Origin of the sequence: Clostridium sp. AM42-4 (assembly GCF_003480105.1) — a bacterium.
Classification (GTDB): Bacteria; Bacillota; Clostridia; order Lachnospirales; family Lachnospiraceae; genus Brotaphodocola.
Map to the genome: position 1 here is coordinate 13,472 of NZ_QUIK01000014.1, position 57,671 is coordinate 71,142.

Sequence of the window (57,671 nt, forward strand, 5' to 3'; positions counted from 1 at the left end):
ATCAGCTCATAATCCCGGTTTCCCAGACCGATCTTCTCGGCATGTGCCAGGCAGGATTTCCACTCGGATTCAGGCGTGGAGTTGGTGAAATGATCGTGATGATCGTGGAAGTTTGGATCTGCTAAATGCTTTGCCAGCTGGCTTCCAGGCATCGGCTGTGCAGCCATGCAGGCATCAACGCAGGCCTGGTCCAGTGCCAGTGGGTCGAAGGAAGCAAACATGCCGATGTTTGGCAGGATCGGGACGTCGTTCTCGCCGTGGCAGTCACAGTTCGGGGAAACATCTACGATCAGGGAAATATGGAAGTTCGGTCTGCCGTCCACAACTGCTTTGGTGTACTCTGCCATGCGGCAGTTTAACAGCTCGTTCGCATTGTTGTTGCCGAAGATGATCGCGTCGAAGTTGCAGGCGCCCAGACAGCGGCCGCAGCCCACACAGTTATCCTGGTTTACATGCATCTTCTTCGTGGCTTCATCGAATACCAGACCGCCGTTGGCGCATTCCTTCTGGCAGCGGCGGCAGCCACGGCACAGACTCTCATCAATGTGAGGTTTTCCGCTGCAGTGCTGCTCGGTCTTTCCGGCGCGGGAGCCGCAGCCCATACCGATATTTTTGATGGTCCCGCCAAAGCCGGTCATCTCATGTCCTTTGAAATGTGTCAGGCTGATGAAAATATCGGCATCCATCACTGCACGGCCAATCTTGGCGGCTTTCACATACTCACCGCCCTGAACTGGCACCTCGATATCGTCCGTGCCCTTTAAGCCGTCACCGATGATGACCGGGCAGCCGGCGGAAAGCGGGGTAAAGCCGTTCTCCCAGGCACATTCCAGATGCTCAAGCGCATTTTTTCTGCTGCCTGGATACATGGTGTTACAGTCGGTCAGGAAAGGTTTTCCACCCAGCTCCTTCACAACATCGACCACTGCCTTCGCGTAATTCGGACGAAGGTAGCTGATGTTTCCAAGTTCTCCGAAATGCATCTTGATGGCAACAAACTTGCCATCCATGTCAAGGTCGGCAATGCCGGCTTTTTTGATCAGTTTCTTTAATTTTGCCGGAAGGCTGTCACCGAAGGCAATGGTGTGGAAATCGGTAAAATATACTTTGGATTTTTCCATGGTTATGTAGAACCTCCTAATAGAATAAAGTGAGTTGGGTAAAGTGAAGCCTGTAAAAAAGCTTCTGTAAATTTCTGAAACATATTTTATTATAAGTGCAAAAAATTATCAATATCAGAATAGCAGTCACTGATGTACAATTGTGGCAGCAGTAATAAATCCTTAAGAGAAACGTCCACAATAATCAATGGTAATTAAGAAAATTCTTTGCTATACTGTGCTTGTCAAAAGGAAACAGAACTATTCAGTAACCGGAAACGATGCGGCGGGAGAAAACAAGCATCTTCCCTAAAACGCCGGACTAAGATTACAGACAAGGAGATAGATCTTATGAAAAAGAAAAACAACGCAATTACAGCCATTGGTATGGCAGCTCTTATGACAGCAGCAGGTGTTCTGACTGCCATGGCAGCCCAGTCCCCGACCATTGTAGCCGGAAGTGGTATGAGCCAGAATGAAGCAGCAGGACCGGGAACAGTTGGTGAAAATGCAGCAGCTGAGGAGCAGGCACCAATCTGGGGCACCATCATCAGCGCGGATGGCAGCAGCATCGATCTGGACTGCCCGGCAGGCAATGTGTTTGAGGGCGAAGTCATCGTAAATGTTTCCGATGACACGCTGGTGTTAGATGGTGAAAACGGTTATCCGGTGGAATTGAAGGATCTTCAGGCCGGAGAGACGGTATATGTCTACATCGGACCGGCTATGACCATGAGCCTTCCGCCGCAGACAACCGGCGAGGTTGTCATTGGTAAGATCCCGGCAGATGCAAAGGCACCGGAGTACATTACGGTAAAAACCATGACTGCAAATGCAGACGGAAGCTGGAGCCTGGTTTCCACGGCTGGAATCGAATATGCAGTTTCTGCTGACTGCCGCATCCTGCCGTATCTGACCAGACAGATTGTTTCTCTGGAAGATGTAGAGCAGGGCAGCAACCTGCTGGTGTGGAGTGATAGTGAGAACCAGGCGCAGAAGCTGGTGCTGTTTGCGAGATAATCAGGATCATGGGAACACACAGTGCGAAACAATCCGGTATCACAGAAGCCAGAAGAATGTAATAGAATGTAACAACGAAGAAAGCAGTCCTGCCCGCACAAAACGATGTGGCAGGGCTTGCTTTTATTGCATTGCTTATCGAGAAGGCGCCGGTGATTACGGGGAGGGAAAGAATGTGAAGAAAAAGAAATACGAAGCGTTAAAATACACTGCCGCTGCACTTGTGATCGCAGCAGCAGGTCTCACAGGCGGCTGTGCAAAGAAGGCAAGCAGCACAGAACAGATTTCCGGTGTGGAGAATGGCACGCAGCAGGAAATTACCCTGGCTGGCTCAGAAACAGATGCTTCTGATACTGGAGCAGACGCATCTGGAACGGAAAACTCGGATTCGCAGAGTGCCAGTTCTGGTGTGCTGCCGCTGGAGGTTACTACTGAATACAACAATGACTGGGAGGATAACAAGGCACTGCTTTCTGTGAAGACCTCTCAGGTGCATCTTCTGGAAAAAGGGCATGAAGCGTTAGAGAAGGCCCTGGATACATTAAACCAGAAAAATTTAAATGACCAGAACACATTCTTTAAGGAAAACCAGGAGGATGCCAGACAGATGTATCAGGAGGCTCCGGAAATGTTCGAGGATAGTCACTGGGAATCTGAGCTTACTGTGATGGCGCTCCGGGCCGATGAAACGGTGGTGAGCCTACAGCAGAGGGAGTACAGCTGGCTTGGCGGTGCGCATCCAAATACCTACAGCAGAGGCATCTGCTACGATACAAAGACCGGAAAGGAATTGTCACTGCAGGACATTGCAGCGGATTACGACGGAATTTACGACTATGTCTGCCAGAAGCTGGTGGAGGAGAATGATCCGGACATCTTTTTTGAGGGCTATGAGGACACCGTGAAGGCCATGTTTTACGGAGGGGACCCGGATTACGGCAGTGTGCAGTGGTTTTTGATGAATGACCGGGTAGTGGTCCTGTTTAACCAGTACGATATCGCACCTTATGCGGCAGGTCCGATCCGCGTGGAGATTCCGTTTGCAGAACGTGCGGACCTGTTTGAGAAGCAGTATGAGACATCGAAAACATCTTATGTCATGCAGATTCAGGAGTACGAGACGCTGGAAGCTGATGTAAACGGAGATGGAAAGAAAGAGGAGATCTCCTACACCGTGGACCGTGATGAATACGGGATTGGCGGTGCTATTACCGTAACCTGCGACAGCACCTCTCTCAACACAGAAAAGCTGATCGAGCAGGATTACGGCGCTTCTGGCGGTTATTCCTCCGAGGGTTACCTGATCCACACTGAGGATGGAAAAACATATCTGTATCTGCAGCATCAGAGTGACAACGATGCCCATTACATCAACGTGTTTGATTTGAGCAAAGGGACACCAGCTTTTGTGGGTTCCTTAGACAGCAGCTGGTCAGGTTCTCCGATCACCGATCCGGAATGCTTCCCATTGTGGGACCGCATGGATGTGCTCGGAACTTACAGCGCGTATCGGATCTACCATGTCGGAGAGGGTGGACTTCCAAAGACCGATGAGACTGTGTACCGTCTTGGAAATATGTATAAGGAATATCCGGTTATGCTGGTATCGACACGGGAACTGGATGTGACGGTTGGACCGGGAACTTTGGCGGACTCCTGGAAGCAGGAAACACTGCCGTCCGGAACGTCTTACACGATCACCGCTACCGATGGCGAGAGCTTTGTGGAAGCACAGCTTACGGACGGACGCATCTGCCGGATCCCGGTTACGAAAGCAGCAGACGACTGGGAGTGGAAGATCAACGGAGTCAGCGAAAATGACTGTTTTGAGATGGTACCGTATGTAGGATGATGGAAAGACCAAACAAGGAAGGATTTGCGCAGATGAAAATAAGAGGTGATTTTCACACACACACAACGTACTGCGACGGAAAGAGTACACCCCGTGAGATGGTGGAGGCGGCTTACCGCATGGGGCTTACCGATTTTGGAATATCCGGCCATGCAGATTATTCGATGTATGAGCCGGGCTTTGGCATGTCTGATGCGATTCTGGCATCTTATAAGCAGGAGCTGCAGAAACTCAAAGAGGAATATGCCGGGAAACTGAATCTGTATATCGGCATTGAACTGGATGTGCTGGGACCGCGCCAGCAGGCGGATTATGCCATTGGTTCCACCCACAGTGTATTAAAAAACGGGCAGCTTGTATGTGTGGACGATACGGAGGAAAAGCTGGTACAGGGCGTGGAAACACTCTGGAATGGTGACTGGTACGCGTTTGCGAAGGATTATTATGAGCTGGAGGGAACCGTATACGATCGTCTGAAGTGTGACTGGGTGGGACATTTTGACCTGCTTACGAAGTTTAATGAAGGATATAAGCATTTTGATGAGACGAAGGATGCGTATCTGGAACCGGCACTTGCAGCGATGAAAAAGCTTCACGGGCAGGGACTCCCGTTTGAGATCAATACCGGTGCCATGTCACGCGGTTACCGGACAGCTCCGTATCCGAACCGGATCTTATTGAAAGAGCTCCATGCCATGGGCGGCCGGATCATGATCAATTCCGATAGCCACAGTGCCAGTACCATTGCCTATGCCTTCGACATGGCCGGACAGATTGCCTATGAGTGCGGATTCCGGAAGGTGACGGTGTTAAGTCCGGAGGGATTACGGGAAATTCCATTCAATTAAAAAGTAGCTGCCGCACGTTAGTGCGGCAGCTACTTTTTTGACTTATGAAAAATATACAATCTTATGCATTCTTTCCCTCAGTCTCAAAATATTCTTTTGTCAGCTTAAACACGGTGCCAGATAACAGGAAGACACCGATCAGGTTCGGGATTGCCATAAGACCGTTGAAGGTATCTGCGATGTTCCATAACAGTCCCAGATCGACCGTTGCGCCGAGGATGGCAACCAGGGAGTAGGCAACCATGAATGGCTTGATGATCTTTTCATCGAAGATAAACTCAATGCAGCGTGCCCCATACAGTCCCCATCCGATGATGGTGGAGAAAGCAAAACAGCACATGGAAACTGCGGTGAAGATCGATACCCAGCTTCCGTAAGTGGAAGTAAAGCCGGAAATCGTCAGTTCAGCACCTGCAGCTTCTCCGTAAGCGACCGGAACACCGCTGCAGAGGATAACCAAAGCGGTCAGGGTACAGATGACAATCGTATCGGTAAATACTTCAAAGATGCCGAAGAAGCCCTGCTTGACCGGCTTCTTGGTGTCAGCGCAGGCATGGGCAATGGATCCGGTACCAAGACCAGCCTCATTGGAGAAGATGCCGCGGGATACGCCGCGCTTCATGCTGGTAAAGAAGCTTCCGATCACACCGCCGGTCACGGCCTGCGGATGGAACGCGCCTTCAAAGATCATGGTAAATACCAGCGGGATGCGGTTTGCATGAAGCAGAACCACACCAAGTGCCAGAATAATGTAAAGAAGCGCCATGAACGGAACCAGCTTTTCTGCTACATTGCCGATACGTTTGACACCGCCTAAAAGAACCAGGGCAACCAAAGCGGTCAGAATGATACCGATGACCAGGCAGACAAGCGGTTTGCTCTGGTCCGTGATCAGATTGTAGTTTTCCAGTGCAGAGTTGATTGCGGTGGTGATGGTGTTGACCTGAGTCGCATTTCCGGTTCCAAATACGGTCAGTACGCCGAATGTGGAGAACAGGACTGCCAGCCAGCGCCATTTTGGACCAAGTCCATTTTTGATGTAGTACATCGGACCGCCGACCAGCTCTCCGTTTTTGTTTGTTTCACGGAAATGAACGGCCAGGGTTACCTCAGAAAACTTGGTACACATGCCGAGTGCTGCAGAAATCCACATCCAGAAGACTGCTCCCGGGCCGCCGATGGCGATAGCGCCTGCCACACCGGCGATGTTTCCGGTGCCGACAGTAGCAGCCAGTGCCGTGCAGACTGCCTGGAACGGAGTCATGGCACCGTCGGATGCATCGCGCTTGCGGAAGATACGTCCGATGGTTACGCGGATCGCGTAGGGAAATTTACGGATCTGCAGAAAGCGCAGGCCAAAGCTTAAATACAGGCCGACACCGATGATACAGATCATGGCCGGAACTCCCCAGATGAAATTGTTGATCACATTGTTGACCGATTCGATTGTGTTTAACATAGGGATACCTTTCTTTCGTGGTAAAATAGATGGTGCCGCTTCAAAACATGGATATGTTCTCGTGGAAAATTTTGGAGAAGAAAAGATGAAAATTTCCGAAAAACACAAAAAGAAGAGCAGCACAAACCGCCGAAAAGACACAGACAGGAATATGCCCTTGATACACGGACAAACGGAGCTGTGCGGCGGCCGAATAAAAAAATGATAACATAACACAGGAAAAAAGTATAGTAAAAACATGGGATAACATCGGAAAACCTGGAAAAAACATCGAAAAATAAGTACAAAACAGAGTCGCGGAAGCCTTATTGGCATGCCGGACAGAAAAAAGAAAGCACCGGTTCTAGGAGAAGAACAGGTGCCCGGTCAGGATCTTCAGACCGATCAGGATCAGAATGATACCGCCGGTCAGTTCTGCTTTGGATTTATAGCGTGTGCCGAATATAGTACCGGCCATGACTCCGGTCACAGAGATCACAAAGGTGGTGCAGCCGATAAAGGTGATCGCCGGAAGAATGCTTACATCCAGAAAGGCGAAGGTTACGCCGACAGCCAGCGCGTCGATGCTGGTTGCAACGGCCAGGACCAGCATGGTTTTGGCATCCACCGAGGCATCGAAGGATTCCGTCTCCTGGTCCAGTGACTCCTTTATCATGTTAAAGCCGATGATACCAAGCAAAATAAATGCGACCCAGTGGTCGTAGGCTTTGATCGCGTCCTGGAAGCGGATGCCGAGCAGATAGCCGGTCCACGGCATGAGAGCCTGGAACCAGCCGAAATACAGGCCGATGATGAGAGCATGCTTTGGGTGCAGCTTTTGCATGGAAAGTCCCTTGCAGACAGAAACGGCGAAGGCATCCATGGAGAGGCCTATAGCCAGAAGAAATAATTCGGTTAGTGACATGTGTAAATCCTTCACTTTTTCTTAATTTTATGTGGGGCATCGCGAATTCTTGCACCCGGTGGTGATCGGCGGTGTGAGTGCAGTGCTGTTTCTTTTGTTATTCGGTGCTTCACGGTTTATGCTGCCGTTTCTTCTATTAAATAAGCGGGAACTCCCAAAAAGGATCGAATATCTGGGAAATGTGTTTCCTATGGCAATTATGGCGACTCTTGTGGTATACTGTCTGAAGAGCGTGCCGGAAGCTGCCCTGCAGGACAATCTGATCTTGTTTGCGGGCGTGGTGGCCACTGCGGTTATCCATATCTGGAAGAAAAGTTCCATTTTGAGCATTACGGTTGGGACGGCCGTGTATATGGTGCTGGTGCATTTCGTCTAGGAACGAGAAACTGTGGCGTGGAATGCAGCATGAATCGGCTGCCATGACTGGCTGCAGCAAATGAAAGGGAAACATATCAGAAACAGAAACATACAAGAAACAGAAAGGTAGATACGATGTTAAATCAGTTTTCAAGAACAGAATTATTATTTGGAAAAGAAGCGATGGAGCGCCTGGCCCAGTCCAGAGTTGCCGTGTTCGGAGTTGGCGGAGTCGGTGGCTATGCTGTAGAAGCCCTGGTGCGGAGCGGCGTTGGTGCCATTGACCTGATCGACGATGACAAGGTGTGCCTGACGAACTTAAACCGCCAGATCATCGCAACCAGAAAAACAGTAGGAAAGTATAAGGTCGATGTGATGGAAGAGCGCATTCACGACATCAACCCGGATTGTAAGGTAACCACACATAAGTGTTTTTACCTGCCAGAGACAAAAGATGATTTTGACTTTTCCCAGTATTCCTATGTGATCGACGCAGTCGATACCGTAACGGCAAAGCTGCAGCTGGTTATGGAAGCGCAGGAGAAAAAGGTGCCGATCATCAGCAGCATGGGTGCCGGAAATAAGTTAAACCCAGCCATGTTTGAGGTGTCAGACATTTATAAAACCTCCGTCTGCCCGTTAGCAAAGGTCATGCGCCGGGAACTGAAAAAACGTGGCGTGAAGAAGCTGAAGGTGGTTTACTCCAAAGAGCAGCCGACCAGACCGATCGAGGATATGTCCATCAGCTGTCGCAACCACTGCATCTGCCCGCCGGGAGCAGCACACAAATGCACCGAGCGCAGGGATATTCCGGGCTCCAATGCATTTGTGCCGTCCGTTGTGGGACTGATCATCGCCTCCGAAGTCATTAAAGATCTGGCAAAATAAACGATATGGTTAGATTTCCTTTCCAAGGAACATCGTGAAGTTTCCGGTTGCCACCAGCTTTCCGTCTTCATTTGTGATATCCACGCGGCAGACGGCGGTCTGTCTTCCCTTGTGAACGATATTAGATTCCACATAGAGCGTTCCGGAACTGACACCGCACACAAAGTTAATGCCGGCGCACTGGGTCACACTTGTGACCTCGTAGGCATAGGTGGCCATGCCTGCTGCGATATCGCAGAGAGAGAAGAGAAAGCCGCCGTGTGCATTTCCATACAGGTTTAAGGCTTCCTCCGGCAATTCAATTGAAAGCCGGGCATGGCCCGGTTCTACTTCTAACATTTTTAAGTTTTCCTGTCCGCCGATGCGCTGAATGTGTCGGCGGAGTCCTTCTATAATCTCAGGTCTTGTGATCATAAGTAAAATTCCTTCCTTTCCATGCTAGAATATAGCACCAGAATCGCGGTTTTACAAGTGTGAAAAATATGTTATAATTTTACCAAAGAATGCAAAAATCCTTCAAACAGCTTGAGGGTTTTTAAGGGGGAAGGGGAATGTATCAGAAATATAGTATTGGGACCATGGCAAAGCTGCTGGGGATTTCGTCGGAAGCGATCCGTTATTATGAAAGCCGGAATATCATAAGTCCGGTGCGAGATCCAGAGACGGGATACCGGTATTACAATACCTGGGACTTTCATATGCTTTTGCGGGCCAGACATTACCAGAACTATGGATTTTCGCTGGAGGAAGTGGCAGAGCTGTTCCGGAGCCATGATCTGGGTGAGATCCGGGAACGCATGGTGGACCAGGAAGCGGTGATCCAGCAGGAAATTGTCCGGCAGATGAACCTGTTAAAGCGCATCCGGCAGAGCCAGAAGATGCTGCAGGATGCCAAAGACAGTGTGGGAAGGTTCCGGATCGAGGAACGGCCCGGAATCTACCGGATGAATACGCAGAAAAACTATACGTTGTTTAAAAAGAAGGAACAGCTGGAACTGATCTCAGAATGGACTGAGAAGGAGCCATTTGTCTTTTCCTGTGCGGTGTTTTACCAGAATAAGATCAAGGCCGGAGAGTCGGAATTCGATTTTGGAATGGGGCTTCATGAGGAATATGCCCCGCTTTTGCATGTCGCCGAGTCAGAGCTGGTACAGTATTATCCGCCGTGTCCATGCGTCCATACCTGTGTACCGTCCCGGTCGGGAAAGTACTTGTCGTTGGAAAGTCTGCAGGGCGGTTTTCAGTATCTAAAAGAAAATGGCTTAAGCCTTGCCGGGGATGTAGTGACCCAGGTGGTGTGCATGACAAAGCCGGAGGAAGAATATTATAACTGGCATATTGTCTGGTTCCCAATCAAGGCGGAATAAAAGCGTGAACAATAACGATGAAAATCCCAATGGGTGAGTTGGTGTCGGCGATGCAGATATCCTTGGTGGAAGAAAAAGAAGCATCGCTGATTATAAAAAGTTGATATTGTGAAAAAATAATAGAGTTTTGCTAAAAATACAGCAAAAATGATTGTGCAGAGTGCCAAAAAGCACTCTGTTTTTTTGTGCTAACTGTCCCATTGACCTTAAAACGGTTTGAACAGGTATAGTGTGGGTAAGGCAACAAGTTAAAAAAATAACGGAATATGTAAAAGGAGAAGGAAAAATGAGTACAGAGAAGAAAACAGTATTGATCACAGGTGGTGCCATGGGACAGGGACGTGCCCATGCAGTAAAGTACGCGGAGAACGGTTTTAATGTTGTTCTTGCCGATATGCTGGATCCGGAGGATGAGAGATTTCAGGAAACCATCCGGGAATTAAAGGAGCTTGGTGCGGATGTTCTTGCAATGAAGGCAAACATCTGCAGCACACCGGATATGGAAGCGCTGTTTGCAGCTGCCTGGGAAAAATTCGGACGTCTTGATGTGGTGATCGCAAATGCAGGCGTGATCAATTTCGGTAATACCTGGGAGCTGACCGATGAGCAGGTAGAGAAGGTCATCAACATCGACCTGATCGGTACCTGGAGAACCGACAAATACGCAACCCAGTATATGTTAAAGCAGGGCTTTGGAAGAATCATCAACATTGCTTCTACCAGCGGCCTGTACGGAACTCCGAAATTAGCAACCTACTGCATGGCAAAATGGGGCGTTCTGGGACTGACCAAGACTCTTGCGAAGGAAGTAGGAAGCAAGGGCATCATTGTCAATGCACTTTGCCCGACCAAGGTAAAGACCCCGATGTGCGAGACCCAGAGCTATGTAGAGTTCATCAATGAACTGACCGGCAAGAACTTTAAGGACTACAAAGAGATGTATGCAGGCGTACCGTTCCTGGATGTAGAGGATATTTCTGACATGGTTTACTGGCTCGGTACCAGCCGCGCAGCAGGCAAGTTCAACGGAAGAGACGTTGCGCTGGATCTTGGCACCCTGCAGTGCTAGGAAAAGCTGGGGATATACAAATGGGTAACTTTGGTTTTAAAAATGTATCAAAGAGAAACAAGATTGATCTGATGGAGTATCTGTGTTATGGACTGGGTGACTTTTCCTTCTGTTTCATTTACGGTGCGATCGGTTCCTATATCGTGTTCTTTTACACCGATGTGGCCTGCATCAGTGCCGCGACGGTAGGAACGGTGCTGCTGGTCAGCAAGATATTTGATGGTATTTCTGATATGATGATGGGATACATCATAGAAAATGTCCATTCACCTTTGGGAAAGGCCAGGCCCTGGCTATTGTGGATGGTGATTCCGTACTGTATTGGCTGTGTCCTCTTGTTCACTGTGCCAAACTTCAGTGAGACCGGAAAAGTCATCTACGCATTTCTGTCATATAATCTGATGGCCACCTGCATTTTCACATCCATGAATGTGCCGTACGGTGTGTTAAGCAGTGTTATGACGAACAAGCAGAATGAGCGGGCGCTTCTGTCGATTAGCCGTGCCAGCCTCGGGGCTCTGGGCGTCTTTGTGATCAGCTCTTATGCACCGGACCTCGTTGAAAAATTCGGCGGCGGCCCGGCAGGCTGGCAGAGAACCTTCCTGCTTGTGGGCGTTGCTTCCATTGTCCTGTTCCTGATCACGTTTTTGGGATGCAAAGAGCGGGTCGGGTCCGGTGTCATGGAGCAGAAGACCGGAAAGAAAAGTTCGCTTTCCCTGCTTCAGGGCGTCAAGATCCTGTTTGCGAATAAGTACTGGTTTATCATGCTGCTGATCAACATTTTCTATACAGCCATGACAAGTCTGTACGGCATGAATATGTATTTCGCAAAATATGTGATGCAGGATGCGGGCTACAATAAGACCATGATGATGTGTTCCACCTTTGCTTCCATCCTGGTGCCGCTGCTTCTGATCCCGATTGTGCAGAAGATTGGAAAGCGCAATGTGGCTCTTTACGGAGGGGCTGGAATGGGCATTGCAGGACAGCTGGTGCTGATCCTGTTTGCAGAACGGTCCATGGGTCTGATGTACCTGGGCCTGATTCTTCGCGGAATGGGTGTTGCCTGCATCTCTGCCACAAAGTTTGGCATGATCGCAGACAGCATTGAGTACGGTGAATACAAAACCGGCACCCGTGCGGAGGGCTTTGTATATTCCGCAGCATCTCTGGGCGTGCGTGTTGGATCTGCTCTTGCCTCTGCCGTGATCGGCTGGGTGCTGGGGGCGTACGGATATGACGGAAAGCTTGCCGTTCAGAGCGCAATGGCAATGAAAGGAATCCGCATCATGTTCTACTATGCACCACTGGCTGTTTTCGTGGCGATCCTGTTCTTACTGCTGTTTTATAAGCTGGACCGGGAGTACGACACGATCATGAGTGTTCTGGAGGAACGCCACAGACTTCAGGAAGAGGAAGTATGCTAGAACAGTGACAGAAAAGTTTTAGAGGAGTTTTCAAGAAGTTTCAGGGAAGGCTTCCATGGAGTTGTAAGAAGCTTCCAAGAGTTTTAAAGAAGGAGAGTTTTAGAGTATGAAGATTACAAAAGCAACACGCTGGAGAGTATTCGCAGGCGTATGGCTGCAGAGTCTGTTTACCTCTGCAACCGCATATTTCAGCTTATTCTGTATTCCGTTAACCACAAAGTTCGGCTGGAGTGATTCCGCGTTTGCGCTGGCGTACACGATTTACATGTTTACTTATTGTGCAGTTGGATTTATCGGCGGTTCCCTCGCAGAGAAGATCAGTCCTAGGACCACGATCTACATTGGTCTCTGCCTGTTTGCCGGCGGCTGGTTCTTAACCGGTTTTGCATCCAGCATTCCGCAGCTTTACATTTTCTACGGACTGATGGCTGGTGCCGGCGGCGGTATGATCTACCCGGCATGTCTCCCGACTGCATTAAAATGGTTCCCGGACCGTTCCGGTTCTATTTCCGGTCTGGTTCAGGCAGGCGCTTCCTGCGGACCTTTCATCATGAGCCCGATCGCCCAGATGCTCATCACCAAATTAGGTGCACAGATGACCTGCCGCGTGCTTGGTATCGTATTTCTGATCGGTGTTGGTGCGGTTGCATGGATGATCGTTCCGTGTCCGGAAGGCTGGGCACCGGAAGGCTGGAAACCGTCTGCTGAGCAGGCAAAGGTATTAAAGACCAGGGATTACAGCATGGGCGAGATGGTGAAGACCCCGGTATTCTGGGTACTGCTCCTGATGTTCATCTTCGCAAACGCAGCAGGAACCATGATGGTTTCCTTCACCAGCCCGATCGCACAGCGTCAGATCGGACAGTCTGCCATGACCGCAGCATTATGCGTATCCATTATGACCCTGTCCAACATGTGCGGACGTATCGGCTTCGGCTTCATCTATGATATTTTAAAAGGCTGGAAGAGCCTGATCCTCTTGATGGTGATCAATGGTGCATCCATGTTAATGCTGACTCAGGCATCTACCTTACCGTTCTTCCTGGTATGCGTTGTGCTGGTTGGCTTCTCCTTCGGCGGACTGCTTGTTGTATTTGCCCCGATGGTCCGCATGATCTTCGGATCCAAATTCTACAACCGTAACTACGGCTTGATCTTTATCGGATACGGCATCGGTGCTTTTGTAGGACCTAAGATCAGTGCCTACTTCTACGACACAACTGGCCAGTATACCTTAGGCTTCATCGGATCTGCAATCCTGGCAGCAGCAGCAATCGTCCTGATCGTGGTTGCGCAGAAGATGGCTGGAAAGATGGAAAATGCACAGTAAATAACAAATAAATTGAAAAATGAGGGACCGTGGAAGCTGCCGGAGGCAACTTCCACGGTCTTATTACGTTAACAATATTGTTATATGAAAAAATCTCTCAGGAGCGCTTGTACAATCTCCGAAACAAGTGCAATATGCCGCAAATTGGTTTGACAATTTTGGGGAAAATGCCTAGAATAATACGTAGTGCAAAACACAGGAGGGGCCGGTATGAGGGAGATAAAAAAGAATATTTTTCTGGAAACCATTCCGTACGAGAACCGCCATATGAGTCCCCGCAACCTTTATATTATCCGTGGAGAAGACCGCAGCCTGATGGTCGATACTTCCAATAATACGGAGCGGGACTGGAATATTTTAAAGGGCATGGCCGATGCCCTTGGAATCGATTATAAAAAGCTGGACATTTTCATTACCCATGAGCATCCGGACCACACAGGCCTGGTCCCAAGATTACAGGCACTTGGTGCCCGGGCGTTCATGAACCCGGATGAGACCAGAAAACGGGTAGACCTTTTGCACAGCTATCTGGCTGATGAGCATGCCCGGATCGAGAATCTGCGTATTGTCGGTGTTACGAAAGAGGAAACGCCGGAGGTATACGACACGTTCATGGAATACACCACAAAGGCGTATGCATCCATGGAAATCCCGCCGGAGCTTCAGTTTATTCCCATCCATCCGGGTGAGATGCTTTCTTATGGCGGGTATTGTTTCCAGGTTGTGCTCTTAAAAGGACATACCTTCGGGCAGTGTGGGCTTTATGAGCCGGAAAAAAAGCTGATGTTTGTGGGGGACCAGATCATGACCACCATTGTCCCGATCGTTGGTACCCAGGAGACGGACCTTGGGATGCTCAAATGTTATCTGGACTCCCTTAGTGAGCTAAAGCATAAGTACCGGGATTGTTATTTTCTTCCCTGCCATTATGGGGAGATCAAAGATATTGAAAAAGAGGTAAACCGGATCATTTTCGGTTACATGGACAAATGTGAGAGCATGAAGCATGTACTGGAGGAGGCTGGTACGGCCCTGACGACCCGCGACATCAGCGTGCGGACGTACGGGAGAAGCCAGGGACCGCCAGATTATGCACATTTTGCTTCCTGCACCCAGATCTGGGCCAAGACCTTTTCCTGCATGGAATATATGATGGGAGAGGGCTTCATTGAGCGCTCGGAACGCGATGGCATCATATACTGGAAGGCAATCTGACCGGAAAACCGGTTTCCGGTGTGGACGGAGTACCGCTTCCAAGTGAAGGGGCACAATTCGTCAGATCCTTCTCGGGCAATCGCTTCCAAGTGAAGGTTCACATGGATGACCGCAGCTCGTTCCAGACCTGGTTAAAATAGCCGGAAAATTCCGGGGCGTTTCTGCGCTTTAAGGGACTGTCGTACTGGTCACTGAAGGATAAGGGAATCTCTGCCCTGATCCGTCCGGGCCTTGCGGAGAGGACCAGCACGCGGTCAGCAGTGCTGATGGCTTCTGCAAGGTCATGGGTGATCAGTATGGCAGTCTTTTTTGTGTCCCGGATGATCGAGGCAATGTCATCGCAGACAGAAAGCCTGGTCTGGTAATCGAGGGCGGAAAAGGGCTCATCCAAAAGCAGCAGGTCCGGCTTTAGGATCAGGGTACGGATGAGTGCAGCCCGCTGGCGCATGCCGCCGGAAAGCTCAGAGGGTTTTGCGTGCGCGAATGCAGTAAGACCGTAGCTTTCCAGCATTTCATCCAGCTCCTGCAGGGTTTCCTTATTTTTCTGGTGGCGGATCTCCAGCCCCAGAGCGGCATTTTCCCGTATGGAGCGCCATTCAAAGAGGTGGTCCCGCTGCAGCATATAGCCGATCCCGGAGCGCGCCTCCCTGATCGGGGTATCTTCTATATAAATGCTTCCTTCCTCCGGGGAGAGCAGCCCGGACAGGAGATTGAGCAGTGTGGATTTGCCGCAGCCGGATGGACCGACGATGGCGAGAAATTCACCGGGGCTTACGGTGAAGGAAATATCGGAAAGGGCGGGGGTAGCTCCGCTTAAGGTGTGATACGAGTAGCTGATCCCGCATGCTTTTAAGAGGGGTTCCATGGCTGGTCCTCCTTCCATTTATATTTTATAATATGAAGAAAATGCAATACGGTTCCTTTGCGGGCTTTCCCTGTGATAAAAATTTCCATGTTATTATTTCTATATTATTCCATTTTATTGGCACAAAAGCCCTTGCATTTCCGAAAAACAGGTGCTATAATAACAACGATAACATGATAATCTGACAGTCTGAGAGTGGGCATACGTCCACTCTCAATTTTTTGCCAGAGCGCGGTGATGCCGGAATGCGCAGTTTGCACAGGTACTTTTGGTATGGCTGGAAGACAAGAGGCAGCTGCCCATCAGTCTGAATGGCAAAGAATGATCTGCAAACAGCGGATTGTCAGTGCATGACGTGAAGAGAGGTGACAATCATGACAAGAAGAGAAGAATACGAATCCAAAACAGAAGCATTCCTGCTTCCGGTTCTTGCAGAGCACAATTTTGAACTCTGGGATGTGGAATATGTAAAGGAAGCCGGCACCTGGTATCTGCGTGCCTACATTGACAAAGAGGGCGGCATTGCGGTAGACGACTGTGAGGTCATCAGCCGTATTTTGAGTGACTGGCTTGACCAGACCGATTTCATCGAGGACAGCTACATTCTGGAGGTCAGCTCCCCGGGACTTGGCCGTCCGCTGAAGAAGGAGCGTGACTTTGAGCGCAGCCTGGGCGAGGAAGTAGAAATCCGTCTTTACAAGGCCCAGAACAAACAGAAAGAATTTACCGGAATCTTAAAAGCATACGATAAAGAAACTGTGACCATCGAAACGGCAGAGGGCGAACTGGTATTTGAACGTCCGGACATTGCACTGATCCGGCTGGCGTTTGATTTTTAAACAGAAGGATTTTAGGAGGATAAAACCATGAATAAGGAATTAATCGAGGCATTAAACCTGCTGGAAAAGGAAAAAAACATCAGCAAGGCTACCCTGCTTGAAGCAATCGAGAACTCTCTGCTGACTGCCTGCAAGAACCATTTCGGCAAAGCAGATAACATCAAAGTAAACATCAACCCGGAGACCGGTGATTTCTCTGTATACGCAGAGAAAGAGGTTGTGGAAGAGGTAGAAGATCCGTTAACCCAGATCAGCTACGCAGAAGCAAGACTGAAAAACCCGAAGTTCTTCTTAGGTGATATCATCAACTGCCCGATCGAGTCTAAGTCCTTCGGACGTATTGCTACCCAGAACGCAAAGAACGTCATCCTGCAGAAAATCCGCGAGGAAGAGCGCAGCATGCAGTTCAACGAGTGGTATCAGAAAGAGAAAGATGTGGTAACCGGTATCGTGCAGCGTTACCTTGGCAAGAATGTCAGCATCAACTTAGGAAAGGTTGACGCGATCTTAAACGAGGCTGAGCAGGTAAAGGGCGAGGTATTTAAGCCGACCGAGCGTATCAAAGTGTATGTCCTGGAAGTTAAGGACACCCCGAAGGGACCGCGTATCTCTGTATCCCGCACTCATCCGGACCTGGTAAAGCGCCTGTTCGAGGAAGAGGTTACCGAGGTAAAAGACGGCACCGTTGAGATCAAGGCAATCGCCCGTGAGGCAGGCTCCAGAACCAAGATCGCTGTATGCTCCAACGACCCGAACGTAGATCCGGTTGGCGCATGTGTCGGCATGAATGGTGCCCGTGTCAACTCCATCGTAAACGAGCTGCGCGGTGAGAAGATTGATATCATCACCTGGGATGAGAACCCGGCATTCATGATCGAGAACGCACTTAGCCCGGCAAAGGTCATCTGCGTTGTTGCAGACGAAGAGAGCAAAGAGGCACAGGTTATCGTTCCGGATTACCAGCTTTCCCTGGCAATCGGTAAAGAGGGACAGAATGCAAGACTGGCAGCACGTCTGACCGGTTACAAGATCGATATCAAGAGTGAGACTCAGGCAAGAGAGCTGGGCCTGTTCGAGGAAATGGGAATCGACTATCAGGAAGAGGGTGTCTATGACAACCTGGATGCTGATTTCGAAGTATCCGCTACCGATGATTATTCAGAGAACAAAGAAGAGTTCTAAACGCAAAAACAGACTGGGCGTGTAACGGAAAGTTACCGGACAGTTACCGGACAGTTACCTGTAAGACTGGAACAAGATTGGAATAGGAAGTGAGCAATTGGTGAATGCGAAGAAATTTCCGCAGAGACAGTGTATCGGCTGCGGCGAAATGAAAAACAAAAAAGAAATGATCCGTATACTGAAGACACCGGAAGGGGAATTCGTAGTCGATGCGACCGGACGAAAGAACGGGCGCGGCGCTTACATCTGCCCGTCTATGGACTGCTTCAAAAAAGCAGTAAAGGGAAAAGGGCTGGAGCGTTCTTTCAAGATGGCAATTCCAAAAGAGGTGTACGAGACACTGGAAAAGGAGATGGAACAGCTTGGATAACAGACAGAAAATCCTGAACCTGGTCGGACTGGCAACCAAGGCCGGGAAGACTGCAAGCGGAGAATTCTCTACGGAGAAAGCCGTAAAGAGCGGAAAAGCCCACCTGGTCATCGTATCAGAGGAGGCTTCCGACAACACGAAAAAAATGTTTACCAATATGTGTACTTACTATAAAGTCCCCATCTTGTTTTTAGGCGGAAAAGAGGAACTTGGGCATTCCATGGGCAAGCAGATGCGTGCATCGTTAGCCGTTGTGGATGCAGGACTGGCAAAGGCAATCGTGAAACAAATGAATATAATCGGAGGTAGTGAGTATGAGAGTAAATGAACTGGCAAAAGAGCTGGGGAAGACCAGCAAAGACGTATTAGATGTGTTACAGAAGAACCATCAGGATGTAACATCCCATTCATCCAATGTAAGTGATGCACAGGTCAGCATGGTAAAGAAGGCTCTGGGCGGATCTGAGCAGAAGGCTGAGGGTGCAGCACCGAAGAAGAAGCTGGCAGCGGTATACCGTCCGCAGAATTCCCAGCAGAGACCGGCACAGCCGAAGCAGGCAGCACGCCCGCAGGCACAGAGCACAGCTGCACAGGCGCAGCAGGCAGCAGCACCACAGGCAAGCAAACCGGCAGAGGGACAGCAGGCAAGACCGGCACAGACCGCAGAAAACCGTGACAACAACCGTCAGGGCGGCTTTAACGGAAACCGCGATAACAACCGTCAGGGTGGTTTTAACGGAAACCGCGATAACAACCGTCAGGGTGGTTTTAATGGAAACCGCGACAACAACCGTCAGGGTGGTTTTAACGGAAACCGCGACAACAACCGTCAGGGTGGTTTTAACGGAAACCGCGACAACAACCGCCAGGGCGGCTTTAACGGAAACCGCGACAACAACCGTCAGGGCGGCTTTAACGGAAACCGCGACAACAACCGCCAGGGCGGCTTTGGCGGAAACCGTGACAACAACCGCCAGGGTGGCTTCGGTGGAAACCGCGATAACAACCGCCAGGGTGGCTTTGGTGGAAACCGCGAGGGCGGCTTTAACCGTGATAACAACCGTCAGGGCGGCGGCTTTGGCGGCAACAGAGACAACCGTCAGGGCGGCGGCTTCGGTGGCAACAGAGACAACCGCCAGGGCGGCGGCTTCGGTGGAAACCGCGATAACCGCCAGGGTGGCTTTGGCGGAAACCGTCAGGGCGGTGCAGGAAGACCGGGTCAGAGAGACGGCGGCTCCAAGAACTATGATACCCCGATCCAGACCAAGCCAACCAACAACCGTCAGCAGACCAACAATGCACACAAGAAAGATAAATACGATAAGACCAGAATGATGGAAGACGGACCAAGAAACAAGAATGGCAAGGTTTCCAAGCATCCGTTCATCATGCCGCAGAAGCCGGTTGAGGAGAAGGTAGAGGAGACCGTAAAGGTAATTACCATTCCTGATGTTCTGACCATCAAGGAGCTGGCTGACAAGATGAAGCTGCAGCCGTCTGCAATCGTTAAGAAGCTGTTCTTACAGGGCAAGATCGTAACCTTAAACTCCGAGATTGACTTCGAGCAGGCTGAGGAGATCGCAGTAGAGTACGATGTTCTCTGCGAGAAAGAGGAGAAGGTCGATGTCATCGCTGAGCTCTTAAAAGAGGACGAGGAGAACGAGGAAGATATGGTTTCCAGACCGCCGGTAGTCTGCGTTATGGGACACGTTGACCATGGTAAAACTTCCCTGCTTGACGCGATCCGTCAGACGAACGTTACCTCCCGCGAGGCAGGCGGCATCACCCAGCACATCGGTGCTTACACGGTAGATGTACGTGGACAGCAGATCACCTTCCTGGATACCCCGGGACATGAAGCATTCACCGCAATGCGTATGCGTGGTGCTCAGTCTACCGATATCGCGATCCTGGTTGTAGCAGCAGACGATGGCGTTATGCCGCAGACCGTTGAGGCAATTAACCATGCAAAAGCTGCAGGCGTTGACATCATTGTTGCCATCAACAAGATTGATAAGCCATCTGCAAACGTAGACCGCGTAAAGCAGGAGCTGGCTGAGTATGAGCTGATTCCGGAGGACTGGGGCGGAAATACCGTATTCGTACCGGTATCTGCACACACCAAGGAAGGTATTCCGGAACTTCTGGAGATGATCCTTCTGACTGCAGAGGTAAAAGAGTTAAAGGCAAACCCGAACCGCCGCGCAAGAGGTCTTGTCATCGAGGCTGAGCTGGATAAGGGCAAAGGACCGGTTGCTACCATTCTGGTACAGAAAGGTACCCTGCGTGTGGGCGATAACGTAACCGCAGGACCGTGCTATGGTAAAGTCCGTGCAATGATGGACGATAAGGGCCGCAGAGTCAAAGAGGCTGGTCCGTCCATGCCGGTTGAGATCCTCGGCTTAAATGATGTTCCGGGTGCAGGCGACGTGCTGATGGCAACCGAGAACGAGAAAGAGGCAAGAAGCTACGCAGAGACCTTCATCTCTGAGAGCAAGAATAAATTACTGGCAGACACCAAGGCTAAGATTTCCCTGGATGATCTGTTCAGCCAGATCAAGGCTGGTAATGTGAAGGAACTGCCGATCATCGTAAAAGCAGATGTACAGGGTTCCGTAGAGGCAGTAAAACAGAGTCTTGTAAAACTGTCCAACGAGGAAGTTGTAGTCAAAGTCATCCATGGCGGCGTTGGTGCGATCAACGAGTCCGATGTATCCCTGGCATCCGCTTCCAACGCGATCATCATCGGATTTAACGTACGTCCGGATGCTACCGCGAAGTCCATCGCAGACCGCGAGAAGGTAGACCTGCGTCTGTACCGCGTCATCTACCAGGCAATCGAGGATGTCGAGGCAGCTATGAAGGGTATGCTTGACCCGGTATACGAGGAGCAGGTCATCGGTCACGCAGTTGTCCGCCAGACCTTCAAGGCATCCGGCGTTGGTACCATTGCAGGTGCTTATGTTATGGATGGTAAATTCCAGAGAGGATGCTCCTGCCGCATTACCCGTGATGGCGAGCAGATCTTCGACGGTGCGCTTGCTTCCTTAAAGCGTTTCAAGGACGATGTCAAGGAAGTTGCAACCGGTTACGAGTGCGGTCTTGTATTCGAGAAGTTCAACGATATCAAGGAAGACGATATGGTAGAAGCTTACATGATGGTAGAGGTACCGCGCTAGGATTTTAGGATTTGAAAATTTCGTGGCTGTAGTGATATGTCAGGCAGTCATGGATCCCCGAAACTTAAGGAAGGAAGCACTGGCAGTTTTGCCCGGTGCTTCCTTTAAGAGTATTTAGAGAGGAAGAAAAATAATGCGTAAAAACAGCATCAAAAATACAAGAATCAACATGGAAGTGCAGAGAGAACTCAGTGAGATCATCCGCACCGAGATCAAAGATCCGCGTGTAAATGGTGCCATGACTTCTGTTGTGGCAGTAGAGGTTACGCCGGATTTAAAATATTGCAAGGCGTACATCAGCGTACTTGGCGACGAGGAGCGCGCGAAGGATGCCCTGACTGGCTTAAAGAGTGCGGTCGGCTACATCCGCAGAGAGCTGGCACACCGTGTCAACTTAAGAAATACCCCGGAGATCACCTTTGTTCTGGACCAGTCCATCGAGTATGGCGTGAACATGTCCAGACTGATCGACGAGGTCACCAAAGACTTGAAAGACTGAAAGGAGTGACAGTAAATGCAGGAACGCAAACTGATGGAAATGGTGGAAGCCGCAGGCACGATCGCCATTGCCGGTCATGTGAGACCGGACGGAGACTGTGTGGGCTCCTGCCTTGCTGTGTGCAACTATATTACGGAGCAGTATCCGGAAAAGACGGTGGATGTCTATCTGGAGACTCCTCCGGTGAAGTTTTCTTATTTAAAGCAGTTTGAGCGGATCAGTTCCGATTCCAATACCGGAAAACAGTATGAGCTTTGCATCTGCTTAGACAGCGGAGACCGGGAACGCCTCGGAAACAACGTGGTGTATCTGGATACTGCAAAGACCAGCATCTGCATCGATCACCACATTACCAACAAAGGCTATGCTGCAAGCAACTTTGTAAATGCCAGTGCTAGTGCAACCTGTGAATTTTTGTATGATTTTCTGGACGAAGAAAAGATCAGCAAAGAGGTGGCAGAGTGCATCTATACCGGCATCATCCACGATACCAACGTGTTTAAAAACAGCAATACCACCGCAAAGACCATGGAAGTAGCCGGAGTGATGATGGAAAAAGGGATTAACTTCTCTCAGATCATCGACGGCAGCTTTTATAAAAAGACCTATGTGCAGAACCAGATTATGGGACGCGCTGTGCTGGAGAGTGTGCTGTTTTTAGACGGCAAATGCATTTTCAGTGTTGTGCGCAAGCAGGACATGGATTTCTACGGCGTGGAAGCATCCGACCTGGATGGCATTGTCGACCAGCTTCGGGTAACGGACGGTGTAGAGGTGGCCATCTTCCTTCATGAGACGGAGAACCATGTATACAAGGTAAGCATGCGCTCCAACAACTTTGTGAACGTCAGCAAGGTGGCTTCCTTCTTTGGAGGCGGCGGACATGTCCGGGCAGCCGGCTGTACGATGAGCGGAAGCGTGCACGATGTCATCAACAACCTTTCCGCACTGATTGAAAAGCAGATAAAGGAGTACAACGCCTAGTGGACGGAATCATCAATGTATACAAGGAAAAGGGCTTTACCTCCCACGATGTGGTAGCGAAGCTTCGCGGCATCCTGCGCATGAAAAAGATTGGGCACACTGGTACTTTGGACCCGGCAGCGGAAGGGGTACTTCCGGTCTGTTTAGGCAAGGGCACCAGACTTTGCGATATGCTGACCGATAAGACCAAGACCTACCGCACTGTGCTGCTTCTGGGACAGGAGACCGATACCCAGGACACTACAGGAACAGTTCTGGCAGAGTATCCGGTCGAGGTAACCGAAGAAGCCGTGCGGGAGGCAATCTACAGCTTTCTTGGTGACTATATGCAGATCCCGCCGATGTACTCTGCTTTAAAGGTCAACGGGAAAAAGCTTTACGAGCTGGCCCGTCAGGGCAAGGAAGTGGAGCGTCAGCCAAGACCGGTTCAGATTCTGGATATCCAGATCGGGCAGGTGGATCTGCCGCGTGTGACATTTTCCGTGACCTGTTCCAAGGGAACCTACATCCGTACCCTGTGCTACGATATTGGAAGAAAACTGGGCTGCGGCGGCTGCATGGAATCTTTGCTCCGCACCCGCGTGGACCGCTTTAAGCTGGAAGACAGCCTGACCCTGTCCCAGATTGAGAAACTTCGGGATGAAGGACGCGTAGAAGAATACGTGGTCCCGGTAGAAGGCGTATTCCTGGGACTTCCAGCGCTGGTGACAAAACCGGGAGAAGGGGACAAGCTGGTACATAACGGGAATCCGTTTACGGCGGAGCTGGCAGAGGAGATGAAGCATGAAATGCCGGATAAATCTGTGAGCGGAGGAAATTTGGACGCAGAATTATCTGCCTGCTCTGAAAGCGAACATAATTTGGCTGCATCGGCTGCAGACCGCTTCGATGGTGTCCGGGTCTACGACAGTGAGCATCATTTCATTGGCATTTACCGCTACAGCGAAGAAAAACGGCGTTATCAGCCACAGAAAATATTTCTTGGGGGAAACTAGTTATGAAGGTAATTACCGGGACCAGGGAGTTTTGTATCGAGGAACCAACCGTGGTAACCATTGGAAAATTTGACGGGCGGCATCAGGGACACCAGAAGCTGTTAAAAGAAATGCTGCACTTAAAAGCAAGCCGCGGATGGAAGACAGCAGTCTTTACCTTTGACATGGCACCGCTTGGTGTTGTGGAAGGAAAGCGGGCGACGGTTATTACCACCAACGAGGAACGCCGCAACAACATGCAAGTCATGGGTATGGACTATCTGGTGGAGTATCCCTTCAACCGGGAGGTGGCTACCATGTCGCCGGAACGCTTTGTCACGGATGTGCTGGCTGGCCAGATGCACGCAAAGGCAGTGGTTGCCGGCCCGGACTGCAGCTTTGGCTATAAAGGAGCCGGAAACGCAGAGCTCCTTCGCAAGATGGGGCCGGAATACGGGTTCGAGACGATCATCATCGAGAAAAAGCAGGACGAGCACCGGGATATCAGCAGTACCTATGTCCGGGAAGAACTGGACCGCGGCAACATCGAGAAAGCCAATGAGCTTTTAGGTGAGCCTTATGCGATCCACGGAACCGTGGTACATGGAAACCACATCGGCGGCGATGTCCTGGGATTTCCGACTGCCAATATCCTTCCGCCGCCAGAGAAGCATCTGCCGCCGTTTGGCGTGTATGTTTCCCGCGTACTGATCGACGGAACGTTTTATGGCGGGGTCAGCAACATCGGCAGAAAACCTACGATCCAGGGAGAAAATCCGGTCGGGGTAGAAACCTATGTTATGGGACTGGATGAAAATCTGTACGGAAAAAACATTCAGGTCCAGCTTTTAAATTTTGAGCGGCCGGAGCAGAAGTTTGACTCCCTGGAGGCACTCAAAGAGCGGATCGGGAAAGATAAAGAATATGCGGCCGCGTATGTGGCAGCGCATCCGGAAATGTTTGGGACAAAAGCATAATAGAGCGGAAAAGGAGGCATTCCCTGTTTATGGGAATGCCTCCTTTTTCGTGAGATAATAGTAAACCAGAAAATTAGGCTATTAGTGATACAGCCGGTTGTTTTCGTAGATCGGTTCAGAAGTCAGGTTCAGGCCCAGCTTCTTGAAGGTGTTGGTATCAACAGAGGAGAGCATAACAGAGGTGTGAAGCTCGCATCCTCTTAATTTCGGAAGCTGCTCTAATGCAAGCTTTGCGTTCGGATCGGTTGCGGCGCACATGGAGAGGGCAATCAGTACCTCATCGGTGTGCAGACGCGGGTTTTTGCTTCCAAGGTATCCGGTCTTTAATCCCTGGATCGGCTCAATGAAGGTCGGGGAGATTAAGTGGATGTCGTCGGAAATGCCGCCGAGTTCTTTGACTGCGTTTAACAGGACTGCTGCGGAAGCTCCAAGCAGGGCAGTGGTTTTTCCGGTGACGATCTTTCCGTCCGGAAGCTCCATGGCTGCAGTCGGTGCGTTGGTCTCTTTGGCAAGGTTTACAGCAACCGGAACGACACTTCTCATGTCGGTTGTGATCTTAGCCTGCTTCATAAGGAGCTCAATCTTGTAAACCTCGTCCTTGCTGCCCTTGTCTTTTGCCACGCGGTTTAATGCCTGGTAGTAACGGCGGATGATTTCCTGGCGGGATGCCTCCTGGCATGCCTCATCATCGATGATGCAGTTTCCGGCCATATTGACGCCCATGTCAGTCGGGGATTTGTACGGGCAGTAGCCGTAGATGCCCTCGAACATGGCAGCCAGAACCGGATAGATCTCGACGTCACGGTTGTAGTTAACGGTAGTCACGCCGTAAGCCTCTAAGTGGAACGGATCGATCATGTTGACATCGTTTAAATCTGCGGTAGCGGCCTCATATGCCAGGTTGACCGGATGCTTTAACGGGATGTTCCAGATCGGGAAGGTCTCGAATTTTGCGTAGCCAGCCTTGATGCCGCGCTTGTTCTCATGGTAGAGCTGGGAGAGGCAGGTAGCCATTTTTCCGCTTCCAGGTCCCGGTGCGGTGATGATGACAAGCGGCTTGGTGGTTTCGATATAGTCGTTCTTTCCATAGCCCTCGTCGCTTACGATGTGGGCGATGTTGTTCGGGTATCCGTCGATCGGATAATGACGGTATACTTTGATGCCAAGATGCTCAAGCTTTGTCTTAAAGACATCTGCGGAAGGCTGTCCGGTGTAGCGGGTGATAACAACGCTGCCGACATACAGACCCTTGTCGCGGTATTCCTGAATCAGACGGAGAACATCTGCATCATAGGTGATGCCAAGGTCGTGGCGAATCTTGTTTTTCTCAATATCTGCGGCATTGATCGCGATGACGATCTCGGCCTGGTCCGCTAACTGCAGAAGCATTTTCAGCTTACTGTCCGGCGCAAAGCCCGGCAGGACGCGGGAAGCATGGTAGTCGTCAAACAGCTTGCCGCCAAACTCCAGATATAACTTGTCTCCGAACTGGCTGATCCGCTCGCGGATGTGTTCGGACTGCATCTTTAAGTACTTTTGATTGTCAAATCCAATTTTCATAGTAATTAATACCCCTTTCCATGCGAGCTATTGTATCATAGATGCGTCCGTTTTGCACCTGGATTTGTCAAAAAAATAGAATGTGTGTTATAATCGGCTTATACTGTGGGTTTACGTTACTGTACGCGATAGAAATTTCCTGAATCAATGGGTGCGCCACTGGCATCTCACTGATGTCTAACGAAACTGAAAATTCCGTACAGAATTAGAATGCAGGAGAGGAATTACGCGCATGAAAGAAAAACGAAGATGGCTTCTGGCCGGTCTGTTACTGTTTATTTTTGCAATCACGGGATGCAGCTTTCGCCATAATGCTGAGAAAATTGCCACGGCACCTGATCCGATCGTGGTGGGGAACGATGCGCAGGATCAGACGGAAGCGGATGCAGCAGCAGACAGAGCAGGGCAGAATGCAGAAGCCGAAGAACAAAAATTAATATCAGAAATTGAAATTGAATCCAGACCGCACCGGGATGCTATAAAGGCAAAGGGCATTTATATTTCTGCTTATGTGGCAGGAACTCCGGCCATGGTGGATAATCTGCTTCAGGAGTTTGATAAGACCGAGGCCAATGCGCTGGTCATTGATTTTAAGGATGACTTTGGCCGCGTAGTGTGCGAGACGGAGTCTCCGCTCATAAACCAGCTTGGTTCGACGAAGGTTTATATTGAAGATATGGCCGGGCTGATGCAGAAGCTGAAAGAACACAACATCTATACCATTGCGCGGATCCCGGCATTCCGCGATGCGTGGCTTTCTGAGGCACAGCCGGACTGGTGTGTGAAAAAGTCCGATAGAACCGTGTTTAAAGACCGCGATGACCACGCTTGGGTCAATCCTTACAAACAGGAAGCCTGGGATTATCTGACGGAGGTTGCACTGGAAGCGAAAAAGCTGGGATTCGATGAGATCCAGTTTGACTATGTGCGCTTCTGCACGGAAAAAGGCATGCGTGATGCCGTCTTTGATGAGGAAGACACAAAGGGGCGCAGCCGGACGGATATCATTCTAGAGTTTATGGAATACGAGTATGAAAAGCTGAGTGCAGAGGGTCTGTTTGTGTCGGCCGATGTGTTTGGCGCGATCATCAACAGTGATGTGAATGCGGATTCCGTCGGACAGATCTACGGGGAGATGGCGAAGCATCTGGATTATATCAGCCCTATGATCTATCCGTCCCATTATTCAGATGGGAACTATGGGATCGATCACCCGGATATACGTCCGTATGATACTATCTGTGCGGCGCTGACCGAGTCCAGAAAGGAATTATACTTTGCCGGATTAAATGGAGAGCATGTGGCAGAGGTCCGTCCGTGGCTTCAGGATTTTACGGCCAGCTGGCTGAAAAATCATATCCCATATGGCGGGGAGCAGGTGCGTGACCAGATCCGGGCAGTCTATGACTGCGGCTACAACGAGTGGCTTTTGTGGGATGCAGCCTGCACCTACGACTGGGACGGACTCTTAACGCCGGAGGCGGCAGAGGAGGAACAGAAAGCAATCGAAGCTTCCAGAGCCGGGCTTCCGGAGACAACCTATGCTCCGGAAGAAGCCGGGCATGATGCCCTGACGGTGCCGCCTGATGCTAGTGCGCAAACTGGAGCGGAAGAACGGAGCGGAGACGGAGCACAGAGTGGAGGCGAAACACAAAGGGAAAATTCTGCTTCTGCTGGAAAGGCCGGTGCAGTTGGGAATGCTTCTTCTGGCAAAAAAGGAGAAAAGCTGGCTGTCGGGGATTTCCCGGCGGCCCAGGCTCTTTCGGAAGCGCTGGAAACCGTAGAGGAGCCGGGAACTCCGCCGGAGACTGGGACAACACTTCCGCCAACCGTGTAAATAAAGAAAAAAGGCAGGAATCAACTATGACAGAGCGAATCGTAAGACCGGGCGAATTTTACCGGCATTTTAAAAATAAACTGTACCAGATCGTGGCGGTGGCAAAGCACTCAGAGACTGGAGAACGCATGGTAGTTTACCAGGCGCTTTACGGGGACTACGGGGTGTATGTGCGGCCCTACGATATGTTTACCAGTGAGGTAGATCACGAGAAATACCCGGAAGTGAGCCAGAAGTGGCGGTTTGAACGGGTAGAATTTTCCGGACAGAGCCCGGAGTTAGCAGAAGAATCGCTGGACATGGCACCATTCGAATCAGACCAGAAAATTACGCAGCACTATGCCGACCGCGCTCCGGATCCGGCATTTATCCAGTTTCTGGACACGGAGGATTTTGACCTGCGTATGAAATGCTTAAAGCAGCTGGAAAACCGCATTACCCAGCAGGAACTGGACAGCATGTATCTGGTGCTTGACATGAAGCCAGAGCGTGGATCATTGCAGGAGCAGCTTTACGCGGTGCGCCGTTTCCTCACCATGCAGAAGCGGTATGATGGCAGCAGGCTGCGCTAAAATTTTTGCAGGGACAGTCGAAGCTTCAGCAGAATCCCTGGAAATTTTGACAGACAGTGCACGAGAAAGGGAAGACAGAAAACGATGTTATTTGATATTGAAGAGGAACTGAAAAAGCTTCCGTCCCAGCCGGGCGTCTACATCATGCACGATGCAAAGGATGAGATCATCTATGTGGGTAAGGCCATCAGCTTAAAGAACCGGGTGCGCCAGTATTTTCAGAGCAGCCGCGGAAAAACGGCCAAGATCCAGCAGATGGTCTCCCGCATTGCCCGGTTTGAGTACATTGTGACGGATTCGGAGTTAGAGGCCCTGGTGCTGGAATGCAACCTGATCAAGGAACACCAGCCCCGCTACAATACCATGTTAAAGGATGATAAGGCCTATCCATACATCCGTGTGACGGTGGGAGAAGATTTTCCGCGGGTGCAGTTTGCGCGGACCATGAAAAAGGACAAGAGCCGGTATTTTGGTCCATACACCAGTGCCGGAGCGGTAAAAGATACGATCGATCTGATCCACAAGCTTTATAAGGTGCGCACCTGCAACCGTTTTCTGCCGCGTGACATCGGTAAAGACCGGCCCTGCTTAAATTATCACATTAAGCAGTGCGACGCGCCGTGTCAGGGTTATATCAGCAAAGAGGCATACGCAGAACATATCCGGCAGGTGCTGGAGTTCTTAAACGGACATTATGACAATCTCTTAAAGCAGCTGGAGCATCAGATGATGGATGCAGCTGAAAAGATGGAATACGAAAAGGCGGCGGAATACCGGGATCTCTTGGCCAGTGTCAAAAAGGTAGCCCAGAAGCAGAAGATTACCAGCAGCAGTATGGAGGACCGCGATATCATCGCGTTGGCGATGAATGACACGGACGCAGTGGTGCAGGTCTTCTTTGTGCGGGAAGGCAAGCTGATCGGGCGGGAGCATTTTGGCATCCGTATTGGTGCTGAAAAGGAAAGCAGCCAGATCCTGACCAGCTTTGTGAAGCAGTTTTATGCCGGAACCCCGTTTTTGCCAAAAGAACTGTGGGTGCAGCAGGAGCTGGAGGACACGGAGGTGATCGGGCAGTGGCTCAGCACCAGAAAAGGACAGAAGGTCCGCATTGTGGTGCCGAAAAAGGGAGAAAAGGAGCGGCTGGTCGAGCTGGCCCGGAAAAATGCTTCCATGGTGCTGCGGCAGGATTTTGAGCGGAACCAGAGGGAGGAGATGCGCACTACGGGAGCTATGAACGAGGTGGCTTCCTGGCTTGGTCTTTCCGGGGTGCGCCGGATGGAGGCATTCGATATCTCCAATATTTCTGGATATGAATCGGTTGGTTCCATGGTCGTCTATGAGGACGGCAAGCCCAAACGCAGCGATTACCGCAAATTCCGCATTAAGACTGTTATCGGGCCAAACGATTACGCTTCCATGCGTGAGGTGCTGATGCGGCGCTTTACCCACGGTCTGGAGGAATTATCCCAGCTGAAGGAACGCGGTGTGGAGAAGCAGTTCGGAAGCTTTACCCGCTTCCCAGACCTTCTGATGATGGATGGCGGCCGGGGACAGGTCAATATTGCGGAGGAGGTGCTTTCGGAGCTTGGACTTTCCATTCCGGTCTGTGGCATGGTAAAGGATGACAATCACCGCACCCGCGGACTCTATTACCAGAATGTGGAGATTCCCATTGACCGGCATTCGGAAGGCTTCCGGCTTATTACCCGTATCCAGGATGAGGCACACCGCTTTGCAATCGAGTATCACCGCAGCCTGCGCAGCAAGAGCCAGGTACGCTCGATCTTAGATGATATTCCGGGAATCGGCGATACCAGACGCAAGGCGCTGATGAAGCATTTCCAGTCCATCGAGGCGGTGCAGGCCGCCAGTGAGGAAGAACTTGCCCAGGTGCCTGGCATGAACCGTGCTGCGGCAGAGAGTGTTTACCGTTTTTTCCGGAAAAAGAAGGAGGATGTGCCGGTGGAGGTCGTAGAGGAAACCGGAAACGTGTAAAACAGTAACGCTGTAGTTTTACTGCATAAACACCGGACTTGGACGGTAATGACAAGTTGCGGAAAATATGATATGATAAAACTATTCTGAAAACAGGTATAAAAAAGATAAAGGAGCGGGGCAATATGTACGGTGTAACGATTACAGAACTGATCGATAAAATGAAAATGAGAAATGTACTTCCGGATATTGATACAGACAAGGTGGTTTTAAGCCATCCGGATGTAAACCGTCCGGCACTGCAGCTGACCGGCTTTTTCGACCATTTTGACCGGGAGCGTGTCCAGATCATCGGATATGTGGAGCAGGCTTATATCAATACCCTCCCGAGGGAAGTGCGGGTGGAGCGTTACGACAAGCTCTTATCAAGTGAGATCCCGTGCGTGGTATACAGCCGTGGGCAGGAACCGGATGAAGACATGCAGGATCTTTGCCTGCATTACCAGGTGCCGCTCATGGTATCGGATAAGAGCACTTCCGATCTTATGGCAGAGGTGATCCGCTGGCTGAAGGTAAAGCTGGCTCCGTGCATCAGCATTCATGGTGTTTTGGTTGATGTATTTGGTGAAGGTGTCCTGATCATGGGCGAGAGTGGCATCGGTAAGAGTGAGGCGGCTCTGGAGCTGATCAAGCGCGGCCACCGTCTGGTATCTGACGATGTGGTGGAGATCCGCAAGGTCAGCGACGCGACCCTGGTAGGAAGTGCGCCGGATATCACCAAGCATTTCATCGAGCTTCGTGGTATCGGCATCATCGATGTTAAATCCCTGTACGGTGTTGAAAGCGTCAAGGATACCCAGAATATCGACATGGTCATCAAGCTGGAGGACTGGGATAAGGACAAGGAATACGACCGGCTGGGACTGGAGGACCGCTATACGGAATTCTTAGGCAACCAGGTAGTGTGCCATAATATTCCGATCCGTCCGGGCAGAAACCTGGCGATCATCGTTGAGTCCGCTGCGGTCAATTACCGTCAGAAGAAGATGGGCTACAACGCAGCCCAGGAGCTTTACAACCGTGTACAGGCAAATCTGGGTAACAAGTAGAAAGAAAAGCATCTATGCGGGCTGCCGGGGACGCTTGCGAAAACAGCAGCCCTTGTGAGTATGAAAAGTGATCAAAAAAATAAAGGCAGAAGGAACAACATGAAACAGGCAGCAGAAAGACTGAAACAGGCGGTGACAGCGGGCACATGTTTAACAGATGAGCCCATGAGCCGCCATACTACCTTCCGCACCGGCGGACCGGCAGATATTTACATCGAACCGGCCAGCGCGGAAGAATTAAAGCAGGTGCTTGCCATCTGTAAGGAGGAACAGCTTCCATATTCTATTCTCGGAAACGGCAGCAATTTGCTGGTGGGAGATCTGGGATACCGCGGCGTACTGGTCTCCTTTGGAAAACCATTTGGCCAGGTTACAGTGGAAGAAAATTTCGTGCGGGCAGGTGCAGGTGCGCTGCTCTCTTATGTGGCAAGACAGGCCCTGTCTGCTTCCCTGACCGGTTTTGAATTTGCAGCCGGGATTCCGGGAACCATCGGCGGTGCCGTGGTCATGAACGCAGGTGCCTACGGCGGAGAACTCTGCCAGGTTTTAAAAGAGGTGACTGTTCTGACACCGGAGGGAGACGTTTTAACGCTTCCGGCAGAAAAACTGGAGCTGGGTTACCGGACCAGCTGCATCCAGAAAAAGGGTTACATTGTGCTGGAGGCAGTGCTTGCGCTGCAGCAGGGCAGCCCGGATGAGATCTGTGCCGTGATGGATGACCTGGCGGCGAAGCGCCGGGAAAAGCAGCCTTTGGAATATCCGAGTGCGGGGAGTACCTTTAAGCGCCCGGAGGGACATTTTGCAGGAAAGCTGATCCAGGACGCAGGGCTTCGCGGATTTACGGTGGGCGGTGCCCAGGTGTCAGAAAAGCACTGCGGCTTTGTTATTAACCGGGATCATGCCACATCTGCGGATATCCTTTCTCTCTGCAGACAGGTGCAGGAGAAGGTAAAGGAGCAGTTTGGTGTGGAACTGGAGCTGGAAGTGAAGCTGCTGGGAGAATTTTAAAGGAGAGTACAGATGAGACTGGTAATCGTGACGGGAATGTCGGGAGCCGGAAAAACATCGGCTTTAAAAATGCTGGAGGATCTAGGCTTTTATTGTGTAGATAATCTGCCAATCCCCCTGATGGAAGCGTTTGTGGAGCTTGTCATGCAAAAACCTGCAGCCCATGAGCGAGTGGCGCTTGGCATCGATATCCGTAGCGGCGAAGAGCTGCCGCAGCTGGAGCAGGTTCTGGAAAACTGGAAACAGCAGCAGGTCCCGTATGAAATCCTGTTTCTGGACAGCAGCGATACTACACTGGTGAAGCGCTATAAAGAAACGAGAAGATCGCATCCGCTTGCCGGAAAGGGCCGGGTCGACAGTGGCATCTGCCTGGAACGGGAAAAGCTTGGCTTTATCAAGCGCCAGGCCGATGTGATCCTGGATACGAGCAGTCTTCTGACCCGGGAGCTGCGCAAGGAGCTCGAAAAGATCTTTGTGCAGGATCATCGGTACCAGAATCTGTTTATCACGGTCTTGTCATTTGGTTTTAAGTATGGGATCCCGAATGATGCGGATCTGGTTTTTGACGTGCGCTTTCTTCCGAATCCGTATTATGTGGAAGCGCTGCGCAGTCACACCGGCCAGGAGGCAGAGGTGCAGGCTTATGTGCGTCAGGGTGGTACGGCAGACCGTTTCCTTTCCATGCTCTATGAAATGCTGGATTTTCTGATTCCCAATTATGTGCAGGAGGGGAAAAACCAGCTTGTTGTTGCCATTGGCTGTACCGGTGGAAAGCACCGTTCCGTTACGGTTGCGAACGCCCTGTACCAGCATCTGAGCGGCTTTGAGGAATACGGACTGAAGATTGAACACCGGGACATTGAAAAGTAGCAGGAGTAAATTATGTCATTTTCTTCAAAAGTGAAGGAAGAGCTTTCCAGACAGTTGTCACCGGCCAGACATTGCCAGATCGCGGAGATCGCCGCGATCTTAAGTCTCTGTGGCCGCATCCAGATCTCGGAGAATAACCGTTACCGGGTAAAGATTCATACGGAAAATGTGGCAGTTGCAAGAAAGTACTTTACATTATTGAAAAAAACATTTAATATAAGAATTGATGTCTCCATACGGCAGGGCATCGGAAACCACAAAAACAGGACCTGCACCGTGGCAGTGACTCACCATGAGGATGCCATGCGGGTGCTTCAGGCAGTCAAGCTGATCGACCCATACGGGGAGATTGAGGAAAACCTGTCTCTGGCCCAGAATGTGGTTCTTATGCAGAGCTGCTGCAAACGCGCGTTTATACGGGGAGCGTTTCTGGCAGCAGGTTCCATCAGCGATCCAGAAAAATTTTACCATTTTGAGATTGCCTGTGCGACTGAAGCAAAGGCAAAGCAGATCCAGGGTCTTATCTTTTCCATGGGAATCGAAGCTAAGATCGTGCAGCGGAAAAAATATTTCGTGGTCTATATCAAAGAGGGCAGCCAGATCGTTGACATCCTGAATGTTATGGAAGCACCAGTTGCGCTTATGGAGCTGGAGAACATCCGCATTCTCAAGGAGATGCGCGGAAGTGTGAACCGGCAGGTAAACTGTGAGACAGCCAATATCAATAAAACGGTATCGGCGGCAGTCAAGCAGATGGAAGATATCATTTACATCAGGGACACGGCAGGGCTTGACAGTCTGCCGGAAACCTTAAGGGAAATCGCAGAGTTAAGGCTGGCCAGACCGGAGGCTACATTAAAAGAGCTGGGAGAGGCTCTGGACCCACCGGTCGGTAAATCAGGTGTGAACCATCGTCTCAGAAAACTGGGAAATATGGCAGAAGTTCTAAGACAGGAACGGCCAGAGTAAAGTTCACAGTATTGCGGCCGGACACAGGGGCATAACAAAAAACGAAAGAAGTTTTGATTGTGTCCGAAAACGAGGAGGATAATTATGTTAAAGAAAACGATCACCATTGGACTTTCATCCGGACTTGAGGCAAGACCAGTTGCAATGCTGGTACAGATTGCGAGCCAGTTTGACAGTCAGATCTATGTAGAGAATAATAATGCCCGTGTGAACGCAAAGAGCATTATGGGTATGATGACACTTGGCATGGGTGCTGGTGAGGAGATTACCGTTTCTGCTGACGGAGAAGACGAAAAAGAAGCACTTGATAACATTGAAAAGTACTTAAAGGGCGAAAAATAAGATCCTTTCGATCGTTTCCCCAAGAGATAATTGATACAAAGATGCGAAAATGGCAGGGTGGAAATGAAATCATTTCCGCCCTGTTTTTCGATATACCATGCCTGCGCGAAAAGATGCGGGTATGGACCGAAAGGACAGTTCAGCATATTTCACATAATAAAACAGTTACAAAAAAGGAGGAAAACGTGGCATTTACACATTTACACGTCCATACAGAATACAGTCTTCTGGATGGATCCTGTAAGATCAAAGAGCTGGCGGCGCGGGCAAAGGAGCTTGGCATGGACAGCATGGCCATCACGGACCATGGCGTTATGTACGGCGTCATCGATTTTTACCGCGCGGCAAGGGAAGTGGGAATCAAGCCGATCATCGGCTGCGAGGTGTATGTGGCACCGGGCTCCCGCTTTGACCGGGAGAATACAAATGGCGAGGACCGCTATTACCATCTGGTCCTTCTTGCGGAGAACGATACCGGCTACCACAACCTGATGAAGATCGTCTCCAAAGGATTTGTGGATGGCTTTTATTATAAACCGCGTGTGGATTACGAGGTGCTGGAGACGTACCATGAGGGTATTATTGCGTTAAGCGCCTGTCTGGCGGGCGAGGTCCAGCGTTATCTGGCCCGCGGCATGTATGAGGAGGCCTGCCGTTCTGCAAGACATTATGAGGAAATTTTCGGAAAAGGAAATTTCTTTCTGGAGCTGCAGGACCACGGGATCTCCACGCAGAAGACCGTAAACCAGGGGCTTATGCGCATGAGCCGCGAACTTTCCATGGACCTGGTGGCAACCAACGATATCCACTATATCCTGGCAGAGGATGCGGCAGCACACGATATTCTTTTGTGCATCCAGACTGGAAAAAAGGTGTCTGATGAGAACCGCATGCGTTACGAGGGCGGCCAGTATTATGTAAAATCGGAGGAAGAGATGCGGGCGCTGTTCCCGTATGCGCAGGAGGCCATCGATAACACCCATAAGATCGCTGAGCGATGCAACGTAGAGATTGAATTTGGTGTGACAAAGCTGCCAAAATATGAGGTGCCGGAGGGCTATGATTCCTGGAGCTACTTAAACAAGCTGTGCCAGGACGGTATGGCAAAGCGTTACCCGGATGATGACGGGACCCTGCAGAAACGTCTTTCCTATGAGCTTGGCGTTATCCACAACATGGGCTATGTCGATTATTTCCTGATCGTATGGGACTTCATTCACTTTGCACGGTCCCATGATATCATGGTAGGACCCGGACGAGGGTCTGCGGCGGGCAGTATTGTTTCCTACTGTCTGGAGATTACCAATATCGATCCGGTGCGCTATGACCTCCTGTTTGAGCGTTTCTTAAACCCGGAGCGCGTGTCCATGCCGGATATCGATATCGATTTCTGTTTTGAACGGCGTCAGGAAGTCATTGACTATGTTGTGGAAAAATACGGCAAAGACCAGGTGGTGCAGATCGTAACCTTTGGTACCCTGGCAGCAAAGGGTGTTGTGAGGGATGTGGGACGTGTCCTGGACCTTCCTTACGCACGTTGTGATGCCATTGCCAAGATGATCCCGGGTGATCTTGGCATGACGCTTGACAAGGCGTTAAAACAGAGCCCGGACCTGCGGGAAGCATACCAGAATGATGATGAGGTACACTATCTCATTGACATGGCAAAACGTCTGGAGGGACTTCCGAGACACACCTCCATGCATGCGGCTGGTGTCGTGATCGGTCAGCGTGCGATGGACGAATTTGTGCCGCTTTCCCGCGCATCTGACGGAACCATCACCACGCAGTTTACGATGACGACCCTGGAAGAGCTGGGGCTGTTGAAAATGGATTTCCTGGGTCTTCGTACCCTGACTGTCATTCAGAATGCGGTCCGCCAGGCGGAGGAAAACTATGGCGTCCATCTGGAGATGGAAAAGATCGATTACAACGATAAACAGGTCCTGGCTTCCATTGGCACCGGAAAGTGCGATGGCATCTTCCAGCTGGAAAGTTCTGGAATGAAGAGCTTCATGAAGGAGCTGCGCCCGGAAAACCTGGAGGACATTATCGCAGGCATTTCCCTGTACCGTCCGGGCCCGATGGACTTTATCCCGCGCTATTTAAAAGGAAAGAACGACAAAGATTCCATCACCTATGAATGCCCGCAGCTGGAGCACATTCTGGGACCGACGTATGGGTGTATTGTGTACCAGGAGCAGGTTATGCAGATCGTACGTGACCTGGCTGGGTATACCATGGGCCGTAGCGACCTGGTGCGCCGTGCCATGTCCAAGAAGAAGACTGCAGTCATGGAAAAAGAACGCCAGAACTTTGTGTACGGCAACCCGGAGGAAAATGTAAAGGGCTGTATCGCAAACGGTATCGATGAGAAAACCGCGAACCATATTTACGACGAGATGATCGATTTCGCAAAATACGCCTTTAATAAGTCACACGCCGCCTGCTACGCAGTGGTGGCGTATCAGACCGCGTATCTGAAATATTATTATCCGAAGGAGTTTTTTGCGGCGCTGATGACATCGGTCATGGATAATGTCACGAAGGTTTCTGAGTACATCCTGACCTGCCGCCAGCTTGGTATCCGCATCCTGCCTCCGGATATCAATGAGGGGCAAAGTGGTTTCTCGGTTTCCGGCGATGCCATCCGCTATGGCCTGTCGGCGATTAAGAGCGTCGGCCGCAATGTGGTGGATGAGATCATAAAAGAACGCAAAAACAACGGACTTTTTACCTCCATCGACGATTTCGTGGAGCGCATGGGCGGACGAGAGGTCAACAAGCGGACCCTGGAGAACTTCATCAAGTCCGGAGCCATGGATTCGCTGCCTGGTAACCGCAGGCAGAAAACCATGATCGCGCCGGAGCTTCTGGACCAGAAAACCAAAGACCGTAAAAATGTACTGGAGGGTCAGCTCAGTCTTTTCGATTTTGCGGCAGAGGAAGAAAAGCAGCAGTACCAGATCACCATGCCGGATGTGCCGGAATTCCCAAAAGAAGAGCTTCTCGCATTTGAGAAGGAAATCCTTGGCATTTACATCAGCGGCCATCCGATGGATGAATATCTGGAAACCTGGAAAAATAGTATTACCGCGAAGACGACTGATTTTATGGTCGACGAAGAGAGTGGAAGAGCCGTTGTGGAGGATGGTGTCCGCGTAACCATTGGCGGCATGATCACGGCAAAAACGGTGAAGCTTACCAAGAATGGCCAGCAGATGGCCTTTGTGACTGTCGAAGATATGGTTGGTTCAGTGGAGGTTATTGTCTTCCCGCGTGATTACGAGAGCAAGCGCAATATGCTGAATGAAGATGCAAAGGTCTTTATCAGCGGAAGAACCTCCATCGGGGATGATCCGGTGGGCCGGCTGATCTGTGAGCAGGTGATTCCGTTTGACCAGGTGCCAAAGGATCTGTGGCTGAAATTTACGGACAAGGCCCAGTATGATGCGCTGTGGCCTTCCGTCAGCGCAGTCCTGCGCGGCTCTGACGGAAATGATACGGTGATCATTTACCTGGAAAAAGAGCGGGCAAAAAAGATCCTTCCGGCCAACTGGCATGTGGCAGCATCGGAGACAGTTCTTTCTGAGCTCATGAAAATTATTGGTGAAAAGAATGTCAAAGTTGTGGAAAAGGGATTGAAAAGATAGGGAAAATGATTTAGAATACACTTTGTATGAAAAAAAATGCATTTGGATTAAAATAGAAAAATCGGAATGGAGAGGTTCTGCTGCCTGGCAAAACAAAAAGGGCAGCAGTGCTAAAACTGAAGGGTAACAGGAGGAGACAACTATGGCAAAGCAAGTAAAGACAATCGGTGTCCTGACAAGCGGAGGTGATGCTCCGGGCATGAACGCAGCCATTCGTGCGGTGGTTCGTACTGCGATCAGCAAAGGCATGAAGGTAAAGGGCATCATGCGAGGTTACGCAGGACTTTTGCAGGAAGAAATCGTAGACATGAGCAGTACCGATGTGTCCAATATCATTTTCCGTGGCGGTACTATCCTGTATACAGCAAGATGTATGGAGTTCGTAACTCCGGAAGGCCAGCAGGCCGGAGCAGAGATCTGCCGCAAGCATGGCATTGACGGAATCGTAGTCATCGGTGGTGACGGTTCCTTCCGCGGAGCCGGAAAGCTGGCAGCACTCGGAGTAAACACCATCGGTGTTCCGGGTACCATCGATTTAGATATTGCCTGCACGGACTACACCATTGGTTTCGATACCGCAGTCAACACCGCGATGGAGGCAATCGATAAAGTGCGCGATACCTCAACTTCCCATGAGCGCTGCAGTATCATTGAGGTAATGGGACGTAATGCCGGCTACATCGCATTGTGGTGCGGCATCGCAAACGGCGCAGAGGACATTTTGCTGCCGGAGCGTTACGACGGCAACGAGCAGGCCCTCATCGACCGCATCATCGAGAATCGCAAGCGCGGTAAAAAGCACAACATCATCATCAATGCAGAGGGCATCGGACATTCCACTTCCATGGCACGCCGCATTGAGGCAGCTACCGGCATCGAGACCCGTGCAACCATTCTGGGCCACATGCAGCGTGGCGGCACCCCGACCTGTAAGGACCGTGTCTATGCGTCTATTATGGGTGCAAGGGCAGCAGAGCTTCTGTGCGAAGGAAAGAGCAACCGCCTGGTTGCTTACAAGCATGGCGAGTTCGTAGATTTCGATATTCAGGAAGCACTCCAGATGAAGAAAGACATCTCCGAGGAGCAGTTCGAGATCGCGAAGATGCTGGCTAAATAAGAATATGAAATTGATCCGCCCGGCGGCATATTGCGCCGGGCGTGTTTCGTGTATAGGAATATGAAATTTTTTTGACAATCTGCAGCAGGAGCATATGGACGGGCATGCATGCGTGTGACCTGTCGTTGAAAATGCGGCAGCAAAACAGATTCAGGAGGAAAACAACAGATGACAGGACAGGACGGAAATATCGTTCTTTGTGGTTCTAACAGCTACGAAAAAAAGTATTATTTTAATGAAGAGTTTGACAGTCTCCCGGAGGCAGTCAAGAAACAGCTTCACGTGATGTGTGTCTGGTTTACTGAGGAATGCGGCGGTATTTTAACCATGGAATTCGAGCCGGACGGTACCCTGGAGTTTAAGCATACCATTTCCGAGTACGACGGCTACTGCGATGAGATCGGAGCCGATTTAAAGATCAAGCAGTACCGCCAGGAGGGACAGGAATTTTTAAAGGCCCTGGAGCTGTACTTTAAGGTATTTTATCTCGGGGAAGATGCGGAGGAAGTGGCAGAGAGCTACGGAATTGACACCGAAGCATTCAAAGCGGGTTTTGGCGCAGATTCTTCTAAGACAGAGGAAGCTTATGGAACAGAGGCGGATCCGGAAACAGCAGGAATCTACCCGGCCGATCTGGATGATACAGGTGAGGGCCCGGAAGAATGAGACTGCGCATTGGAAATGTAGAACTGGAGAATAACCTGATCCTGGCGCCAATGGCCGGAGTGACTGACATGTCATTCCGCCAGCTTTGCAGGGAGCAGGGCTGTGGCCTTCTGGTGACGGAGATGGTCAGTGCAAAAGCCATTCTCTATAAGAACCGGAATACAAAGGACCTGATGGCGATCGGAGAGGGAGAACGGCCGGTATCCATCCAGCTGTTTGGCTCCGACCCGGAGATCGTCAGCGATATTGCGCATCAGATCGAGGACGGGCCTTACGACATCATTGATTTAAACATGGGCTGCCCGGTGCCGAAGATTGTGGGAAACGGCGAAGGCTCCGCACTCATGAAAAATCCAAAGCTGGTAGAAGAACTGCTGTCCGCTCTGGTGAAAAAGGTACACAAGCCGGTTACCGTCAAGTTCCGCAAAGGTTTCGACGATGACCATGTCAATGCCGTGGAGATCGCGAAGATCGCAGAAAGCTGCGGCATCTCTGCGGTGGCCGTGCACGGAAGAACAAGGGAACAGTACTATTCCGGCAAGGCAGACTGGGACATCATCCGGCAGGTAAAAGAAGCCGTGAAGATCCCGGTCATCGGAAACGGCGACATCTTCGAGCCGCAGGATGCAAAGCGGATGTTAGACGAAACCGGCTGCGACGGCCTTATGGTCGGCCGTGGAGCCAGGGGAAACCCATGGATCTTTCACCGGATCAATCATTACCTCGAAACCGGGGAAGTGCTTCCTGCTCCGGGACCGGTGGAGGTCGGGGAGATGATCCTGCGCCACACCCGCATGCATGTCGCACTGAAAGGCGAGTACATCGGCATGAAGGAGATGCGCAAGCACATCGCCTGGTACACAGCCGGGCTTCCGCATTCTGCAACGATCCGCCGGGAGTGCAACATGCTGGAAACCGAGGAGCAGCTGGTGGAACTGCTGGGGCGGTACGGAATGCTGGGATAACGATTTAGAGCCGAAATTGTTTTGAACCAGTGGGGCGTTCGTACCATTTTTTCGATATGCAGCGCAACAAAAATCTGGCAAAATTCCGCGAAATCCGGCGCGATACCGTGCTTGACAAGAAAAGTGCTTTCAAGTATAATATTCAGAATGTATGACCAAAGAAAAATCCTGTTACTGCAGGCGGAATTGTGCTAAAAATACAAGACCGGCGCTGACAGAACGCAGTAATGATTTGAGGGGATTTTATTTTGTTGCCAGCAGTTACCGGCAACGTAAAAAGGAAGGAAATGAGCAACATGGCAGATGCTAAGAAACACATTTTAACCTATGAAGGTTTAAAAAAGTATGAAGATGAGTTACAGGACTTAAAGATCAACCGCAGACAGGAAATCGCCCAGAAAATCAAAGAGGCAAGAGAGCAGGGCGACTTATCCGAGAACGCTGAGTACGATGCAGCAAAAGACGAGCAGAGAGACATCGAGCTGCGTATCGAAGAGCTGGAGAAGCTGTTAAAGAACGCAGAGGTTGTAGACGAGGACGAGATCGACTTAGACAAAGTAAGCGTTGGATGTAAAGTAAAAGTATACGACGTAGACTTTGATGAGGAGATGGAATTCAAAATCGTAGGTTCCACCGAGGCAAACAGCCTTCAGAACAAGATCTCCAACGAGTCTCCGGTAGGCGCAGCCCTGATCGGCAAGAGCGTTGGTGACGTGGTAGACGTAGAGACCCAGGCTGGCGTACTTCAGTACAAGGTTCTGGAAATCCAGAGAGTATCCTAATCATACCATGGGGCAAATGCTTTTTTGCCCAACATCATTTATTTATAGAAGAAACAAAGGAGTAAGGGAAAAGATGGCAGAGCAGCAGAACGCAAAGCAGCAGAATGCAAAAGAGCCGGATACCAACCAGCTTTTGAAAGTTCGCCGTGAGAAACTGGCAGACCTTCAGGCAGCAGGCAAGGATCCGTTCCAGATCACAAAGTACAACCAGACGCATCATTCTGTTGAAGTGAAAAAGCTTTACGATGAACACGAAGCGAAAATCCTGGCTGGAAGAGCACCGTTCAGCGCAGAAGGAATGGACGAAGCACAGGCAAAAGAAGCATTGAATGCAGATTATAACGAAAGAAGAGCAATCATGGACGCACAGCCGATCCATGTATCCATTGCCGGACGTATGATGTTCAAACGTGTCATGGGTAAAGCTTCTTTCTGCAACATCCGCGATTTACAGGGAACCATTCAGGTATACGTGGCAAAAGATGCCATTGGTGAAGAATCCTATGCAGATTTCAAGAAATCCGATATCGGTGATATTTTCGGTGTAGAAGGCTATGCATTCCGCACCAAGACCGGTGAGATTTCCATTCACGCAGAGAAGATGACTCTGTTAAGCAAGAGCCTGCAGATCCTTCCGGAGAAATACCACGGAATCACCGATACCGATATGCGTTACCGCCAGAGATACGTAGACCTGATCATGAATGAGGATGTGAAGAACACCTTCATCAAACGTTCCCAGATCATCAAAGAGATCCGTAACTTCCTTGCAGGAAGAGACTTCATGGAAGTTGAGACCCCGACTCTGGTATCCAACGCCGGCGGTGCAGCAGCACGTCCGTTTGAGACTCATTACAATGCCCTCAACGAGGACGTAAAGCTTCGTATTTCCCTGGAGCTGTACTTAAAGAGACTGATCGTAGGCGGCCTTGAGAGAGTCTTCGAGATTGGCCGTGTATACCGCAACGAGGGTGTTGATACCCGTCATAACCCGGAATTCACCCTGATGGAGCTGTACCAGGCATACACCGACTATGAAGGCATGATGGAGCTGACCGAGAGCATGTTCCGTTATCTGGCTGAGAATGTTTGCGGAAGCACCAAGTTCACCTACAACGGAACCGAGATTGATTTCGGCAAGCCATTTGCACGCCTGACCATGAACGATGCGATCAAGAAATATGCAGGCATCGACTTTGACGCAGTTGAGACCGATGAGGAAGCAAAGAGACTGGCAGACGAGCATCACATCGAATACGAGGCACGTCACACCAAGGGCGATATCATCAACCTGTTCTTCGAGGAGTACTGCGAGAAAGAACTGATCCAGCCGACCTTCATCATGGATCACCCGCTGGCAATCTCCCCGCTCACCAAGAAGAAACCGTCTGACCCGAACAAGGTAGAGCGTTTCGAGCTGTTCATCAACACCTGGGAGATGTGTAACGCGTACTCCGAGCTGAACGATCCGATCGACCAGAGAGAGCGTTTTGCACAGCAGGATGCAAATGCGGCAGCAGGCGATGACGAAGCACAGCACACCGATGAAGATTTCCTGAACGCACTGGAGATCGGTATGCCTCCGACAGGCGGTATCGGCTACGGTATCGACCGTCTGGTTATGCTTCTGACTGACAGCCCGGCCATCCGTGACGTATTATTATTCCCGACAATGAAGTCCTTAGACGCTAAGAAGGGCGAAGGGAAGGCTGAAAAGGCAGTAGAAAATGCTGCTGTGGCAGAGGAAAAGGTTGCAGAAAAGATTGATTTCTCCAACGTAAAAATCGAACCATTGTTTGAAGAAATGATTGATTTCGATACCTTTGCAAAGGCTGATTTCCGTGCAGTAAAGATTCTGGAATGTGAAGCAGTACCGAAGTCAAAGAAGCTTTTAAAGTTCACTCTGGATGACGGAACAGACCGGAAACGCACGATTTTAAGCGGTATTCACGAGTATTACGAGCCAGAAGATCTGATTGGCAAGACAGCGATTGCAATCGTAAATTTGCCTCCGAGAAAGATGATGGGCATTGATTCCGAGGGTATGCTGATTTCAGCAGTACACGAGGAAGATGGACATGAGGGATTAAATCTTCTCATGGTGAATGACCGGATTCCGGCAGGTGCGAAGTTGTACTAAGAATCAGAAAATCCATAGACTTTTATGAGTTTATCGAGTGTTTGACATCAAATTGACATCAAATTTGTGTCATTCGGTGGACTAATATGGACTGAAAAGGGATGTTTTAGAAATCAGAACCTTTCAAAACTTAATAGTTGAATGCTATTAAAAGGACATTTTCCAATAAAACGGAGAGTGTCCTTTTTCTGTTGTTATGGTCAAAACAAAATCAAAATAACACAAGGAGGGTTCTATTATGACAAGTACAGCGTTAGGAGCAGAAACCAAAAAGGAAGAAAAGATTATTTTTATCAGCGATGCACATGAGAAATTCTACTACGAGAAGTTAAAGGAAGTCCGGTATCAGGATGTTTACCACAAGGCACTCTGCTATTGTCTTGGGATCAGCGATGATACCAGAAGAAATGTTTACAGAATTTATGATTTCAAAACAGGATGCGTAATAACAGAGTGTTTACACGAAGGCTGGCAGACCAGTGGAAGTGTGAGAGTGATCAGAATGGCATTCAATCTGTATTGCAATGGAACACCAAGTGTTTCCGATTATGAAGATGCAGAAGAACAGGTGGACGAGTGCAGGCAGTACACGGTGGAGGAAATATTCTGCTGTGCTTATGCACCATATTTCTGGCAGGCAATTCAGATTCGGTATCCGGAATATGCCACATACAACCATAAGCTGTATGCCTTATTGGGAGGAACAGACTAATGTTAAAAGTCAGATTGATGGGAACAAAGAATGATATTAAGTGGTTCGGAAAGATTTTGCAGAGGAATCCGAAAGTGGAAGTAACGGAGTTTTCCGAGATGTATCCGAATAAGGGAACGAAGAAATTTTACAGGGCGTATGTAGAAGTAAAGAAAAGAAACGTAGCAGAAAAATAGCAGAAAACAAAGGAGAATCTATCATGTGTAAAATAATCGCAATCGCAAACCAAAAAGGTGGTGTGGGCAAGACCACCACAACCAGTAATTTAGGCATAGGATTGGCAAAACAGGGCAAGAAAGTCCTGCTGATTGATGCCGATGCACAGGGCAGTCTGACAGACAGTCTTGGCTTCACAGAGCCGGACAAGCTAGAGGAAACACTTGCAACAGCACTTGGCAATATCATCAATGATGAAGATATGGAAGCGGATTATGGTATCCTGAAACACAAAGAGGGAATTGACCTGATGCCGGGAAACATTGAGCTTTCCGGTCTGGAAGTATCACTTGTAAATGTGATGAGCAGAGAGCTTGTGATGCGTTCCTACATAGAGCTGGTAAAGGATAATTATGATTATATTCTGATTGACTGTATGCCCTCTCTCGGCATGATTACTATAAACGCTTTTGCCTGTGCGGACAGTATTCTGATTCCAGTGCAGGCGGCATATCTTCCGGCAAAAGGGTTGCAGCAGCTTATTAAGACCATAGGAAAGGTCAGGAGACAGATTAACCCGAAGCTGATGATTGAGGGGATTCTGCTGACAATGGTGGATGCTCGAACCAATTATGCAAAGGACATTACTGCATTACTGGTGGAGAATTACGGTAGCAAGGTGCGGATATTTGAAAACAGTATTCCCATTTCCGTCCGTGCGGCAGAGATTTCCGCAGAGGGTGTCAGTATCTACGAACATGATCCGAAAGGCAAAGTAGCCGCTGCTTATCAGTCTTTGACGGAGGAGGTGCTTGGGAATGAGTAAAGCAGGAAGTGCCGCAAAGGTAAAATTAAGCAGTTATGATGATTTATTTGGAAATGCAGAAGAAAAGACAGGGAGCGAAGAGCAGATTATCAGAGCCAAGCTCACGGATTTGCATGAGTTTAGAAATCATCCGTTCCGTGTACTGGACGATGAAAAAATGGAAGAAACAACGGAAAGCATCAGTAAGTATGGGGTGCTCGTACCGGGAATTGCAAGACCGAGGGCAGAGGGTGGCTATGAAATCATAGCCGGACACCGCAGAAAACGAGGTTCAGAACGGGCAGGAAAAGAGGATATGCCTGTGATAGTCCGCAATTATACAGACGATGAAGCTACGATTATCATGGTGGATTCCAACATTCAGCGTGAGGACATTCTGCCAAGTGAGAAGGCGAAAGCTTATGCCATGAAATACGAGGCTATGAAGCATCAGGGCAGAAAAGGAAACGGAAATACGCTTGACGAGGTAGGAGAAGCTGCCGGAGAAAGCGGAAAGACGGTGCAACGGTATATCTGGCTTGCAAGGCTGTCCGATGAGCTGCTAGAGTTGGTTGACAGAAAGAAAATCGGTCTGGTACAGGGTGTTGACATTTCCTTTCTGTCGGAAGATGCACAACAGTGGGTGCTGGTAATCCTTGAGGAAAGCGGAGCAAATATTTCCACAGTACAGTCTGCCAAGCTGAAGGAATATGGGAAAAGCGGCGAACTGACGCTGCCGATGGTGCGTCTGATACTGACCGAGGAAAAGCCGAAAGAGAGGAAAGTTACAATCAAGTCTGAAAAAATCAGCCAGTTTTTTTCAGAGGAATACTCCAGCGAAGAGATTGAGGGGATTATCCTGCAATTATTGGAGGAATGGCAGAAGAAACAGTAAAGGGGGTGCGGTAAAATGGGTAAACAGATACAGTTTGATTATTACTATGGGATTGAAGCAGAACAGTTTTCCTTTTATCGTGTTCCTCGGTTGCTGATTAAAGACGAGCGTTTCAAGGGGCTTAGCAGCGATGCCAAGCTCCTGTACGGTCTGATGCTTGACCGTATGTCACTGTCTATGAAAAATGGCTGGTTGGATGAAGAAAACAGAGCCTATATCATTTATACTCTTGATACTGTCATGGAGGATTTGGGATGTGCAAAAGCAACCTGTGTTAAGATTATGAAAGAGTTGGACAGTGATAATGGGATAGGATTGATCGAAAAGAAACGCAGGGGACTTGGAAAACCGGATATTATTTATGTAAAGAATTTTGCCACAATAGGAGAAGCAGAAGAAGAAACGCCTGCAAATGCTGATGTTTCCACAGAAGTTCAGGATTTGAACCTCAAGAGTTCTAAAAGTTATACTTCCAGAAGTTCAGAAACTGAACTTCAAGAGGTTCAAAAAGCAGACTTCCAGAAGTCTAAAAATTTTACTTCAAGAAGTACAATATCTGAACTTGCGGAAGTTCAAAAAGCAGACCCTAATTATACTAACTATAATCATACTAACCAGAGTAATATTGATAGGAATTATATCAATCCTATCAATCAATCCGGCAGTGAGTTGGAAGGGGAGATTGATGTGATGGAAGATGTCAATGCTTACATGGAAATCATCAAAGAGAATATTGAGTACGAACATCACATGAAATATGGCAGATGGCAGGACAAAGGGCTGTATGAGGAATTGTATGAGGTAATCTGCGAGATTGTATGTGTGAAGCATAAGACTGTTAAAATCGGTGGAAATGATTATCCATATGAGCTTGTAAAATCAAAGTTCCTCAAACTGAATAGCTCCCATTTGGAATATGTGATAGGATGTATGCAGGAAACAACTACGAAAATTGCAAATATCAAGGCATATATGGTAACAGCTCTTTATAATGCACCCTCAACGATGAATCATTATTATCAGCAGGAGGTACAGCATGATATGTACGGAGGTGGCTGGAATGAAAAGAATATTGGTTAAAATTGTGCTTCCGGTATCGTTGCTGGCAGTTTGGATGATAACCTGTTATCCGATTTGCAGAAAAGCAGAAGGATTTGATTTTTTCCTGTATTGGGTACTGGTCGGCTGTCCTTATGGGATCAGAAAAATGTGTATGATTCTCATACCAAAAAATTTCGGAATTGCAGGAAGTATAGGAATACTGGCACTGAACTGTATTGTAGGTGGTCTGATTGGCGGTGTGGTTGTAATTCTGAGAATGGTTATGGTGCTGATGGAGATAATAAAGATAATCAGTGATACTTCTGGACACGATGTCCAAAGGTGCAGATGAAAAGCGAAAATGAAAAAGGCATTGTTCATCAATCAGAACAACACCTTTAATTATCATCCGGGACGTATTCCATAATCTCTTCAATCCGGCAGTTAAGTATCTGGCAAAGCCTGTTTAAAATAAGCGTTTTTACAACAAGGTTCTGCCGAAGCCGCTGAAGCTGTGCTTTATCAATGCCATAATCTTTGATAAGCTGGTACTGGCTGATTCCTTTTTCCTTTAGCGTACGCCAAAGCGGATCGTATTTAATCATACTGAAAGCTCCTTTCCACACTTGTATTCTAAGTGCATGAAACATATAATAATATGGTGCGTGTACGCACCATAAAACATACAAGGAGAGTAAAAAAGTTATGGAACATAATGAGTTTAAGGATCAGCTATACGAAGTATTAGATGAAAATGATGTGGCTTTAGGGATTGAGGATATAGATACCTCTGATGCCGCAAATATTTTTACAATAAAAACAAGGGACGGAAGTGTTTTTGAAATAGAAACACGGAAGATTGAATAAGAGGCAGCACGATGCCTCGAAACAGGAGGTTTGCAACTGTGGAGAAAAGTTACATTACAGACATAGAACGGGAACGGTGCAAAAAGGTTGCCGCAGCCTATGCAGAACTGTATGAGCTGGAAAGCATTTTGGTATTGGATGTAGGACGGTACGGTTTTGTGAAGCTGCAATATTACACACCGGAGTATGGATTTAATGATGTTATAACCTATACAGACAGTGAGAGTATGTTTGAGGACTTATGGCAGGAATGGCTTGATACCCGGCTCTATCTCTTCGCAAAGGGAACGCCGATGCTGGAAATGGGATATGAGGAAATCTTCAAATGTCTGCCGGAGGAAAAACAGAAAGAGCTTTTAGAGCAAAAAGCAGTATTTGCAAAAATGGCAGAAATAGAACTGAAATAAAACAGCGTCAGGGCAGTTATGAATTGAAAGATTTGTAGCTGCCCTTTTTTTATTGCTTTTGGACACGATGTCCAGAAGCGGAAAGGAGCAAAATGGAATCATTACGAGATGTAAAAAGAGTTATGGAACGGGAGATAGAGAAAGGGAGCTGCCCATTACAGTTTGAATATCTGGAATTTGGAGAAAAACCGTTTCAGTTCATAGAATCAGAGGAAAAGCTGAATGAGGTGCTTTCGTATTTGTTGCGGTTGGGGGAATATAGAGGATATACGGAGCATCTTGTAGGAAATAACGTGTATATGGATTTGGATATGTTGTGCCGGAAAATTCAGTTTAAGCGTACCCATTCCCCTGTGGAGCGTAGTGAAATCCAGTGGAAAATACAACGCTATAAAAATAAACTGAAACCGGACTATGCAGGTAAGGTTTGTTTAGAAATAGTGCAGTGCGTTTTCAGTCTGCCGGAAGGAGCAGCGGAGAAGTACCAGATTGTATATGATGGACAGAAAACCTATGCTTTTGCCATGTCAAATAAGTATATTCTGGGACTTTTTACTCATTGTGAAGCCGCAAGAAAATCTGCTGTGGAGGACGGTGTGGAGTTTGTACATCTGCCGGAGAATGAACAGAAAATCGTCAGTCTTGAAAATGTGAGGAATGTGTTGTTTCAGGCATTGCTGCTTGATAATGTTACGGTGGAGAATGGTCTGTTCCATGCACAGATGTGTACGGTTATGCTGTTGAAATAAATGTACCGGAAATATTTGATACAGGCATAAATTTTGTTATAATGGCTTTGAACAGAATTTGTCCGAAAGAGGGATTGTATGAAACCAAATCATCATTCACTGGCATATAAACAGCAGAAACAGCCGAATAAGACCTATAAGGATTTAAAACAGAAGCAGAAGATGAAAATAGCAGACTGGATGTTTCGGGAAACCTGCATTTTCTATAAGGAAAATGGAGAGATACCAAATGAGGAGGTAGCAAAGCAGATTATTGACCGGATTTATGAAAAACTGAAATCTCTTGCAATCTGGGTTCCGTATGAAGAGGTTTACCGAGCATATCTTTTAAAATTGCCACGATATGAGCTTCGTATTGCGGAAAATGGGATACCGGAAGAAAAGCCGCCGAAGGAGAAAAAGGAGGATGTGCCGAAAAAGAAAAAGGGAAGCAGTAATAAGCGGTGTCCGGTATGCGGCAGGAGAATGAAACAGCAGTTTATTGGTTTGCAGCATTGCAAATGTGGAATGAGCTGGAAAAAGGACATCGGCTTTTTTGAGCGAACCGGAGATATGGTGTTTGCCTTGGAGCGGAGAAAAATAGGAAATAAACAAAAACAGTGCCCTGTCATTCGATATAAGGAATAGGGCATGGAAAAACAGAAAACAGCGTCAGGGCAGTTATGAGTCGAAAGATTTGTAGCTGCCCTTTTTTATTGCTTTTGGACACGATGTCCAGAAGCCGGATGGAGGTCAGATGAAATGAAAAAGAGAGAATTTCAGAAAAAAGCAGCCGCAGCGTTATTGGGAAAACTGGCAGATGTTGTGATGGAACTGGAAGAAAATCCAAACATCACAATAACGTCGGAGTATCATAGTAGCTATTTTAAATTGAGAAAGAATTACAATCTGATTCAGATTTCGGTCAAGCAGACAGGAGAGCTGACGTATCAGTTGACGGATATGCTGGGAAACACAGGCAGAAGTCAGATTTATGTACAATATCATGCTGGAGATGATCCGGAACATTTGATAAAGAAGTTTGTTGAGGATTTTGGGCGGCTTTATAAGGATTTTCTTTTAGCGGGAACGCTGCATGATTTTGTTCGTATCCAGTTATCTGTGGATGCAGATACAGAGGAAGCATTAAGGGAGTACGAGGACTGTATCAGAGCAGGCTGCCTGTAAATCAGAATTTTTGGACACGATGTCCAGAAGCGGAAAGGAGAGAACATGAAATATTTACTACATCGGCTGCTTGTTCCGCCCTGAAGGAACAGCAGTAAAAAGGAAAGAAGGAGGTACAGATGCAGGAAGAAGTAACGCAGAAAACAATCGCCCTTGTGATTAAGGCTGCAAAGCTGGATGCCAATATCCTGAAATCTGCCATGAGAATGTATCTGAATCATTGCAGAAAACAGGCACAGAAAACGCATGGGAAAGTGTCGGTTAAGGAACTGGTGGGCGAGGGTGCAGGTGCTTCATCCATTGAAATCACAGATGGCAATATCAAATCCTTTGAGCGGGTAGCTCGTAAATACAATGTTGATTTTGCTGTGAAAAAGGATAAGACCACCGAGCCACCGAAGTATCTGGTATTTTTCAAGGGCAGGGATGCCGATGCTGTGGCACAGGCATTTAAGGAATTTGTTTATGGAAATGAGAAAAAGAACAGTAGGACTTCTGTAAGGCAGAAATTAAAGCATTTCCGGGATGTGGTATCAAAGGATCAGAACAAAGAACGGAGCCGGGAAAAGAATAAGGACAGGGGGCAGAGCCTATGACTAATATCATAGCAGGCATTACCAAAGATTTAAAAGCTGTCCCCAAAAAGCTGAAGGAAAAAGCAAAAAGTGCAGATGTTAAAAAGCTGATACTGCTGAATCTTCCCTATGTGCTTGCCGGGTACTTCTGTAATAAGGCAGCATTTTTATGGAGAGTGGCAGAGGGCAGTAATGCGTCTGACAAGATGATGGTAGTAATGAGCCAAATGGACAGGATGTTTTCCAATCCGTTCCCCAGTTTTTTTCTGAGTGATTTGCTGATTGGAATCGCCGGAGGCGTTGCCTTAAAATTCATTGTTTATTATAAGGCGAAGAATGCCAAGAAATTCCGGCAGGGTGTGGAATACGGTTCTGCACGGTGGGGGAATGCCAAAGATATAGAGCCATATATGGATTCTGTATTTGAAAATAATATTCTTCTGACCGCTACGGAGCGTCTGATGATGTCCGGCAGACCGAAAGAACCGAAGTATGCAAGAAATAAAAATATTCTTGTGATTGGCGGTTCCGGCTCCGGTAAAACAAGATTTTTCGTGAAGCCGAACCTGATGCAGATGCACTCGTCCTATTGCGTCACTGACCCGAAAGGCACAATCTTAGTGGAATGTGGGAAGATGCTGAAGCGGGGCAAGTATAAGATTAAAGTCCTCAACACCATAAACTTTGCAAAATCCATGCATTATAATCCATTTGCTTATCTGCGGAGCGAAAAGGACATTTTGAAACTCGTCAACACAATCATAGTCAACACAAAAGGAGAGGGGCAGCAATCCGGTGAGGACTTTTGGGTCAAAGCAGAAAAACTCTATTATACAGCATTGATTGCATACATCTGGTACGAAGCACCGGAGGAAGAACAGAATTTCGCCATGCTGATTGATATGATTGATGCAAGTGAAGCAAGAGAGGACGATGAAAACTTCAAAAATGCTGTTGATCTGCTCTTTGAGGAGCTGGAGGAAAAAGACCCGAACCATTTTGCTGTAAGGCAGTATAAGAAATATAAGCTTGCGGCAGGAAAAACAGCGAAGTCGATTCTGATTAGCTGCGGTGCGAGGTTAGCACCATTTGATATAAAAGAGCTGCGTGACCTGATGGAATATGATGAACTGGAGCTTGACACGCTGGGAGAGGAAAAAACAGCGTTGTTCGTTATTATTTCTGATACAGATGCTACGTTTAACTTTGTGGTGTCTATCATGTATTCCCAGCTCTTTAATTTGCTTTGCGACAAGGCAGACGATGTTTATAACGGAAGGCTCCCGGTTCATGTGCGTATGCTCCTTGATGAGTTTGCGAACATCGGGCAGATTCCACAGTTTGAGAAGCTGATTGCTACGATCCGAAGCAGGGAAATATCAGCTTCTATTATTTTGCAGTCAAAATCACAGCTCAAAGCGATTTACAGGGACAATGCCGATACCATAGAGGGCAACTGCGACACTACGCTGTTTCTCGGAGGAAAGGAAAAGACCACCCTAAAGGAATTAGCAGAGGTATTGGGGAAAGAAACCATTGACCTGTACAACACCTCGGATACGAGGGGGACGAGCCAGTCCTACGGTCTGAATTACCAAAAGACCGGAAAGGAACTGATGAGCCAAGATGAGATTGCTGTCATGGATGGCGGGAAATGTATTATGCAGCTTAGAGGTGTCAGACCATTTTTCTCGGATAAATTCGATATAACGAAGCACAAGCGGTACAAAGAGCTGTCCGATTATGACAAGAAAAATGCCTTTGATATGGAACAGTATGTGAAACATCTGCACCACTTGAAGGTCACAGAAAAGACAAAGGTAGATGAAGCCTTTGAATGCGGGGAGATTTCCCCGGATACAACTGAATAGGAACATTTGGACACGATGTCCAGAGGTACAGGAGTTTTGCGGATAGAAAGCAATGCTCCTTATTTTTTGCAAAAAATAAATTTTCGGAAAGAACGAGGTAACTGAATATGGCATTTTTTACATCAGCAGTAACAGGATTAAAGACCGTTGTAACCGCAATCGGAGCAGGCGTGGCAGTATGGGGCGTTATCAATCTTCTTGAGGGATACGGAAATGATAACCCAGGGGCAAAATCACAAGGGGTCAAGCAGCTCATGGCGGGTGGCGGTATTGTAATTGTGGCACAGACGGTAATTCCGCAGCTTACAAGCCTGTTTTCCTAAGTCATGGGAGCGATTCTCGACAAGATAACTGAATTTATAAAGGAAATACTGCAAGGGTGGGTCATGGACAACCTTACTACGATGTTTACAGATGTGAATGATAAGGTCGGAACAATCGCAGGGGAAGTCGGCAGGACACCCAGTTCATGGAACAGCGGAGTGTTTTCTATGATAGAGAACCTTTCGGAAAATGTGATGATACCCATAGCGGGCATGATCATCAGTGCGATACTCTGCTATGAGCTGATTACAATGGTCATGGATAAGAACAATATGCATGAAGTAGGAAGCGAGTTCTTTTTCCGTTACCTTATCAAAGCCTGTATCGCTGTGCTGCTTCTCAGCTACACCTTTGACATCACAATGGCGATTTTTGATGTGGGAAACCATATCGTGACCAGAGCAGGCGGTATTGTTTCGGGTTCCACTACCATTGATGTGACGGATACCCTAAAAACCATGTTTGACAGTCAGATTGATACAATGGGCATCGGCGAGCTGATCGGGCTTGGTATCGAAACTATGATTGTCAGCTTATGTATGAAAATCATCTCCCTGCTTATTACCGTCATGCTTTTCGGGAGAATGATTGAAATCTACCTTTATATTTCAGTAGCTCCGGTTCCCTTTGCCACATTCAGTAACCGGGAATGGGGCGGTATCGGCAACAATTATATCAAGGGACTGTGTTCACTGGCGTTTCAGGGATTTTTCATTATGGTATGCGTGGCAATCTATGCGGTGCTGGTATCCGGCATTGCGGTTGCGGACAATCTGCACACAGCACTGTGGTCGGTGGCAGCTTATACCGTTGTTCTGTGTTTCAGCCTGTTCAAGACAGGTTCCCTTGCGAAATCAATCTGGAATGCTCATTAGAACACATTTCAAAGAAAGGAGGGAACAGCCGGGGCTTGCAGTATCAGCTCCGGCTGTGATGTTATGGCAATATCCGTAGCAGTGCCAAAGAATTTAAGCGGCATAAAGACAAAAGTAGCGTTAAATCTGACGAAACGCCAGCTTATTTGCTTCAGCGGTGCAGGTGCGGTAGGGATTCCCTTTTACATTTTTACAAAAGGGTTTATCGGCACACAGGCATCGGCACTTTTGATGGTAGCGGTCATGCTGCCTTTTTTCTTTCTGGCAATGTATGAGAAGGACGGATTTCCGGCAGAGAAGATTCTGTATTTTATGATAAGGCAGAAATTCCTCACACCGGGGATTCGTCCCTACAAATCAGAAAATATTTACAGAAGATTAGAAGAAACAGAGCGTATAAAAGAGGAGGTGCGTAAACTTGAAGAAAAAGCAGGCGGCAGAAAAGCCGGACAGACATAAGAAAAAAGGAAAAACGAAGCCGGGGCTGACCTTTGTGGAGCGGAGAAGGCTTGCGGAGTTAAAACACATGCTTGCCGGAACGAATAAAAACGCAGAAAAGCCCACCACAGCACAGAAGACCATTACCTTTCAGAAGATGTACCGGGACGGTATCTGTCAGGTCACTTCTGGCTTTTATACGAAAATGGTGGAGTTTTACGATATAAATTATGACCTGCTGGAAATCGAGGATAAGGGGGAAATACTGGAGGAATACAGCAGGCTTATCAATTATTTTGACCCGTCTATTAAATTTGAGCTGTTCCTGTTCAACCGACAGGTTAACGAGCAGACCTTAATTGACCAGTTTGACATTCCATTGCAGGCAGATGATTTTGATGATATTCGTGAGGAATACACGCAGATGTTAAAGAAACAGGCTGCAAAGGGAAATAACGGTATTATCAAATCAAAGTATCTGATTTTTGGAATTGAGAGTAAAGGCTTTAAGGAGGCAAGGGCAAAACTTGTCAGCATTGAAGCAGATGTGATTAAAAATTTGACTAATCTGGGCACACACGCTAAGAGCCTTGACGGAAAGGAACGTCTGCGTATCCTGCATGAGTATTTTAACCAGGATACTATGGAGCCTTTCCGTTTTTCTTTTAAGGAACTGGCGGAGTCGGGAAAAAGTGTGAAAGATTACATCGCTCCGCCGGGATTTGATTTTCGCTATCCGAGTCGTTTTAAGGCGGGAAAAATGTATGGCAGTGTGCATTATCTGGATATTATTGCCCCGAAGTTTGATGATGAGTTGTTGAAAAAGCTTCTTGATCTGGATGCGAACCTGACTATTACCATGCATATGCAGACAATGGATCCGGTCAAGGCGATTAAGATGCTAAAAGGTGCTTTGACGAATATTCAGAAGATGAAGATTGAAGAGCAGAAAAAGGCGGTAAGGTCAGGTTATGACATGGACATTCTTCCAACGGACATTATCACTTATGAAAAAGATACCCTTGACCTTTTGGACGATTTAAACAGCAGCAATCAGAAAATGGTAAAGATGACATTTCTTCTGACCTGCTATGGCAGAAACAAGCGGGAACTGGAAAATATCACGCAGAGGGTATCCGGCATTATCCAACAGGCGAACTGCAACCTCAGATGTATGCAGTATTTACAGGAGCAGGGACTGATGGCATCGGCACCAATCGGGTGCAACGATACGGGAATTGAACGGGATTTGACAACAAAGAGTACCGCTATCTTAGTACCGTTCTGTACGCAGGAATTATTTATGCCAGCTCCGGCTATTTATTATGGTTTAAATGCCCTTTCCAACAACATGATTATGGCAGACCGGAAACGGCTTCGTACACCAAACGGTGTGATTCTTGGTACACCGGGAAGTGGTAAGTCTTTTAGTGCAAAGCGTGAGATTCTTTCCTGTTTCCTGATGACAAAGGACGATATTGTGGTCTGCGATCCGGAGGGCGAGTATTTTGCCCTTGTGGGAGCATTGCACGGACAGGTGGTAAGGCTGGCAACCAATTCCAAAGATTATTTAAATCCGATGGACATTCAGCTTTCCCATAAAGGGGATAAGGAAGCCTTAAAGCTGAAATCCGATTTTATCATTACTCTGTGTGACTTGATTGCCGGAGGAAAGAACGGTCTGGAAAATGATGAGAAAGGTATCATTGACGAATGTATCCGTCATATTTACGATGCTTATTTTGAAAATCCCGTACCGGAGAATATGCCTATCCTTGAGGATTTGTATAATGCCCTGTTAGAGCATAAGAACAAAAAGGCAGAACGGATTGCAAACTCCCTTGTGCTATATGTGCATGGTTCGCAGAATTATTTTAACCACAGGACGAATGTAGACAGTCAGAACCGTATCATGTGCTTTGACATCAGGGACTTGGGAAACCAGTTGAAAGAGCTTGGAATGTTAATCGTACAGGATGCGGTCTGGAACAGGGTATCGCAGAACCGGGAGCGTAAGATTGCCACCCGCTATTATTGTGATGAGTTCCACCTTTTGCTGAAGGAGAAGCAGACCGCTATCTATTCGGTGGAAATCTGGAAGCGTTTCCGTAAGTGGGGCGGTATTCCTACGGGGCTGACGCAGAACGTAGGCGATTTTTTGAAGTCGGAGGAAATCGAGGGAATCCTCGGCAATTCCGATTTTGTATATCTCCTGAATCAAAATGCAAAGGATCAGGCAATCCTTGCAGATAAGCTGGGATTGTCAGAAAAACAGCTTGCCCATGTAACCAATTCCGAGCCGGGGTGCGGACTGATTCTGTTTGACAACGTGGTTATTCCGTTCGTAGATAAATATCCGGTAGATACCAAGACCTTTGCGGTTATGAATACCAAACCAGAGGAAAGTGTAAGGCAGGAGGTAAATGAGTAGTGGCGGAGAAAAAGAAACAGAAACCGGCTGCATTTGCACAGGAGAAAAAAACCTTTACCGGAGAAATTCCAAAGAAAGCAAACGAGGGTAAAGGTAAAAAATCCGCAGCATATCAGCCGAGAGATGCA

The 57,671-nt window shown here is 48.6% G+C and carries 57 protein-coding genes and 1 pseudogene (1 of these 58 cut by a window edge); 51 read left to right on the forward strand and 7 right to left on the reverse strand.

Annotated features, from left to right (window positions below; all coding sequences use genetic code 11):
* A partial coding sequence (locus tag DW922_RS11775; RefSeq protein ID WP_118726693.1) for a DUF362 domain-containing protein occupies positions 1–1,121 on the reverse strand: 1,121 nt, incomplete at its 3' end.
* Positions 1,122–1,451: 330 nt separating this feature from the next.
* Here DW922_RS11775 and DW922_RS11780 point away from each other — a divergent pair.
* The 3 genes from DW922_RS11780 to DW922_RS11790 all read left to right on the forward strand — a co-directional run bounded on the left by DW922_RS11780 (position 1,452) and on the right by DW922_RS11790 (position 4,820).
* On the forward strand, positions 1,452–2,120 hold the full coding sequence (locus tag DW922_RS11780; RefSeq protein ID WP_118726664.1) for a hypothetical protein: 669 nt from the start codon (positions 1,452–1,454) through the stop codon (positions 2,118–2,120).
* 175 nt (positions 2,121–2,295) lie between these two features.
* Positions 2,296–3,972, forward strand: a complete 1,677-nt coding sequence (locus tag DW922_RS11785) for a DUF3298 and DUF4163 domain-containing protein (RefSeq protein ID WP_195715062.1) — start codon at positions 2,296–2,298, stop codon at positions 3,970–3,972.
* A gap of 32 nt (positions 3,973–4,004) precedes the next feature.
* Positions 4,005–4,820, forward strand: a complete 816-nt coding sequence (locus DW922_RS11790) for a histidinol-phosphatase (RefSeq protein ID WP_243032207.1) — start codon at positions 4,005–4,007, stop codon at positions 4,818–4,820.
* A 61-nt stretch (positions 4,821–4,881) separates the two neighbouring features.
* Here the strand turns inward: DW922_RS11790 and DW922_RS11795 are convergent, their stop codons facing one another.
* The gene (locus tag DW922_RS11795) at positions 4,882–6,279 is read right to left on the reverse strand and encodes a sodium:alanine symporter family protein (protein ID WP_118726666.1); all 1,398 of its coding nucleotides are present in this window, start codon (positions 6,277–6,279) and stop codon (positions 4,882–4,884) included.
* 343 nt (positions 6,280–6,622) lie between these two features.
* On the reverse strand, positions 6,623–7,183 hold the full coding sequence (locus tag DW922_RS11800; protein ID WP_118726667.1) for a manganese efflux pump MntP family protein: 561 nt from the start codon (positions 7,181–7,183) through the stop codon (positions 6,623–6,625).
* A gap of 118 nt (positions 7,184–7,301) precedes the next feature.
* Here DW922_RS11800 and DW922_RS11805 point away from each other — a divergent pair, with 118 nt between their 5' ends.
* Both DW922_RS11805 and DW922_RS11810 read left to right on the forward strand, forming a co-directional pair.
* Entirely contained in the window at positions 7,302–7,559 is a 258-nt protein-coding gene (locus DW922_RS11805) for an AzlD domain-containing protein (protein ID WP_118726694.1), read from the forward strand.
* Between the two features lie 116 nt (positions 7,560–7,675).
* A complete protein-coding gene (locus DW922_RS11810; RefSeq protein WP_118726668.1) occupies positions 7,676–8,428 on the forward strand; it encodes a tRNA threonylcarbamoyladenosine dehydratase in 753 nt (250 codons plus the stop codon).
* A gap of 9 nt (positions 8,429–8,437) precedes the next feature.
* Here DW922_RS11810 and DW922_RS11815 read toward each other — a convergent pair whose 3' ends face one another.
* On the reverse strand, positions 8,438–8,842 hold the full coding sequence (locus DW922_RS11815; protein WP_118726669.1) for a PaaI family thioesterase: 405 nt from the start codon (positions 8,840–8,842) through the stop codon (positions 8,438–8,440).
* 137 nt (positions 8,843–8,979) lie between these two features.
* Here DW922_RS11815 and DW922_RS11820 point away from each other — a divergent pair, with 137 nt between their 5' ends.
* The 5 genes from DW922_RS11820 to DW922_RS11840 all read left to right on the forward strand — a co-directional run bounded on the left by DW922_RS11820 (position 8,980) and on the right by DW922_RS11840 (position 14,836).
* A complete protein-coding gene (locus DW922_RS11820; protein ID WP_118726670.1) occupies positions 8,980–9,795 on the forward strand; it encodes a MerR family transcriptional regulator in 816 nt (271 codons plus the stop codon).
* Between the two features lie 286 nt (positions 9,796–10,081).
* Positions 10,082–10,864 carry an SDR family NAD(P)-dependent oxidoreductase gene (locus DW922_RS11825; protein WP_118720375.1) on the forward strand — a complete coding sequence of 261 codons (783 nt, stop codon included), beginning with the start codon at positions 10,082–10,084 and terminating at the stop codon, positions 10,862–10,864.
* Between the two features lie 20 nt (positions 10,865–10,884).
* Complete coding sequence (locus DW922_RS11830) at positions 10,885–12,291, forward strand: MFS transporter (RefSeq protein ID WP_118726671.1); 1,407 nt, start codon at positions 10,885–10,887, stop codon at positions 12,289–12,291.
* 106 nt (positions 12,292–12,397) lie between these two features.
* On the forward strand, positions 12,398–13,621 hold the full coding sequence (locus DW922_RS11835) for an OFA family MFS transporter (RefSeq protein ID WP_118720371.1): 1,224 nt from the start codon (positions 12,398–12,400) through the stop codon (positions 13,619–13,621).
* Positions 13,622–13,831: 210 nt separating this feature from the next.
* Positions 13,832–14,836 carry an MBL fold metallo-hydrolase gene (locus DW922_RS11840; RefSeq protein ID WP_118726672.1) on the forward strand — a complete coding sequence of 335 codons (1,005 nt, stop codon included), beginning with the start codon at positions 13,832–13,834 and terminating at the stop codon, positions 14,834–14,836.
* Between the two features lie 97 nt (positions 14,837–14,933).
* Here DW922_RS11840 and DW922_RS11845 read toward each other — a convergent pair whose 3' ends face one another.
* A complete protein-coding gene (locus DW922_RS11845) occupies positions 14,934–15,701 on the reverse strand; it encodes an ATP-binding cassette domain-containing protein (protein WP_118726673.1) in 768 nt (255 codons plus the stop codon).
* A 374-nt stretch (positions 15,702–16,075) separates the two neighbouring features.
* Between DW922_RS11845 and rimP the strand changes: the two genes are divergently transcribed.
* The 9 genes from rimP (at position 16,076) to DW922_RS11890 (ending at position 24,705) form a co-directional block, all read left to right on the forward strand.
* Positions 16,076–16,540, forward strand: coding sequence for a ribosome maturation factor RimP (gene rimP / locus DW922_RS11850; protein WP_118543777.1), 465 nt, complete (start codon positions 16,076–16,078; stop codon positions 16,538–16,540).
* Positions 16,541–16,567: 27 nt separating this feature from the next.
* Positions 16,568–17,722 carry a transcription termination factor NusA gene (nusA, locus tag DW922_RS11855; RefSeq protein ID WP_118543778.1) on the forward strand — a complete coding sequence of 385 codons (1,155 nt, stop codon included), beginning with the start codon at positions 16,568–16,570 and terminating at the stop codon, positions 17,720–17,722.
* Between the two features lie 100 nt (positions 17,723–17,822).
* Positions 17,823–18,092, forward strand: coding sequence for a YlxR family protein (locus tag DW922_RS11860; protein WP_118531989.1), 270 nt, complete (start codon positions 17,823–17,825; stop codon positions 18,090–18,092).
* Positions 18,085–18,420 carry a ribosomal L7Ae/L30e/S12e/Gadd45 family protein gene (locus DW922_RS11865; protein ID WP_118720367.1) on the forward strand — a complete coding sequence of 112 codons (336 nt, stop codon included), beginning with the start codon at positions 18,085–18,087 and terminating at the stop codon, positions 18,418–18,420. The genes DW922_RS11860 and DW922_RS11865 overlap by 8 nt, the downstream gene beginning before the upstream one ends.
* Positions 18,407–21,271: a translation initiation factor IF-2 gene (gene infB, locus DW922_RS11870; protein ID WP_118726674.1), complete on the forward strand. Its 2,865-nt coding sequence runs from the start codon at positions 18,407–18,409 to the stop codon at positions 21,269–21,271. The genes DW922_RS11865 and infB overlap by 14 nt, the downstream gene beginning before the upstream one ends.
* Before the next feature lie 133 nt (positions 21,272–21,404).
* A complete protein-coding gene (gene rbfA, locus DW922_RS11875) occupies positions 21,405–21,770 on the forward strand; it encodes a 30S ribosome-binding factor RbfA (protein ID WP_118531946.1) in 366 nt (121 codons plus the stop codon).
* Positions 21,771–21,785: 15 nt separating this feature from the next.
* Positions 21,786–22,754 (forward strand): bifunctional oligoribonuclease/PAP phosphatase NrnA, encoded by a 969-nt coding sequence (locus tag DW922_RS11880; protein WP_118719794.1) that lies wholly within the window; start codon positions 21,786–21,788, stop codon positions 22,752–22,754.
* Complete coding sequence (gene truB / locus DW922_RS11885) at positions 22,754–23,749, forward strand: tRNA pseudouridine(55) synthase TruB (RefSeq protein ID WP_118726675.1); 996 nt, start codon at positions 22,754–22,756, stop codon at positions 23,747–23,749. Before DW922_RS11880 ends, truB begins: the two co-directional genes overlap by 1 nt.
* Before the next feature lie 2 nt (positions 23,750–23,751).
* Positions 23,752–24,705, forward strand: a complete 954-nt coding sequence (locus DW922_RS11890) for a bifunctional riboflavin kinase/FAD synthetase (RefSeq protein ID WP_118726676.1) — start codon at positions 23,752–23,754, stop codon at positions 24,703–24,705.
* Positions 24,706–24,786: 81 nt separating this feature from the next.
* On the opposite strand, the gene DW922_RS11895 is transcribed toward DW922_RS11890, so the two are convergent.
* Positions 24,787–26,265, reverse strand: a complete 1,479-nt coding sequence (locus DW922_RS11895; RefSeq protein ID WP_118543784.1) for a DUF1846 domain-containing protein — start codon at positions 26,263–26,265, stop codon at positions 24,787–24,789.
* A gap of 232 nt (positions 26,266–26,497) precedes the next feature.
* On the opposite strand from DW922_RS11895, the gene DW922_RS11900 reads away from it, so the two are divergent.
* The 20 genes and pseudogenes from DW922_RS11900 (at position 26,498) to DW922_RS11990 (ending at position 48,191) form a co-directional block, all read left to right on the forward strand.
* Positions 26,498–28,102: a putative glycoside hydrolase gene (locus DW922_RS11900; protein ID WP_118726677.1), complete on the forward strand. Its 1,605-nt coding sequence runs from the start codon at positions 26,498–26,500 to the stop codon at positions 28,100–28,102.
* A 26-nt stretch (positions 28,103–28,128) separates the two neighbouring features.
* Positions 28,129–28,674: a DUF1653 domain-containing protein gene (locus tag DW922_RS11905; protein WP_118726678.1), complete on the forward strand. Its 546-nt coding sequence runs from the start codon at positions 28,129–28,131 to the stop codon at positions 28,672–28,674.
* A gap of 84 nt (positions 28,675–28,758) precedes the next feature.
* A complete protein-coding gene (uvrC, locus tag DW922_RS11910) occupies positions 28,759–30,669 on the forward strand; it encodes an excinuclease ABC subunit UvrC (RefSeq protein ID WP_118726679.1) in 1,911 nt (636 codons plus the stop codon).
* A gap of 125 nt (positions 30,670–30,794) precedes the next feature.
* Complete coding sequence (gene hprK / locus DW922_RS11915; RefSeq protein ID WP_118726680.1) at positions 30,795–31,718, forward strand: HPr(Ser) kinase/phosphatase; 924 nt, start codon at positions 30,795–30,797, stop codon at positions 31,716–31,718.
* Between the two features lie 99 nt (positions 31,719–31,817).
* Positions 31,818–32,726: a UDP-N-acetylmuramate dehydrogenase gene (gene murB, locus DW922_RS11920; protein WP_118719804.1), complete on the forward strand. Its 909-nt coding sequence runs from the start codon at positions 31,818–31,820 to the stop codon at positions 32,724–32,726.
* A gap of 12 nt (positions 32,727–32,738) precedes the next feature.
* Positions 32,739–33,596, forward strand: coding sequence for an RNase adapter RapZ (rapZ, locus tag DW922_RS11925; RefSeq protein WP_118726681.1), 858 nt, complete (start codon positions 32,739–32,741; stop codon positions 33,594–33,596).
* A gap of 12 nt (positions 33,597–33,608) precedes the next feature.
* Complete coding sequence (whiA, locus tag DW922_RS11930) at positions 33,609–34,565, forward strand: DNA-binding protein WhiA (RefSeq protein ID WP_118726682.1); 957 nt, start codon at positions 33,609–33,611, stop codon at positions 34,563–34,565.
* A gap of 84 nt (positions 34,566–34,649) precedes the next feature.
* The gene (locus tag DW922_RS11935) at positions 34,650–34,907 is read left to right on the forward strand and encodes an HPr family phosphocarrier protein (RefSeq protein WP_118543791.1); all 258 of its coding nucleotides are present in this window, start codon (positions 34,650–34,652) and stop codon (positions 34,905–34,907) included.
* Between the two features lie 185 nt (positions 34,908–35,092).
* Positions 35,093–38,560, forward strand: coding sequence for a DNA polymerase III subunit alpha (locus DW922_RS11940; RefSeq protein ID WP_118726695.1), 3,468 nt, complete (start codon positions 35,093–35,095; stop codon positions 38,558–38,560).
* A gap of 142 nt (positions 38,561–38,702) precedes the next feature.
* Positions 38,703–39,677: a 6-phosphofructokinase gene (pfkA, locus tag DW922_RS11945; RefSeq protein ID WP_118719806.1), complete on the forward strand. Its 975-nt coding sequence runs from the start codon at positions 38,703–38,705 to the stop codon at positions 39,675–39,677.
* Positions 39,678–39,845: 168 nt separating this feature from the next.
* Positions 39,846–40,196 (forward strand): annotated as a pseudogene (locus DW922_RS11950) (DUF6145 family protein); the annotation flags it as partial.
* A gap of 143 nt (positions 40,197–40,339) precedes the next feature.
* Positions 40,340–41,308 (forward strand): tRNA dihydrouridine synthase DusB, encoded by a 969-nt coding sequence (dusB, locus tag DW922_RS11955; protein WP_118726683.1) that lies wholly within the window; start codon positions 40,340–40,342, stop codon positions 41,306–41,308.
* Between the two features lie 296 nt (positions 41,309–41,604).
* Positions 41,605–42,090: a transcription elongation factor GreA gene (gene greA / locus DW922_RS11960; protein ID WP_118726684.1), complete on the forward strand. Its 486-nt coding sequence runs from the start codon at positions 41,605–41,607 to the stop codon at positions 42,088–42,090.
* Positions 42,091–42,163: 73 nt separating this feature from the next.
* Positions 42,164–44,230, forward strand: coding sequence for a lysine--tRNA ligase (gene lysS, locus DW922_RS11965; protein ID WP_118726685.1), 2,067 nt, complete (start codon positions 42,164–42,166; stop codon positions 44,228–44,230).
* A 238-nt stretch (positions 44,231–44,468) separates the two neighbouring features.
* Positions 44,469–44,942 (forward strand): DUF6075 family protein, encoded by a 474-nt coding sequence (locus DW922_RS11970; protein ID WP_002596299.1) that lies wholly within the window; start codon positions 44,469–44,471, stop codon positions 44,940–44,942.
* Positions 44,942–45,118: a hypothetical protein gene (locus DW922_RS17705; protein WP_002596300.1), complete on the forward strand. Its 177-nt coding sequence runs from the start codon at positions 44,942–44,944 to the stop codon at positions 45,116–45,118. The genes DW922_RS11970 and DW922_RS17705 overlap by 1 nt, the downstream gene beginning before the upstream one ends.
* A 23-nt stretch (positions 45,119–45,141) precedes the next feature.
* Positions 45,142–45,924, forward strand: a complete 783-nt coding sequence (locus tag DW922_RS11975) for an AAA family ATPase (protein WP_002596301.1) — start codon at positions 45,142–45,144, stop codon at positions 45,922–45,924.
* On the forward strand, positions 45,917–46,798 hold the full coding sequence (locus DW922_RS11980; RefSeq protein ID WP_002596302.1) for a ParB/RepB/Spo0J family partition protein: 882 nt from the start codon (positions 45,917–45,919) through the stop codon (positions 46,796–46,798). The genes DW922_RS11975 and DW922_RS11980 overlap by 8 nt, the downstream gene beginning before the upstream one ends.
* Before the next feature lie 15 nt (positions 46,799–46,813).
* The gene (locus tag DW922_RS11985; RefSeq protein WP_002596303.1) at positions 46,814–47,878 is read left to right on the forward strand and encodes a DUF6017 domain-containing protein; all 1,065 of its coding nucleotides are present in this window, start codon (positions 46,814–46,816) and stop codon (positions 47,876–47,878) included.
* Positions 47,859–48,191 carry a DUF6050 family protein gene (locus DW922_RS11990; protein ID WP_038259775.1) on the forward strand — a complete coding sequence of 111 codons (333 nt, stop codon included), beginning with the start codon at positions 47,859–47,861 and terminating at the stop codon, positions 48,189–48,191. The genes DW922_RS11985 and DW922_RS11990 overlap by 20 nt, the downstream gene beginning before the upstream one ends.
* Before the next feature lie 46 nt (positions 48,192–48,237).
* Here DW922_RS11990 and DW922_RS11995 read toward each other — a convergent pair whose 3' ends face one another.
* Positions 48,238–48,444 carry a helix-turn-helix transcriptional regulator gene (locus DW922_RS11995; RefSeq protein WP_002596305.1) on the reverse strand — a complete coding sequence of 69 codons (207 nt, stop codon included), beginning with the start codon at positions 48,442–48,444 and terminating at the stop codon, positions 48,238–48,240.
* A 100-nt stretch (positions 48,445–48,544) separates the two neighbouring features.
* On the opposite strand from DW922_RS11995, the gene DW922_RS17710 reads away from it, so the two are divergent.
* From DW922_RS17710 to DW922_RS12050, 12 genes are all read left to right on the forward strand, one after another.
* Positions 48,545–48,706, forward strand: a complete 162-nt coding sequence (locus tag DW922_RS17710) for a hypothetical protein (RefSeq protein WP_002596306.1) — start codon at positions 48,545–48,547, stop codon at positions 48,704–48,706.
* Between the two features lie 38 nt (positions 48,707–48,744).
* Complete coding sequence (locus tag DW922_RS12000) at positions 48,745–49,113, forward strand: hypothetical protein (RefSeq protein WP_014081156.1); 369 nt, start codon at positions 48,745–48,747, stop codon at positions 49,111–49,113.
* Positions 49,114–49,205: 92 nt separating this feature from the next.
* Entirely contained in the window at positions 49,206–49,862 is a 657-nt protein-coding gene (locus DW922_RS12005) for a hypothetical protein (protein ID WP_002596308.1), read from the forward strand.
* A gap of 78 nt (positions 49,863–49,940) precedes the next feature.
* Positions 49,941–50,489 carry a hypothetical protein gene (locus tag DW922_RS12010; RefSeq protein ID WP_002596309.1) on the forward strand — a complete coding sequence of 183 codons (549 nt, stop codon included), beginning with the start codon at positions 49,941–49,943 and terminating at the stop codon, positions 50,487–50,489.
* A 114-nt stretch (positions 50,490–50,603) separates the two neighbouring features.
* Positions 50,604–51,029, forward strand: coding sequence for a hypothetical protein (locus DW922_RS12015; RefSeq protein ID WP_002596310.1), 426 nt, complete (start codon positions 50,604–50,606; stop codon positions 51,027–51,029).
* 119 nt (positions 51,030–51,148) lie between these two features.
* Complete coding sequence (locus DW922_RS12020) at positions 51,149–51,625, forward strand: PcfB family protein (RefSeq protein WP_002596311.1); 477 nt, start codon at positions 51,149–51,151, stop codon at positions 51,623–51,625.
* A 5-nt stretch (positions 51,626–51,630) separates the two neighbouring features.
* On the forward strand, positions 51,631–53,475 hold the full coding sequence (locus tag DW922_RS12025; protein ID WP_330602622.1) for a VirD4-like conjugal transfer protein, CD1115 family: 1,845 nt from the start codon (positions 51,631–51,633) through the stop codon (positions 53,473–53,475).
* A gap of 107 nt (positions 53,476–53,582) precedes the next feature.
* Entirely contained in the window at positions 53,583–53,798 is a 216-nt protein-coding gene (locus tag DW922_RS12030) for a Maff2 family mobile element protein (RefSeq protein ID WP_071144656.1), read from the forward strand.
* Between the two features lie 3 nt (positions 53,799–53,801).
* Positions 53,802–54,674, forward strand: a complete 873-nt coding sequence (locus DW922_RS12035) for a VirB6/TrbL-like conjugal transfer protein, CD1112 family (RefSeq protein ID WP_038259682.1) — start codon at positions 53,802–53,804, stop codon at positions 54,672–54,674.
* Positions 54,675–54,737: 63 nt separating this feature from the next.
* Positions 54,738–55,133, forward strand: coding sequence for a PrgI family protein (locus DW922_RS12040; RefSeq protein ID WP_002596354.1), 396 nt, complete (start codon positions 54,738–54,740; stop codon positions 55,131–55,133).
* Complete coding sequence (locus DW922_RS12045; RefSeq protein WP_002596355.1) at positions 55,093–57,543, forward strand: VirB4-like conjugal transfer ATPase, CD1110 family; 2,451 nt, start codon at positions 55,093–55,095, stop codon at positions 57,541–57,543. Before DW922_RS12040 ends, DW922_RS12045 begins: the two co-directional genes overlap by 41 nt.
* Positions 57,543–57,671 carry the start of a CD1108 family mobile element protein gene (locus tag DW922_RS12050; RefSeq protein ID WP_002596356.1) on the forward strand. The gene runs 2,460 nt beyond the window's last position, so 129 of the gene's 2,589 nt are visible here — the first part of the coding sequence; its start codon is at positions 57,543–57,545; its stop codon lies beyond the right edge, outside the window. Before DW922_RS12045 ends, DW922_RS12050 begins: the two co-directional genes overlap by 1 nt.

Bases quoted from the DNA above. Each gene is read 5' to 3' on its own strand.
- DW922_RS11835 (WP_118720371.1), top strand. From the start codon at position 12,398: ATGAAGATTACAAAAGCAACACGCTGGAGAGTATTCGCAGGCGTATGG.
- DW922_RS11820 (WP_118726670.1), top strand. From the start codon at position 8,980: ATGTATCAGAAATATAGTATTGGGACCATGGCAAAGCTGCTGGGGATT.
- DW922_RS12020 (WP_002596311.1), top strand. From the start codon at position 51,149: ATGCAGGAAGAAGTAACGCAGAAAACAATCGCCCTTGTGATTAAGGCT.
- DW922_RS11995 (WP_002596305.1), bottom strand. From the start codon at position 48,444: ATGATTAAATACGATCCGCTTTGGCGTACGCTAAAGGAAAAAGGAATC.
- DW922_RS11990 (WP_038259775.1), top strand. From the start codon at position 47,859: ATGAAAAGAATATTGGTTAAAATTGTGCTTCCGGTATCGTTGCTGGCA.
- DW922_RS11780 (WP_118726664.1), top strand. From the start codon at position 1,452: ATGAAAAAGAAAAACAACGCAATTACAGCCATTGGTATGGCAGCTCTT.
- DW922_RS11890 (WP_118726676.1), top strand. From the start codon at position 23,752: ATGAAGGTAATTACCGGGACCAGGGAGTTTTGTATCGAGGAACCAACC.
- DW922_RS12005 (WP_002596308.1), top strand. From the start codon at position 49,206: ATGGAATCATTACGAGATGTAAAAAGAGTTATGGAACGGGAGATAGAG.
- DW922_RS11905 (WP_118726678.1), top strand. From the start codon at position 28,129: ATGACAGAGCGAATCGTAAGACCGGGCGAATTTTACCGGCATTTTAAA.
- DW922_RS11895 (WP_118543784.1), bottom strand. From the start codon at position 26,265: ATGAAAATTGGATTTGACAATCAAAAGTACTTAAAGATGCAGTCCGAA.
- dusB (WP_118726683.1), top strand. From the start codon at position 40,340: ATGAGACTGCGCATTGGAAATGTAGAACTGGAGAATAACCTGATCCTG.
- DW922_RS11800 (WP_118726667.1), bottom strand. From the start codon at position 7,183: ATGTCACTAACCGAATTATTTCTTCTGGCTATAGGCCTCTCCATGGAT.
- whiA (WP_118726682.1), top strand. From the start codon at position 33,609: ATGTCATTTTCTTCAAAAGTGAAGGAAGAGCTTTCCAGACAGTTGTCA.
- DW922_RS11795 (WP_118726666.1), bottom strand. From the start codon at position 6,279: ATGTTAAACACAATCGAATCGGTCAACAATGTGATCAACAATTTCATC.
- DW922_RS11830 (WP_118726671.1), top strand. From the start codon at position 10,885: ATGGGTAACTTTGGTTTTAAAAATGTATCAAAGAGAAACAAGATTGAT.
- DW922_RS11980 (WP_002596302.1), top strand. From the start codon at position 45,917: ATGAGTAAAGCAGGAAGTGCCGCAAAGGTAAAATTAAGCAGTTATGAT.
- DW922_RS17710 (WP_002596306.1), top strand. From the start codon at position 48,545: ATGGAACATAATGAGTTTAAGGATCAGCTATACGAAGTATTAGATGAA.
- uvrC (WP_118726679.1), top strand. From the start codon at position 28,759: ATGTTATTTGATATTGAAGAGGAACTGAAAAAGCTTCCGTCCCAGCCG.
- greA (WP_118726684.1), top strand. From the start codon at position 41,605: ATGGCAGATGCTAAGAAACACATTTTAACCTATGAAGGTTTAAAAAAG.
- DW922_RS11880 (WP_118719794.1), top strand. From the start codon at position 21,786: ATGCAGGAACGCAAACTGATGGAAATGGTGGAAGCCGCAGGCACGATC.
- DW922_RS11815 (WP_118726669.1), bottom strand. From the start codon at position 8,842: ATGATCACAAGACCTGAGATTATAGAAGGACTCCGCCGACACATTCAG.
- murB (WP_118719804.1), top strand. From the start codon at position 31,818: ATGAAACAGGCAGCAGAAAGACTGAAACAGGCGGTGACAGCGGGCACA.
- hprK (WP_118726680.1), top strand. From the start codon at position 30,795: ATGTACGGTGTAACGATTACAGAACTGATCGATAAAATGAAAATGAGA.
- DW922_RS11900 (WP_118726677.1), top strand. From the start codon at position 26,498: ATGAAAGAAAAACGAAGATGGCTTCTGGCCGGTCTGTTACTGTTTATT.
- rbfA (WP_118531946.1), top strand. From the start codon at position 21,405: ATGCGTAAAAACAGCATCAAAAATACAAGAATCAACATGGAAGTGCAG.
- DW922_RS11970 (WP_002596299.1), top strand. From the start codon at position 44,469: ATGACAAGTACAGCGTTAGGAGCAGAAACCAAAAAGGAAGAAAAGATT.
- DW922_RS11840 (WP_118726672.1), top strand. From the start codon at position 13,832: ATGAGGGAGATAAAAAAGAATATTTTTCTGGAAACCATTCCGTACGAG.
- DW922_RS11825 (WP_118720375.1), top strand. From the start codon at position 10,082: ATGAGTACAGAGAAGAAAACAGTATTGATCACAGGTGGTGCCATGGGA.
- DW922_RS11985 (WP_002596303.1), top strand. From the start codon at position 46,814: ATGGGTAAACAGATACAGTTTGATTATTACTATGGGATTGAAGCAGAA.
- lysS (WP_118726685.1), top strand. From the start codon at position 42,164: ATGGCAGAGCAGCAGAACGCAAAGCAGCAGAATGCAAAAGAGCCGGAT.
- DW922_RS11935 (WP_118543791.1), top strand. From the start codon at position 34,650: ATGTTAAAGAAAACGATCACCATTGGACTTTCATCCGGACTTGAGGCA.
- DW922_RS12035 (WP_038259682.1), top strand. From the start codon at position 53,802: ATGGGAGCGATTCTCGACAAGATAACTGAATTTATAAAGGAAATACTG.
- DW922_RS17705 (WP_002596300.1), top strand. From the start codon at position 44,942: ATGTTAAAAGTCAGATTGATGGGAACAAAGAATGATATTAAGTGGTTC.
- DW922_RS11810 (WP_118726668.1), top strand. From the start codon at position 7,676: ATGTTAAATCAGTTTTCAAGAACAGAATTATTATTTGGAAAAGAAGCG.
- pfkA (WP_118719806.1), top strand. From the start codon at position 38,703: ATGGCAAAGCAAGTAAAGACAATCGGTGTCCTGACAAGCGGAGGTGAT.
- DW922_RS12015 (WP_002596310.1), top strand. From the start codon at position 50,604: ATGAAAAAGAGAGAATTTCAGAAAAAAGCAGCCGCAGCGTTATTGGGA.
- nusA (WP_118543778.1), top strand. From the start codon at position 16,568: ATGAATAAGGAATTAATCGAGGCATTAAACCTGCTGGAAAAGGAAAAA.
- DW922_RS12010 (WP_002596309.1), top strand. From the start codon at position 49,941: ATGAAACCAAATCATCATTCACTGGCATATAAACAGCAGAAACAGCCG.
- DW922_RS12030 (WP_071144656.1), top strand. From the start codon at position 53,583: ATGGCATTTTTTACATCAGCAGTAACAGGATTAAAGACCGTTGTAACC.
- rapZ (WP_118726681.1), top strand. From the start codon at position 32,739: ATGAGACTGGTAATCGTGACGGGAATGTCGGGAGCCGGAAAAACATCG.
- DW922_RS11805 (WP_118726694.1), top strand. From the start codon at position 7,302: ATGCTGCCGTTTCTTCTATTAAATAAGCGGGAACTCCCAAAAAGGATC.
- DW922_RS11975 (WP_002596301.1), top strand. From the start codon at position 45,142: ATGTGTAAAATAATCGCAATCGCAAACCAAAAAGGTGGTGTGGGCAAG.
- infB (WP_118726674.1), top strand. From the start codon at position 18,407: ATGAGAGTAAATGAACTGGCAAAAGAGCTGGGGAAGACCAGCAAAGAC.
- rimP (WP_118543777.1), top strand. From the start codon at position 16,076: ATGACAAGAAGAGAAGAATACGAATCCAAAACAGAAGCATTCCTGCTT.
- DW922_RS12040 (WP_002596354.1), top strand. From the start codon at position 54,738: ATGGCAATATCCGTAGCAGTGCCAAAGAATTTAAGCGGCATAAAGACA.
- DW922_RS11790 (WP_243032207.1), top strand. From the start codon at position 4,005: ATGAAAATAAGAGGTGATTTTCACACACACACAACGTACTGCGACGGA.
- DW922_RS11845 (WP_118726673.1), bottom strand. From the start codon at position 15,701: ATGGAACCCCTCTTAAAAGCATGCGGGATCAGCTACTCGTATCACACC.